Genomic DNA, 41,744 nt, shown 5'->3' on the forward strand with positions numbered 1-41,744 from the left:
GGTCGCGAGCCACCTGGTGCTGCCCGCCGGGGTACTCGCCGTCTCGCAACTGCCCTGGTTCGTCCTGTACGTACGTCAAGGCGTCGGCGACGCGCTCGGCGGCGACCCCGTGCGCGGGGCACGCGCGCGTGGCCTCGCCGAACGGACCGTCCTCCTCCACCACGCCCTGCGCTCGGGCATGCTCCCGGTGCTCACGCTCATCGGCTCACGCGTACCCGAACTGATCACCGGGGCGCTCCTGGTGGAGACCGTCTTCAGCTGGCCCGGCATCGCCGCGGCCACCGTGCAGGCCGCGACCTCCGTGGACTTCCCGCTGCTCGCCGCGCTGACCGCGCTCGCCACGGTCGCGGTGCTGCTCGGCAACCTCGTGGCCGACCTCCTGTACGGCCTCGCCGACCCGAGGGTGGGCTTCGATGGCTGACCTCGCATGGCGCGCCCGAGGCGGCGTACGCCGCTCCACGCGCGCGTGGCGGGTACGCACCTCCGCGGTGATCATCACCGCGGTCGTCCTCGCCGTCCTCGTCGTACCACCCCTCGTCGACCTCGACCAGCAGGCCGTGGACCTGGCCGCGAAGCTGCGGCCGCCGTCACCCGCGCACCCCTTCGGCACCGACGACGTGGGTCGCGACCTGCTGCTGCGCTGCGTCTACGGCCTGCGCGTCTCCCTGCTCGTCGGTGTGGTGGCAGCCGTCGTCGCCACCGTCATCGGCACCGCGGTCGGTGCCCTCGCCGCCGCCTCCGGGGGCTGGGTGGACCGGATCGTCATGCGGCTCGTCGACGTCTTCTCGTCCGTGCCGCACCTGCTGCTCGGCATCTTCATCGTCGCGATGTTCCGCCCCGGCGTGTGGCCGGTCGTGGTGTCGGTGGCGCTCACGCACTGGCTCTCCACCGCCCGCATCGTGCGCGCCGAGGTGCTCTCCCTGCGCTCGCGGCCCTACATCGACGCGGCGATATCCGGCGGTGCCTCCCGGCTGCGCGTCGCCGTGCGGCACCTGTTGCCCGCCGTCCTGCCGCAGGCCGGGCTGGCCGCCGTCCTGATGGTGCCGCACGCCATCTGGCACGAGTCCGCGCTGTCCTTCCTCGGCCTCGGCCTGCCCACCCACCAGGCCAGCCTCGGCACCCTCGTGCAGAGCGCGCGCGGCTCGCTCCTCGCGGGCGACTGGTGGCCGACGCTCTTCCCCGGCCTGTTCATCATCGTGCCCACCCTGGCCATCGCCGGCCTCGCGGGCGCCTGGCGGGAGCGCATCAACCCCCGGCGCCGATCGGAGCTCATGCTGTGACGGTCCCCGTCCTGTCCGTCCAGGGCCTGTCCGTACGTTTCCGCATGCGCGGCGGCAGCCATGTCGCCGCCGTCACCGACGTCACCTTCGACCTCGCGGCGGGGGAGTGCCTCGCCCTGGTCGGCGAGAGCGGCTGCGGCAAGTCCGTGCTCGCCTCCGCGCTGCTCGGCCTGCTCCCCGAGAACGCGCAGACCGCGGGGGCCGCCCTGCTCGGCGACACCGATCTGCTCACCGCCGACGAGCGCACCCTGGCCCGCACCGTGCGCGGGCGGCGCGTCGGCCTCGTGCCGCAGAGCCCCGCCGCGCACCTCACACCGGTCCGGACCGTGCGTTCCCAGCTGGAGGAGACCCTGCGCCAACTCACCGGCGTGCCGAGGGCGAAGCTGCGGGCCGCCGGTGAAGCGGCCGCCGGACGCGCCGCGTTCCCCGCCGGGCACCTCGACCGCTACCCCCACGAACTGTCCGGCGGCCTCGCCCAGCGCGCCGCCACCGCGCTCGCCCTCATCGGCGACGCGCCACTGCTGCTCGCCGACGAGCCCACCACCGGCCTCGACCGCGACCTCGTGGACCGCACCGTCGACGAACTGCGCCGCCATGTCGGCGACGACCGCGCGCTGCTCCTGATCACCCACGACCTGACCGCCGCCGCGCGCATCGCCGACCGCGTCGCCGTGATGTACGCGAGCCGCGTCGTCGAGATCGCCGACTCCGCCGACTTCTTCGGCGCGCGTGGACCCCGGCACCCCTACGCCCGGGGACTCCTGAACGCCCTGCCCGAGCGGGAGTTCACCCCCGTCCCCGGCATGCCGCCCGAGCTGACCGCGCTCCCCGAGGGCTGCGCGTTCGCGCCGCGCTGCGAGCGCGCCGACACGGCGTGCGCCGCGGTGCCCGCGCTCACCGGCGGCAGCGCCTGCCACCACCCCCACGCGGACGTGCTGGAGGCGCCCCGTGCTTGAACTGCGCTCCATCACCGCCGGATACGACCGGCGCGCCCCCGTCGTCCGGTCCGTGGACCTCGCGATTACCCCCGGCGAGTCCGTCGGGCTGCTCGGACCGAGCGGCTGCGGCAAGTCGACGCTCGCGCGGGTCGCCGCGCTGCTGCACCGGCCCGACGCGGGGCAGGTCCTCATCGACGGCGCGGTCGCGGGCGGCTGGCGCCACCGTGCCCCGCGCGAGCAGCGCACCGCCTTCGGCGTCGTCTTCCAGCAGCCGAGGCTGTCCGCCGACCCCCGGCTGGCTCTGCGGGACCTGGTCGCGGAACCGCTGCGCGCGGTGGGCCGGTCCGCCGAGGCCGCCGCACTGGTGCCCGAACTCACGGCCCGCGTCGGCCTCGGCAAGGACCTCCTGGGGCGCCGCCCGCACGAGGTCAGCGACGGGCAGCTGCAACGGGCCTGCCTGGCACGGGCGTTGGTGCTGCGTCCGCGCTGGCTGATCTGCGACGAGATGACGGCGATGCTGGACGCGTCGACGACCGCGGCGCTCGTGCACGTCGTGGAGGAGTACCGGGCCGAGCGCGGCGCCGGACTGCTGGCCGTCGGCCACGACCGCGTACTCCTCGAACGGTGGTGCGACCGCACCGTCCACTGGGACGAACTGACGGCACCGGCGCCTCCGGGCGCGTAGGCCACAACGGCAGACGGCAGGCGACCGACGCGGACACCTCCCTGGTGGTGGTCCCGCAGTCTCACGTGAAAGCGTGGGGCCTCCCGCACGCCGGCACGTGCGGGCGCGCCACCGCCACGCCCCTGCGGGCCGATGCCGAACATGAGTGATGGGGCAGACGCGCCTCCGCGGCGCCCGGCGAAGCGGAGTGAACAGCCGACGTCGCCCATGCCAACTCCCGCGCGCCCGGGGTCTTTTGGCGCGGGCGGAGCCTCATACTCACCTGAGGTTCCGCCCGTCGTCGTCCCCCGTGGCGCACCCCGCGCCGCGGCCACCCCTGCCGGGAGGCAGACATGGCCCTCACCACCCGTCGCAGAGCGCTCACCACCCTCGGCGCCGCCCTCGTCGGCGGCGCCGCGCTGCCCGCCCACGCGCGAGCGGACGAACGCGGCCACCACCCGCGCCCCCGCCCGCTGCTCCACGCCCACGCGCACAACGACTACGAACACCCCAGGCCGCTCCGCGACGCCCTCGACCACCGCTTCAACAGCGTCGAGGCCGACATCTACCTCGTGGGCGGCCGGCTCCTGGTCGCCCACGACCCGGTGGACCTCGACCCCGCCCGCACCCTCGAAGCCCTCTACCTGGACCCCTTGGCCGCCCGCATACGCGCCCACCACGGCGCCGTCTACCGCGGCCACCACCGCACTCCCTTCCAGCTCCTGATCGACATCAAGACCGAGGGCGCTTCGACCTACGCCGAGCTGCACCGCCGGCTGCGCCCCTACCGGCACCTGTTCACGACGTACGCGCGGGGAAAGGTGCGCCGCTCGGCGGTCACCGCCGTCGTCTCCGGCGACCGCGCGGCCCGCGCCCCGATGCGGGCGCAGCAGATCCGCCACGCCTTCTACGACGGCCGCCTCGCCGACCTCGGTACCGAGGCGCCCGCCTCCTTCATCCCGCTGATCAGCGACAACTGGTCACTCAACTTCAGCTGGCAGGGCGCGGGCCCGATCCCCGCCGCCGAGCGCGACACGCTGCGCGGCATCGTCACCGCCGCCCACGCGCGCGGGCAGCGCGTCCGCTTCTGGGCGACGCCCGACGTGCCGGGCCCGCAGCGCGAGGCGGTCTGGGGCGAACTGCTCGCGGCAGGCGTCGACCACCTCAACACCGACGACCTCGCGGGCCTCGAAGCCTTCCTCGACGCACACGGCGGCTGAGCCCGCAGGCACCCGAGGGTTGATCCGCGCCCATCAACCCTCCTGCAAGTAGCACCCGTTCGGAGCACAGGTCAGACGCCCGGACGCCCCCTCCGCTGCGCCAGACTGGCGGCCGGAAGCCGCGGTTCCCGCGTGGCGGAGGAGGTTCTTCCCATGGCTGTTTCGATCTCTGTCGTGTTGCTGCTCGTGATCCTCGCGGTGGTCTTTCTGCGCAACGGAGCGCTGAAGCTCTCGCACGCCATCGTCTGCCTGCTGCTCGGTTTCTACCTGGCCAGCACGAGCATGGCGCCGACCATTCACAACGGCCTGACGGCCACCGCCGACATCGTCAGCGGAATCCGGCCGTGACCGGTCGCGGCCGCCGCCCTTCTTGCGGGTTCGTGCACAACTGACGTTGGTTCATGGCCACGTCGAGAAGCCCGCTCCAGCCTCATCGTCGAGAACAACTACGGCTACGAGAACGTCACCTCGCCCCCAGCGGGACACGCCGTGATCCGGGCGGGGCGGGGCCGTCACGTCCGGGAGAACACGCCGATGCCGTTGGGCACCGGGCGCTCCACCCCGCCGCTCGGGTGGTTGCGCACGGTCACCGCCTCGGCGCCCGGGGCACGCGCGACCAACGTGGACGTGGACGACACCAGGGTGGAGGAGCCGCCGCCGTCCAGACTGAAACCGTCCCGCGCCCCCAGCTCCCGTAGGAGCGCGGCCATTTCGGCGATCGTCAGGCCGGTTCGGAACTCGGGGGAGCCGTCCAGGGAGAGCAGCAGCAGCCGCCGGCCGCCGTCGGCGATCCCGGCCGCGGTGCGCACCGCGGAGGTGGCGTTGTCGAGCCCCGGCAGCGGCGCGCCGTCGCGCAGCACGGGGCAACCGCCGAGCGCGAAGCGGAACGGGGTGCGTGACCCGGCCGCCACCAGCCGGTGCCTGACCTGCACCCGGTCGCCCACCGACAGCTTCCGCAGCTCCTGTGCGCCCGCCTCACGGCCCACCAGCACCGTGCTGCCGGGGGCGATCTGACCGCCGCCCGGCGTGTTGGCCAACTCCACGACACGCCCGTCGCGGACCGTCACCTCGTGCGTGTCGGTGCTGCAAGGCGCGCCGCGGCTCGTGTCCGTCCCACAGGTGGCACGCACCCGCGAGGCGGTGCCCCAGTCGCCGGTGAACGCGCCGACGGAGCCCACCGGCAGCGCGTACTGGTTGAGCCCGCCCAGCGGCAGCCGCGCGTTCTTGGTGCGCACGGCCCCGTCCAGGGAGAGGTCGTCCATGCGGGCCCGGCGGTCGACGCCCACGCCGAGGACCGCCTTCGTGGTGACGCCCGGAGGCATCGCCGGGCCGAACCGCTGCCCGTCGGGCACGGCGGCCTTGAGCGCCCGGCCGCCCGCGACCGCCGGACCCACCGGCGCGCCGGTCGCCTCGACACCCGGATGCTGTGTCTCGCTGATGTTGAAGAAGTCGCCGTTGATCCCGCCGACGGCCCCCGCCCCGTCCGCGAGCGCCGAGACCGGGGAGCGCGCGGCGACCTTGCCCGGGTACAGCAGGCCCACGCCCGTGCGCCGATCGCGCAGGTCGACGTCGAGCAGATGGGCGCGGGCGGTGCCGTGCGAGGCCGGGACGTCGAAGTACCGGTACGTGACACCCGGCGCGATCTCCACCGCCGCCCGCCGCTCGTCCCCCACGGCGCCGCTGGCCGGCGCCGCTCCCGTGAGGGCCGCACCGGCCAGCGCACCGAGCGTGGAGATGAGGGCGAGGGCCGTCCTGAACCGTCCGCCGTGCTGCGTCTGCCGTGTCACAGATTCCCCCCTGGGGTCGGCCGGGCCACCAACTGTCCCAGCGGCACGCGGAGTTCACCAGACGGCGGTGGCTATGACCCGACCATCCGGGAACGGATCAGGAAACGTACGCCCTCCGGGGCCTCCAGCGAGAAGCCGCTGCCCCGCCCCGGCACGACGTCCACGATCAGCCGGGTGTGGCTCCAGAGGTCGTACTGGTTCTTGGACATCCAAAAGGGTATGGGCTCGGCCACGCCCTCGACGGTCAGCGACGCGAGCCGGATGTCGGAGTCACCGGTACGGAACTCGCCGGCGGGGAAGCACATGGGCGCGCTGCCGTCGCAGCAGCCGCCGGACTGATGGAACATCAGCGGCCCGTGCAGGGCGCGTAGTCGCCGCAGCAGTTCGGCGGCAGCGGGGGTCAGCCGCACGCGGGGCGCATCGTCCTTGCTCTCATGGCGGTCCATGGCAGGACTCTTCCCGTCGGCACGTTGCAACAGGGTTGCACGCCCGGCACATGGACCAATTGTGGGATCTTCGGGTCGTGTCGCCGGGCCGGCGGCCGGGCAGCGGCCAAGCTGGGGCGATGCGCTGGGTCCTCCCGTCGATCGCCGCCCTCACCCTGGCCGTTTCCTTCCCGGCCACCTCCGCTCCGCTCTCCGCGGCCGCCGCGGCCGCGGAGCCGAAGGGCGCCCTCGCGCCCGAACCGCCGTGCCTCGCCGAAACGGCCCCCTATCAACGCGAGCTGGAGCGTGAGCTGGGCCTGCCGGTGGACGGGCGGCAGTCACCGGCCGACTGCGCGGCCATCCGGGCACTGCAACAGCGCCTCGGCATCCGTCCGGCGGACGGGGCCGCGTCCCTGCGCACCTACCGCTTCGTCGTCGCGGACCGCGTCCGGCGCGACCCCGCACAGCGGCGCGCGTGCCCCACCAGGGCCCACCGCGTGACGTGCGTGGACCTCACCCGGCAGATCCTGTGGAGCCAGAGCAGCGGCAGGCTGGTCTTCGACCCCGTGCCGATCCGCAGCGGCCGCGACGGACTGGAGACCCGGCGCGGCTGGCAGCGCGTCTACTGGAAGAGCCGCGACCACTTCTCCACGCTCTACGACGTCCCCATGCCGTTCGCGCAGTTCTTCAACGGAGGCCAGGCCCTGCACGGCACCCACGCGGACCTGTTCTCCTCCGGCTCGGGCGGCTGCGTGAACCTCGCCCTGCGCGACGCGGAACGCCTGTACGGGCTCCTGAAGGAGGACGACGTGCTGTACATCTGGGGAACGAAACCGGGCACGGGCGGCTGACGCCACGCGTGCCCGGGCCGTGGCGGGGACCGGCCTCACCGGCCCCCGCCGCCGCCGCTCCTCACTTGCCCTTCTTCCCGCCGCCGCGCTCGTTGGTGAGCGTCACCGTGACGCCCTTGGCGGCATTGCCGGCGGTGACTTCATGCGGGCCGCTCACCGTCTTCCCGGGCAGCACATAGCCGTCGGGGACCGCTGTCTCCCTCAGGTAGTACGAGCCGAGGTCGAGGCCCTGGAACGCGCACCGGCCCCGGCCGTCCGTCGCGCAGCCCCCGTCGACGAGCCCGTCCCGGCGCGTACCGGCCGTCTGGAGCCCCGGCGTGCCGTTGGTCTCGCGCCACAGCTGGAAGACGGCGCCGGCCAGCGGTCTGCCGGTCTTCCGGTCCTTCTTGACGACGGTGAGGTCGCCCTTCTTGACGGCGTCGTCCTCCTTGGCGTTCGTGGCCGTGACGGTCACGCCGGCGGAGGCGTTCGCCCCGGTCAGCTCCGCGGGCCCGAAGACGTTCCGCGAGGGCAGCTCATAGCCGCCCGGGGCCCTGGTCTCGCGCCAGTAGTACGTGCCGGTGGGCACCGTACGTACGCACTCACCCGAGTTCTGCGTGACGCAGGCGTCGCCGACCTCGGTGTCCGGGTGGTCGCCGCGGGTCTGCAATCCCTCGACGCCGTTGGACTCGCGCCACAGTTCGAACTCGGCGCCCGCGAGCGGTGTCCCGTCGTCCTCGTCCGTCTTGACGATCGAGATCCGGCCGGTGGTGTCGCTGTCGCCGCAGTCGGGCAGGTCCCCGTCGAAGGGGTAGTTGTGGATCTCCTGGCCGCCGCCGCCCGTCGCCGCGCTGGTGTGGGTGAGGGAACCGGTGGTGAAGAAGCGGCCGTTCATGCCCGGCACGCTGACCGTGGTCGTCGACCGCTGATCGCCGACCAGGACGCTGCCCTGGAACTGGCCGGTGCCCTTGAACTCGACCGAGGTGGCATCGGGGAAGTTCCACAGCAGACGGCCGCGCAGCCGGTTGAACGGGCTGCTGTCGTCGATCGTGCCGCTGTACGTGTTGATGGTGCGCCGGGTGCCGAGCACGTTCACCAGCACGGTGGCGCCCTCGGGGACGGCCGCGAAGCGGATGCCCTCCTGCCCGCCGCCACCGCTCATCAGGTCGAAGTCGACGTTGAAGACCTGGAGCGCGGAGACGCCGTCACCGGCGAACAGCGTCTCACCGCCCGCGTGCACGACCCGGCCGGTGGGCGTGCGCGTCTTGCCCCCGGGGTGCGCGTAGCACCGGCTGGCTTCCGTCAGCTCGTCCCGCAGTCCCCGGTAGGGCGTGGCGGCGTCCGGGTCCTCGCGCAGGGTGGCGAGGATCCTGCCGGACGCGTCACCCGCGTGGCGCACGACGCCGCCCTCGGCGAGCAGCCGCTGCCCGGCGGCCACCGTGACGTCACCTCCGGTGGTGAGCCAGTCCGCGCCCACCGGAGGAGCGACCCGGGAGCCGACGCCGGCCTCGCCGACGTTGTAGACGGCACTGGCGCCGGCCGCCTTGCGCTGGTCGAAGTCACCGAGGACGACGACGCGCCCCTCGGCTTCCGCCGCCCGCTCGCGGACGCGGAAGTCCTCGCCCACGAACACGTTGATGCCGTTGTCGCGCCACCGGATCGAACCGTTGTGGACGGGCGGATAGCCGTCGGGCGGGCAGTTGCCCGGGACGCACGGCCCGAGTCCGCCGGGCAGGGGCTTCGCGGCGGCGAAGACGGTTCTTTCCGGGGGCGGCGCCGGCACGGGACCGGCCTGCGCGGCGGGCACCGTCGCCAGACCGCTCCCGGCCACGAGGCCGAGGAGACAGAGGTACCTCGTCCCGGACCGGACGAGGGAGGGGGAGATCACGGGCACATCAGCTCCTCAGGGGGGCGGATCGACGTGGAGGAGGCTCGCATGATCGACAGCTTGTGCCGTCCGACCGATCCCCGCGACCCGACGAGGAGCACCGCGAAGGACGAGAAGGACGAGCGGACCGCCCACAAGCTTCATCTGACTCGCGGCTCACGCGTAGGGCCGGAAGCGAGAAGGCGGCGATCGCGTACAACCCTTATGGGCCATGCCGTGTCGAACAGGACGCCGGACAAGGAACGGGCCCTTTCCGGACGCCCCCGCGCCAGCCCGGCCACCTTCCTTCACAGGAGCCGCTCGTGCGCAAGAACCGTTCGGCCGCCCTCGCCGCGGCATCGTTCCTTCTGCTGACCGGGGCCGGTATCGCCGCCGCCCCCTCCGCTTTCGCCGGCACCCCTGGGGGCACGCACGCCGACGACCGCAACAGCGACTTCAACGGCGACGGATACGAGGACGTGCTGGTCGGAGCCCCGGGCGCCACGGTCAGCGGTGACAAGGGCGCAGGCCTGGTCACCGTCCAGTACGGCTCGACCAGGGGCATCGGCACCAGCAACGTCGCCCGGTTCAGCCAGTCGACGGACGGGGTCGCGGGCGCCGCGGAGGCCGGCGACGGCTTCGGCAAGGCCGTCGCCACCGGAGACCTGGACGGCGACGGCTACGACGACGCCATCATCGGCATCCCCGGGGAGGACATCGGCGACACGGTGGACGCCGGCGGCGTCGCGATCCTGTGGGGCTCCAAGACGGGGCTCAGCGGCACCGCCAGCGACTGGCTCCAGACCCAGGAACCCACCAAGGGCGAGCAGTTCGGCGGAGGCCTCGCCGCCGCCCACCTCACCGGCGACACACCGGGCGACGTGCTCGCCGTACTCGACCGCGACGACCTGGAGCTGTTCGTCTACGAAGCCGCGCCGCAGCCCGGCGAGCCCCCGCTGCGCCGCCAGGACACCCGGCGGCTCGCCGCGGCCGCCGAGGAGCGCGACATCCTGCCCAAGTCCCTCACCACCGGGGACTACGACGACAACGGCTACGCGGACCTCGTCGTCTCCGGGGTGACCGTGGGCGACGAGCCGGGGCACGGCTGGTCCAAGCACTTCGCGGGAAGCGCGGGGGGACTCACCTACAAGGGCGACCTGCGCGGGGGCCCGGCGGCCGCGTCCGGCGACATCGACCACGACGGTTACGACGACCTGGTGACCGGTGAACCGGCGTCGCCCGACGACGGCGGCGAGACCATGACCGGCGGTCTGGTCGGCGTGCGCTACGGCACCGCGGACGGCCTCGGCGAGGAGGCCAAGTGGTGGACGCAGGGCTCCGCCGGCGTACCCGGCACCCCCGAGGCCGGTGACCGCTGGGGCGCCGACCTGTCCGTCGCGGACACCGACGGCGACGGCTACGCGGACGTGGCGATCGGCGCGCCCGGCGAGGACATCGGCACCGTCGCCGACGCGGGCGCGGTGTGGGTGCTGCGCGGTTCCGAGAACGGGATGACGGCGACCGGCGCCAAGTCGTGGGACCAGGACTCCGCGGACATCCCGGGCGTGCCCGAGAAGGGCGACAAGTGGGGCGCCCAGGTGCGGCTCTCGGACCCGAACAACGACGGCCGCTTCGGCCTCCTCGCGTCGGCGCCCGGCGAGAACGCCGGGGACGGCGTGGTCTGGGTCCTGTCGGCGGGCTCGGGCGGCGTCACCGCCGCCGGGTCCTGGACGTACGACGGGGCGTCGCTGGGCGCGCCGGGCACCGGGGCGGCGTTCGGCGCGGCGATCGACGAGTGAACACCGCCTGAGCGGCCGGCCGGGATCAAGCCATCCGGGCGCGGTCGTGAGCGGGCCCTCTCCGTATGATCACGGAAGAGATCGCACCCTGCGCTCACGACTGCGTTCGGAGGCTGAACAGGCATGACGGAGAGCCGAGTTGTCATCGTCACCGGCGGCGGAACCGGCATCGGAGCGGCCACCGCCCGCCGGCTGCGGGCCGACGGACACCGGGTGGTCGTCTCCGGCCGCCGCCCCGAGCCGCTGCACCGGGTCGCCGAGGAGACCGGGGCGCTGGCCCACCCCGCCGACGCGGCCGACCCCGAGGCGGTCGCCGCTCTGGTCGAGGCGACCGTGGCGGCGTACGGCCGGATCGACGGGGTCGTGCTCAACGCCGGCGTCGGGCGCAGCGGCGCCGTCGGGGAACTCTCCGACGAGGACTGGGACCTGGTGATGCGCACCAACCTCACCGGCCCCTTCCTGCTCCTGCGGGCCGCGCTGCCGCACCTGTTGGCGGCGCGCGGCGCGGTCGTCGCGGTCGCGTCGGTCGCCGCCCTGCGCAACGGCGTGGCGAACGCGGCGTACGCGACGTCGAAGGCGGCGCTCCTCCAGCTGTGCCGCTCGCTCGCCGTGGACTACGGCAAGGACGGGCTGCGCGCCAACACGGTGTGCCCGAGCTGGGTGCGCACCGAGATGGCCGACCGCCGCATGGCCCGCTTCGCCGACGAGGCGGAACTGGGGGAGCGGGGCGCCGACGCCGCGTACGAGGAGGCGACGCGGCTGATCCCCGCCGGCCGGCCGGGGCGGCCGGCGGAGGTCGCCGAGGCGATCACCTGGCTGCTCTCGCCCGCGGCGTCCTTCGTCAACGGCGCGACGCTGACGGTGGACGGCGGGGTGACGGCCATCGACCCGGGCACGGTCGCCTTCGACTTCGGGATCGTGCCGCGCCACTGACGTGCCCCGGCGACGGGTTCACGACCCGGCGTCAGCCGAGGCGTTCCACGCGGATCTGGGCCGGTGGGTAGGGGGAGAAGGAGTCCGTGCCCACCGACCACAGGCCGCCGTCGGTCCCGGGGACGCGCGCGAGCGCCACGGGCAGGGCCGCGGAAGCCGCCTGGGGCCCCCGCTCGCTCACCCAGGCCGTGCCGTCCCAACGCAGGTAGTGGGCACGCTTCTGATCCCAGAAGTCCCAGCCCGAGATCCGGTCCGGCCCGCCCCGCGCATCCCCGACGACGGAGGTCAGCATGCCGACGCCGAAGGGCGCCTGCACATCGTTCCACCGCGTGCCGTCCCAGTGTTCGAGCCGGACGCCCGGCGGCTTGCCGGGCGGGCCGCCGATCCCGTAGGCCCAGCCGGTCAGCCAGATGTCGTCGTGGGCGACGGGCAACAGGCCGGAGACCGAGGCGCGGATGCCGAGCAGGCGGGGAATCACCGTCCAGGCGCCGTCGTAGCGGGCGATGACGTCGCCGAACACCCATACCTCCCCGCCGGGCGTGACCTGCACGCCGTCCGGCGTCGGCGCGGCCTCGTCGGGCAGCGGCCGGCACCAGCGCCATGCCGTGCCGTCGCCGCGCAGCAGCCCCGCCCGGTCGCCGTGCCGCCCCGACACCCAGAACCGGCCGTCGGGGCCGGCGGCGACATCCGTCAGCCGTGTTCCCGCCTCGCCGCGTCCGGGGAAGGAGGCCTCGCGCCAGGTCGTGCCGTCCCAGGTGAGCAGCTGGTCGTGCCCCGCGGCGTCGGTGCCGACGGCCCAGGCCGCGCCGCCCCCGGCGCCGACGGCGACCGCCCGCAAGGAGGCGTACGTCAGATGGGACAGGTCCGTCGCCGACCAGAGGGCACCGTCCCAGCTCCGGGCGAGGGCGGTGCCCCGCCTTGTGTTGTCGATGCCCTCTTGGCCGACGGCCCAGGCCAGGTCGGGGCCCGCGGCGGCCACCCCGAGGAGGCGAGCGGCCGGGGTACCCGCGGGGGCGGGCACTTCCTGCCAGGACGCGGCGGCCGTACCGGGCCGGACCGCGGTCGTTCCGGCCCGGGGGGCGGCTGCTCCGGACCGGGCCGCGGCCATGTCGGCCAACGGCGCGGGCAGGGCGAGCGCCGCCCCGGCGGTGGCGAGTCCACGGACAACGGCACGTCTTCGCATGAGAGGCATCTCCTCGGGTGCGTGGCTTCGCTATGGGCAACACCCTGAACCGGGGGCCATAGGGCGTCAATGCGCGTGAGCGCCGGATTCGGCCGCCAACTAGCTTTTTCCGCAGGGCAGTTGAAGCCAAAAATTCCACCCGGGCCTGATGTGAAGCGTGCGTGAACCGGGGGCGAATATCGTCGTATTCATCGACAAGGCGCCCAAGTCAATTGTTGACAGCGGTCGTTGGTCTAGTCCATTTTGATGGTACGCAAGTTCGACGTGGGGCGGATGTGACACGCGCCGCCCCGGCCGACCTGAAGCGGCCCGCCGGCCCGGCGCGGACCTCCCGGGGGGACGAGACCCCCGCCGCCGTGCCCGCCCCGGAACAGACCGAATTTTGGAGCCCGCCATGCCAGCCTCCGACCGCTACCTCCACCGAGCCCCCGGCGACGTCCCGTACTTCAGCGCCGACGGCGAGACCTACCTGGCGCAGACCCAGTTGCGGGACCTGACCAAGACGCGGCCGCTCAAGGTGCTCTCCGAGGAGGACTTCGCCTTCTGGCAGACGTACGGCTACGTCGTCGTGAAGCAGGCCATCCCCACGCGGGCGGCCAAGGAGCTGCTGGACTTCGCCTGGGAGTTCCAGGGGCTCGACCGGGGCCGCCCCGAGACTTGGTACGAGGAGCGCGAGTTCCGCTCGGACCTGGACCGGGAGCTGCACGTCTACGGCTTCGTCGAGGCCTACCACCACCAGCTGATCTGGGACAGCCGCCAGACGCGGCGGGTCTACGACGCCTTCACCGACGTCTGGGACTGCGACGAGCTGTGGGTGACACTGGACCGGCTCAACCTCAACCCGCCCAACGTCAAGAACCGCTCCCGCTCCCTGATCGCCCCCACCGAGCGCGGCTTCGACATCAACCTCCACTGGGACGTCGACACCACCCTCGGCGTGCTGCCCCAGCGCGTCCAGGGCATCATCGCCCTGGACGACACCCGGCCCGAGCACGGCGGCTTCCAGTGCTGCCCCGAGCTGTTCCGCCGCTTCGACCGCTGGAAGGCCCTCCAGCCGGACGACCGCGACCCCATCCGCCCCGCCGTCGACCAGGACGACATGCCCGTCGTCCGGCCCGAACTGGAGGCCGGCGACCTGCTGATCTGGAACGGTCTGCTGGCGCACGGCGTCGCCCCCAACACCTCCGCGAACGGCGTGCGCGCCGTCCAGTACCTGTCGATGATGCCCGCCCTGGAGACCCACGAGGAGCTGCGCCGCTCCCGGATCGACTCCTGGCGCCACCTCACCACCCCCACCTGGAACGCCACGCTGGTCGGCGACGCCGACCAGCACGAGTCCCTGCGCTACGGCACCGCCACCCTGAACGACCTGGGCGAGAAGCTGCTGGGCCTGAAGTCCTGGACCGGGCGGGACACCGACCAGCCGATCGGGGACGCCGCATGCGCCGCATCTGCCTGACCCTGCCCACCAACCGCGCCTGCCCGCAGACCATCGCGGCGATCGGCGCGGAAGCTGCCTACGCCGCCGCTCACTTCGACGTCGAGGTGCACCTGCTGATCCTCGACTCCTCCGACCCCGACACCTTCGCCGCGCACGAGCGGGCCGTCCGCGCCCTCGGTGACGTCCCGCGCGTCGTCACCCACCACCTCGGCGAGCCGGAGCAGCGGGACTTCCTGCGCCGGGTGATCGCCGGGTCCGGGAACGCCAAACCCGCGCTGCTGCTGGAGCTCATGCTTCCCGCCCGGCTCTCGTACGGCGCCTGCACCAACCGCGCGTTCCTGCTCGCCGCCGCGCTCGGCTGCGAGTCCGTGCACCGCAGGGACTCCGACAGCGAGTACCAGAGCGCAGACGGCGCGCCCGTCTTCCCCGTCCACCACGAGCTGGCATCGCTCGGCAAGCGCGCGGCCGACGCGGCGCGCGGCGCCGTGCACACCGCCCTCGACGATCGCCACGCCCACAAACGGGTGTCGATGGTCGGCGGCTCCTTCGTGGGCGAACTGTCCGTGGACATCGGCGAGATACGCGCCCTGGACCCTGAGGTCTACTACGACGTGGTCGGCCTCTGGGCGCCCGGCCACTGGAGCGACGAGCAGAAGCGGGAACTCGTCGACGACTCCTTCCGGGGCGCCGGCACCGAGCGGTTCACCCACGACCGGGCGACGCTGACCCTGGTCGACCCCATGCGCGTCGACATGTGCAACATCAGCTTCCACGGCGTGCACGAACGCGTGCCGCTGCCACCCGCCACCGACACCATCGGCAGCGACTACTTCCTCATCCACCTCGTCCACGACGCCGCGCTGCCGGGCGTCCTGCACAACCGCGACATCGTCAACTTCTACACCCCGGAGCGCAGGACCGACGCCGGCTTCGTCGCGTACCAGACGCGCTTCGTCAAGTTCTTCCTGTCGATGCTCTACTTCAACGTCATCTACGAGCGCATGGCCGAGGCCGGAGAGACGCTCCTGGACGAGCGGGGCCAGGTCCGCGGCTCCCTTGTGGCCGCCCTGGTCAGGCAGAGCACCGCACTCGACCGCGCCGAGAACGTCGAACGCCTGGAGCGCGTGGACACCGCCTACCGCAGACTCGGCGGCAGGTACGAGCAGTTCGCCGACCTCCTCGCCGCCCGCCGCGAGCGTCTCCTGGACGAGGCGCGCGGCGACATCGAGGACTTCGCCCTGCTGATCGAGGCCTGGGAGCCCCTGGTCCGGGCGGCCAAGGACGCCGGTCCGATCCGGCCGGCGGGACAGCCCGGATGAGCGCCACGATGACGCACGAGACCGTTCCGCTGTTCGACGCGCTCGCGGCCGCCGCCGAGGACCAGATCGTCTTCGACCTGCCGGGCATCGAGGAGCGCTACGAGACGCTGCGCCGCGAACTGCCCGGTGTCGCCGTCCGCTTCGCCATGAAGGCCTGCCCGGTGGACGAGGTGCTCACCCGCCTCGCCGGACGCGGCTGCGGCGTCGACGCGGCGAGCCCCCACGAGGTGGAACAGGCCCTGCGCGCCGGGATCCCTGCGCGCCGGATGCACTACGGCAACACCGTCAAGTCCGACCGCGACATCGCCGACGCCCACCGCCTGGGCATGCGGGACTTCGCGACCGACAGCCTGGAGGACGTGACCGCGCTCGCGCGGCACGCCCCCGGTGCCCGGGTGTTCTGCCGCCTCGCGACCACCGGCGACGGCGCGCTCTGGGGGCTCAGCAACAAATTCGGCTGCTCGCCCGAGGACGCCGTCGCCCTGCTGGGCAGGGCCCGCGAGCTGGGTCTGGTCCCCGCGGGCCTGTCCGTGCACGTCGGCTCCCAGCAGATGACGGCCGAGGCCTGGCGCGACGCCTTCGACCGCATCGCGGACGTGCTCCACGCCCTGGCCCGGCGCGGCATCCCCCTGGACCACGTCAACCTCGGCGGCGGACTGCCCGCCCTCGGCTACCGCGACAAGCACGGCAGGGCGCTCGACCCCCCGATGGACAAGATCTTCGCCGTGATCCGCGAGGGCATGGCGCGCCTCGGACAGATCCCGGGCCACCGGCTCGGCTACGTCGTCGAACCCGGCCGCTACCTCATCGCCGACCACGGGGCCATCCGCGCCCACGTCTCCCGGCTGGCGGCCCGCCGCGGACCGGACGGCGAACGGCAGTACTGGCTGTACCTCAGTTGCGGCAAGTTCAACGGCCTGTACGAGATGGACCAGGTGCAGTACCGCCTCGTCTTCCCCTCCCACCGAGGCGCCGAGTCCGTCCCGGCCGTGGTGGCGGGCCCCACTTGCGACAGCGACGACGCCTTCTCCCACGAGGACGGCCTGGTCCCGGTGCCCAAGGCGCTGGCCTCGGGCGATCCGGTGTGGGTGCTGTCCTGTGGCGCGTACGCGACCAGTTACATGACGCAAGGCTTCAACGGCTTCCGCCCGCTGCCGTACACCTGGATAGACGGCGGGGACACGTGAACCACGACAGACGCGTGGACCACGCGCCCCGGATACGCCACATCGCCGCCGACGACTGGCCGGACATCACCGTCCTCGAACGCGGTGCCTACCGCCGCCTCGGCCTGTCGGAGGGCCGGGCCGCGCTGGAGGCCAAGGTGAGCGCGTCGCCGACCACCTGTTTCGCGCTGGACCTGACCGGCCGGCTGGCGGGCTACCTGCTGGCCCTGCCCTACCCCGAGTCCGCCTACCCGCACCTGCGGGGCGCCGAGGCCGGGCCCGCGCTCCCGTCGCGCAACCTGCATCTGCACGACATCGTCGTCGCGGAGGACCTGCGGCACCAGGGCCTCGCCCGGTTCCTGCTGACCCACCTCACGACCACGGCTCGTACCCAGGGGTACGAGCGGATCTCCCTGGTGGCCGTCGGCGGCAGCGAGACGTTCTGGTCGGCCCGCGGGTTCACCGCCGGGCCCGTGACCCCGGCCGGATACGGTCCGACCGCCGTGTACATGTCCAGGGCGGTGCCGGCCGGGCCGGCGCCGCGCCGAGAATCGGAGAAGTGGGCTGATGCGGGTGCTCCGCGTGCGTGATCCTTTCCATCGGGGCCAGTTGGCGATCGCGGCCCTGTTCTGCTCGCTCGGCTTCCAGTACGCGACCTGGGCGTCGCGCATCCCCGCCCTCAAGAGCGGTCTCGGTCTGAGCGCGGCGGAGGTCGGCGTGCTGCTGATGGCGGCGGGAGTCGGCGCCGCGGTGTCCTTCCCCCTGGTGGCCGCGCTGATGCGGCGCCTCGGCTCGCGGCGCCTCGCGACGCTGTCGGCGCTCGGCCTGGCGCTGGCGCTCCCGGCACTGGCCGCAGCGCCGAACTACCCCCTCGCGCTGCTGGTCATGTGCGTCGACGGCGTCCTCGTGGGCTGCCTCAACGTCGCCATGAACGCCCAGGGGGCCGCGCTCGAGGCCGCCTTCGAACGCAACGCCATGGCCCGGCTGCACGCCACGTTCAGCGGCGGCTCCCTGCTCGCCGCGCTGCTCGCCTCCGGCATGAACGCGGTGACCACGTCGGTCACCGCGCACTTCGCGGCGGCCGCGGCGATCCTGCTCCTCCTCGTGGCGTACGCGCGGACCGGCCTGCTGACGGACGGCCGACTCCCGGCGCCGACAGCCGCGAAGGGGGAGAGGAAGCGCGCCGGGAAGTGGGCCCTGCCCTCCCGCGTGACGCTGTGGATGTGCGTCGCGATGGCCTTCGGCACCGTCACCGAAGGCGCCATGAACGACTGGTCGGCGCTCTACCTGAAGGACGTCGCCGGCGCCCCCGCCGAAGTGGCGCCCCTCGGCATCGCCGTCGTCTCCGGAATGATGGTCGTGGCCCGCCTCTTCGCCGACGGCTGGCGCAGCCGCTGGGGGGACGGCCGCGTCGTCCGGGTGGGCAGCGCGCTGGCGGGCGCGGGGTTGATCCTCGCCCTGGCCGGCGGGGGACTGGTGGCGGCGCTGCTCGGCTTCGCCTGCGTGGGTCTCGGCATCGCGGCCGTCACCCCGTGCGTCTACGTGGCCGCGGCGGGCCAGGGCTCGGACTCGCTGACCCTGGTCGCCGCCATGGGGACGACGGGGCTGCTCGCCGGGCCGCCGCTGATCGGCTTCATCGCCCACGCCGGCAGCCTGGTGTGGGGCTTCGCCGCCGTCGCGGCCTCGGCGCTGGTCGTGTCCGCGTGCAGTACGCGCATCCGCTGGCCCGCACCGGCGACGGCCGAGCCGGTGAGCCGCACCTAGTTCCTCCATGCCGCACCCTCGTTGCTACTTGAGGGTAGGCCTACCCGACCCCCTTGTTATACGGTCTGTCTAACAAGGGGGTCGCGGCGTGCCGTGCGGGGCGCCGCGGTCCCTGCCCTGACGTCTTCAGTCAAGGAGCCGCGACATGGCAGGCAGCACTGTTCGGCCGAGCGCACAGGAGCAGTCCCCGGAGGGCGACATAGCCGGGCGGCTGCTCGACTCCGCCGCCGTCCTGGCGTACGACCCGGCCACCGAGGTCGACTGGGAGACGCCGCTGGACCGTGACTTCCACGGGGCGAGCCCCGAGTGGTGCACGCTCTACGGCACCGCGTACTGGCAGGAGATGACCGAGGAGCAGCGCAAGGAGCTGACCCGGCAGGAAGCCGCGTCGGTGGCCAGCACCGGCATCTGGTTCGAGATGATCCTCCAGCAGATGGTGCTGCGCGACGTCTACGCGAAGGACCCCACGAGCACCGAGGTCCAGTGGGCGCTCACCGAGATCGCCGAGGAGTGCCGCCACTCGATCATGTTCGCCCGCGGTGCCGAGAAGCTCGGCGCGCCCGCCTACCGGCCGCACCGGCTCGCCGTCGAACTGGGCAGGGTCTTCAAGTCGGTCGCCTTCGGGGAGGCCGCGTACGCCGCGATCCTCGTGGCCGAAGAGGTCCTCGACGTCATGCAGCGCGACTGGATGCGGGACGAGCGGGTCGTGCCGTTCGTACGCACGATCAACAACATCCATGTCGTCGAGGAGTCGCGGCACATGAAGTTCGCCCGCGACCAGACGCGCAAGCGGCTCGCGGGCGCGGGCCGGGTGCGCCGCCGGATCAACGCCCTGGTGGTCGCCATCGCGTCGTACGTCATCGTCACCAGCATGGTGAACCCCAAGGTCTACGCGAACGCCGGACTCGACGAGAAGCGCGCCCTGGCCGAGGCGAAGGCCAACGAGCACCACAAGTCCATGATGCGGGCCAGCTGCGCGGGGCTCATGGAGTTCCTGGCCTCGTGCCGCCTGCTCACCAAGCCGGCGCTGGTCTTCTACGAGCGGGCCCACCTGATCTGAGCCGTACCGCGTCCGAGCCGATCCCGCTGATCCCGTCGAGCCGAGCCGAGCCGAGCCCACGAACATGACCTACGCCATCACCCAGACCTGCTGCGCCGACGCCACCTGCGTGGCCGTGTGCCCGGTCAACTGCATCCATCCCACTCCGCAGGAACGGGCCTTCGGCAGCACGGAGATGCTGCACATAGACCCGCAGACCTGCATAGGCTGCGGCGCCTGCGCCGACGCCTGCCCCGTCGACGCGATCTTCCCCGTGGACCGCCTGCCCGCCGAGCAGCGGGAGTACGGCGCCATCAACGCGGCGTACTTCGAGCGGAGCGGGGCGCCCGCGCCGGACCGCGAGGGGCCGAACTTCCACTCCTGGGACGAGCCGGACTTCCCCCGGGTGCTGCCCGCGGACTTCCCGCCGCTCAAGGTCGCCGTCGTCGGCACCGGACCGGCCGGCATGTACGCCGCGCAGGACCTGCTGCTGCACACGAACGCGGAGGTGACGCTGATCGACCGGCTGCCGGTGGCCGGGGGTCTCGTGCGCCACGGCGTGGCACCCGACCACCCCGCGACGAAGAAGGTCGGCGACACCTTCGCCCGCTTCCACACGCACCCCAGGGTGCGGATGCACCTGGGGCTCGACGTGGGAACCGACGTCACCGCCGAGGAGATCGCCGCGCACCACGACGCGGTGATCTACGCGGTGGGCGCGTCCACCGACCGCCGCCTGTCGGTCCCCGGCGAGGACCTGCCCGGCAGCCTCTCCGCGAGCGCCTTCGTCGCCTGGTACAACGCCCACCCCGACGCGCGCCCCGACGGCATCGACCTGTCGGCGGAGCGCGTGGTCGTGGTCGGCAACGGCAACGTCGCCCTGGACGTGGCCCGCATCCTGCTCGCCGGTCCCGAGGCCCTGGCCCGCACCGACATCGCGGACCACGCCCTCGCGGCGCTGCGCGACAGCCGCGTCCGCGAGGTGGTCCTGCTCGCCCGGCGCGGGCCCGAGCACGCGGCGTACACCAGGTCCGAACTGCTCGCGCTCAAGCACCTGCCGGGGGTGGAGCTGGTGGTGGACGACCACGACCCGCGGATCGCCCCTGCCGTCGATGCGGCGGAGCCGCCGGGCAAGGCGGCCGTCCTGCGCGGTGTCGGCCGGCGGCGGGTGGACTGGACGCGGCCGCCGGATCCCGGGCGGCGCATCGTCCTGCGCTTCCACTGCGCGCCCGCCGAAGTCCTCGGCGAGGACCGGGTGGAGGCCGTGCGCGTCGTGTCCGACGAGGGGGCCTCGACCCTGCCGGCGGGCATGATGCTGCGCGCGATCGGCTACCGGGGCACGCCGGTGGCGGGCCTGCCCTTCGACGAGAGCAGCGGCACCGTGCCGCACGAGGGCGGCCGCGTCACCGGGCGGCCGGGGACGTACGTCGTGGGCTGGATCAAACGGGGCCCCACCGGCGGCATCGGCGCCAACCGCACCTGCGCCGCCGAGACGGTCTCCGCCCTGCTCTCCGATGCCGTCGCCGGGAGCCTGCCCGAGCCCCGCCACCCCACGCGGGCCTTCCACCGCCTGGCCCGCCGCCGCAACCGCCGGGTGGTGGACGCACGCGGTCTGGCCGCGATCGAGCGGGCCGAGACCGAGCGGGGCCGGCGCGCGGGGCGCCCCCGGGTCAAACTGGCCACGGTCGACGAACTCGTCGCCGCGGCCAGGTCGAGGCGCGGGGGCCTGCCGCGCTGAGCGCGCCCCGCGGCGGTCAGTCCTCCAGGGCGTCCTTGACGTCGCCGAGGTCCACGAACTTGAAGTTTGTGGAGGGGCGTTCGCCGTCCCCGGGGGCGTCGTGGCCGTCCTGCACCACGAGCAGGCCGTCGGGGAAGTCGGGGCCGAGCGGCGCGGCGAGCGCGGCGGCGCCGTCGCACTCCTCGGAGCCGTCGAGGGTGGCGGAGGCCGCCGCGACGCGGAAGCCGCCCTCGTACTCGTTGGCGTCGGACACCTCGCGGTCATAGGCGACGAAGGTGTTGTCGCCCTGGCTGGAGGCGAGGAGGTAACCGTCCCCGTCCTGCTCGGTGAGCAGCGTCAGCCCCTCGACGTCGGCGGTGACGCGGGTGCCGCCGTAGCCGGGGTCGGCGCCCGCGACGCACTCCTCGGTCTCCTCGTCGTAGGTGCCGGGGACGCCGTACTCACGGACCTTGTCGACGAGCTTCGGCGTGCCGGTCAGATCGGCGCGCACGCGCCACACGCCGACGTCCTCCTGCCCTGCGTACAGCATGCCGTTCGCCGGGTCCACCACCATGCCCTCGACCTGCGGCAGCTCGCCCGGCTCACCGCAGGGGGACCACGAAGTGCCGTTCGGCAGGCGGAAGTCGGTGGGCAGGTCAAGGGTGCGTATCTTGCGGTACCCGACCTTGCCGCCGGCGGCGGGGGTGAGTTCGAGCAGTGCGAGGGTGGACCGCTCCCGCCGGCTGACCAGGGCGTAGGAGCGGCCCGTGGACTTGTCGGTCCAGGTGGCGAGGCCGTACGCGGTGCGCTGCTCGTCGATCTCCTCCTGCGAGGAGGAGAACACGGGCGGGGCGGCCGGGTCCGTGACATCGGTGAGCGGGGCGCCGGGGCGGTTGCCGTCGATGCGGTGGAAGCGGAGCCGGTCGCTGCCCCGGTCGCTGGTCACGGCGAGGTCGGCGCGGCCGGTCGGCAGGCGTAGGCCGTGCACCAGGTCGACGTTGTTGAAGCGGCCGGGCGCGTGGTCCGGGCCGGGCGCGGCGGGCGCCGGCACGGACTGCACCTCGCGGGCGTGCAGGTCGTAGACGCGCAGCCCGCCCTGCTTGGCGGTGGCGATCACCAGGCTGCGGGCGGGGTCCGCGGCATTGCGCCAGATCGCCGGGTCGTCCGCGTCGGCGTCGCCGCCCGCCTCGTCGTCGTGCAGGGCCGGGGTCTCGGCGACCGGGGTGACGGCGGGCAGGGTGGCACGCGAGCGGCCCTGCTCCTCCACGGCGTGCACCGGCAGGGCGGCCGCGGTGAGCGCCGCGAGCGCCGTGGCGAGGACGAGCGTTGTCGACCGGGCGGGGCGGTCCATGACCACGAGGGAACTCCTTCATCAGGCAGGTCGCGAAGTGCGACGCGGCGAGTGTGTGATCCCTGGATGAAGAGTTGCCGACAAATAACACAACGTCAATTAGTGCGGCGTATGAACAAATGGAGTCGACCGTTCGTGACTACCGTCGACCGTTCATGACTACTTTCGGGGCGAACCGCTGCCGCATATGGCCCTTAATCGATCGAATTGGTGCGGTAATCAGTCATGAGGCGGTGATCCTTTGCCAAGCGCCACCTGATGACCGGTGTCAACCGCCGGTCGACTTCCGGATGGATGGGGGAACGATGGCTACAGAGAACAGGGGTTTTCACGCCCCGCGCGGTTACGCCCCGGGGTGGCGGACCGGCTCCCGCACGGGGTGGCGGCGGGTGCGGTTCGGTACGGTCGCCACCGCGGCCGGCGCGGTCCTGCTCGGCGCCTCCTCGGCCGGGGCCGCGGCCCGGGCGCTGCCGACGAGCGCGCCGCCGCCCTCGGAACGCATGCGTGAACTGGATTTCCTGCTCGGCACGTTGCGCTGCCTGTTCGCCACGGGCTCGCTCCGCACCGCCCGGGTGCGCCCCATTCTGGGCGGCCACTACTACCAGCTGGACCTGACGCAGGTGCGGGAGCGGAAGAGCGGACGGGTCCGGGGGAGCTGGGTGCTCGGGTGGGACCGGGTCGACGGCCGGTTCGTCTCCTACTACTTCGACGACGCCGGTATGCGCGGCACCTCGACCTCCCCGGGCTGGCGGCAGGGCCACTTCGTCCTCACCGGGACCTACGCGCTCGGTGAGGCGCAGCGGCCGGTGGCCATCAAGCGGGACATCACCCGCGTCGACGAGGACCGCTTCACCATTCGCGAGCACATCGAGAAGAACGGGACGTGGGAGCTGCTCGACACCCAGGACTGCCACCGCAAGAGGTGAGGCCCGCCCCCGGGGAAGCCGGGGACTCGGGAAGGGCAGGGGGACAGGGGGCAAACACGAGGCCCCGGTCTCCGTCACGGAAACCGGGGCCTGTCACGAGCGCTGGGCAGGCCTTGCACCTGCATCTCCCCACAGGAAGTGGGGCGCCTTTCCTTGGACCACCAACGCCGGGCCCGGAGCCGGATTTCCGGCGGCGAGCTCAAGATCGATCATAGCGCATGCTCGCGGGACGTTCCAAGCGCGGCGATCTCCGTGAGGGGCATGCCCAGTTCCTCGTGCAGGAACCGCACGACCGTCCAGTGCGGCAGCGCGTCCGCGTCGAAGGGGCCGAACGACTCGGTGTAGAGGGGGATCCACCGCAGCGCCTCCTCGGCGGCCTTCTCGCGGCCCGGGTCCGCCTGGTAGGCGTCGTACGAGATGCTGCGATGGTGGATGAAGTGCCCGCCGGGCAGGCGCTGTTCACACAGCTCGCGGTACTCGCGGGTCTGCAGGATCAGGTAGTGCCAGATCTCGTCGATGTCCTGCTCCACCGGGAGGAAGAGGCCGCCGAGCCGGTCGGGATGACGGGAGATCAGGTAGAGGTAGCGCAGACACTCGCGGACCTGGTGGGTGACGTGGGCGGTGTCCGGTGCTCCGGGCTTCGCGGCGAAGTGGCGCACCACCTCGGCATGCAGGTCCGCTCCGAGCAGCTCTTCGCAGGTGGGGGCCCGGCGGGACGCTTCGGCGGCAGTGGCCGCCCGGCCATCGGGGCCCTCGGTGGCGGTGGCGGTGACGAGCCAGGCGTACTTCCCCGAGCGCCCGATGGGCACATGGGCGCGGTGCTCCACCTCGCACGCACGGCCGGTGAGCTTCTCCACCGCCGCGGCCAGTTCGGTCACCTCGCCCGGGGTGAGCGGTGCGCCGTCGAACGTCGTGCACCACAGCCGGCAGCGTCCCGCACCGGTCAGGCGCAGTTGGTGCAGGAACACCCGGGGACAGACGGCGGCGACGCGGGCGTCGAGGTCCGCCTGGGCGACGGGTCCGTCGGGCGCGGCGAGCAGCTCCTTCTCGCGGCCGCAGAAGGAGACGATCCGCTCCGGGTCGTCGCTGCCGTCACGGGTGCGGACGCAGTCGCCGGAGCGGTAGCGGACCAGCGGCATGTAGGGGTTGCGGACGCTGGTGACGATCAGGCTGTGGATGCCGCTGCCGGGCTCGACGGGGATCAGCTCCACGCTCATGTCGTGCAGGTAGGGGCGGTAGCCGCCGTCGGCGTCGCTGTAGAAGAGGTAGCCCAGCTCCGTGCTGCCGAACAGGTCGACCACCGGGCAGTCGAAGTGCTCCCGCAGGTACGCGCGCACGTTCAGCGGCGTGTACTCGTACGCGTGCACGATGCCGGCGGGCTGCGGGAAGCGGTCCCACAAGTCCTCTTCGGTGACTTTGCGGACCAGATGGGCCAGGTGGTACCCGGAACAGTCCAGGAGGTACGCGCCCCGTGGGTGCTCGGCGGCGACCTCACGGATCTCCGCCAGCATCCGCTCGACCTCGGCGCGGTCCCAATCGGCGGGGTCGAGACGGAGGTTGAGATACAGGGTGCGGTCGTCGAGCCAGCGTTCACCGGGGGTGGCCCCGGGCTTGGCGGCGTTGACGCGGGTGACGTGCTCGGTGGCGAGGACGGTGGTCAGCGAGATCCGCCGGGCGCCGTCGTGCCAGAGGGGCCCGAGATCGGGGTGTTCGCTCCACAGCCGGTAGTAGGAGCGGAGCAGGAAGTACGGGGGCCGGATGAGCCGCATGCGGGCGTGGTTGGTCCCGGTGGACAGCACGTACTCGGCCTCGCCCGTCTCCAGGGCGCGGGACAGCTCCGGGGTCATCCAGTTGGCGGGGAAGTCCCGGGCGATCTCCGGCTTCTCGAGAATCGGGAAGTCTCCGCGCTCGACGGACGCGCGGTAGAGGGGGATGTCCCGGACGTGGTCCAGGACTTCGGCGCTCGGCACGGGGTTCAAGGCGGCTCCGGGGCGATCTGGCGACGGCGGAAGGGGCGAGGGAGCGGGGCCGCCGCCGGGACGTGAACGGTCGCGGCGGCGGCCCCGGGCGTTACCGGTTCAGGAGATGCAGCCGGTCTTGCCGGTGGCGCTGATGCAACCGCTCTTCGGTGCCGCGCTGATGCAGCCGTCCTTCGCGGACCGCGCGCCCGAGGCCGAGTTGGCGGCCACCCACTTCTGCCACACGGACTCTTCCGTCATCCGCTTGATGAGCTGCTCCATGATGAACCTCCGTGAGAGATGGTTGAGTTGCTGTGTGCGGTGGTAGAGGTGGCCGACCGGAGTCGGCCGTAGGGGGCCGGTCAGCCGTGTGCCCGGGCCTCGGCACGCTCGGGTTCCTCGGCCGGGTCGGCGGACGCCTGCGGGAGCCTCATGCGTACGGCTTCCGTGCCGCTGTCGTTGTGCCGCAGGGCCCAGTTCTCCAGCGCGGTGCGGCAGGCGTGGTCGAGGTGGCGCACGACGGTCAGGTCGAGTTCAGTGGGCCGGTCCTTGGGCAGGGCCTCCAGCGTCTCCAGGATGCGGGGCAGCCGCAGGAACGTGGCGTTCCCCGTGAGGGTCACGATCTGCCGGCCGCCGGGCAGTTCCCGTACGTCGACGTGCACATGGGAGGTCTCCCAGGCGGACTTGACGACGGCCAGGACGAGGCCGAGCAGCACGCCCTCGAACATGTTGGTCACGACGATGGCGATCGCCGTGGTGGCGAGGACGAAGGCCTCGCCCCGATGGGCGCGGGCGAGCGGGACGATCTCCTTGAAGGGGATGAGCTTGCAGCCCGCGTGCACCAGCACACCCGCGAGCGCCGCCAGCGGGATGATGCCGAGCGCCGTGGGCAGCAGCACGGCGAACAGCAGCAGCCACGCACCGTGCAGGATCCGCGAGAGCGGGGTGCGGGCCCCGGCCCGCACATTGGCGGAGCTGCGGACGATGACCGCGGTCATCGGCAGGGCCCCGAGCACACCGCACACCGTGTTGCCGACGCCCTGGGCGACCAGCTCCTTGTCGTAGTGCGTGCGGGGGCCGTCGTGCATGCGGTCCACGGCCGCGGCGCTGAACAGCGACTCGGCGGAGGCGATCAGGGTGAACGCCAGGACGGTGCCGAGCACGGCCACGCCCCCGAGGCCGGCCAGATCGCCGAGGCCCGGCGGCTGCACGGCGTCGACCAGCCCCCGCACCGTCACGTTCGCCACGTCCAGGCCGAACCCGGCGACGACGGCGGTGGCCAGCGCGACGGCGGCCAGCGGCGCGGGCACCGTGCGCGCGGCCGCGGCGGGCAGCTTCGGCCAGAGCACGAGCACGGCGATGGTGCCGAGTCCGACGGCCGCGGCGGTCAGGGACGCGGTGTCGCTCAGGACGTCCGCGAGCAGCCCGGGCAGCCCGGCGAACTTGTCGATGCCGGAACGGGGTTGCTCCGCCCCGGCCATGGTGTAGAGCTGTCCGAGGATGAGCACGAGGCCGATGCCCGCCAGCATGCCCTGGACGACGGAGACGGATATCGCGCGGAACCACCGGCCGCACCGCAGCAGGCCGAGGGCTATCTGGAGGGCGCCGGTGAGCAGCACGATCGCGCCGAGCATGCCGAGGCCGAACTCCTGCACCGCCTCGAAGACGAGCACGGTCAGACCGGCGGCGGGCCCGCTCACCTGGAGGGCGCTGCCCGGCAGGCAGCCGACGACGAGGCCGCCGACTATGCCGGTGACCAGACCCAGTTCGGCGGGGACACCGGAGGCCACGGCCACGCCGACGCACAGCGGCAGGGCCACGAGGAAGACGACGAGCGAGGCGAGGACGTCCTGGCGCAGGACGCCGGGCTCACGCAGTTCGCGGAAGGGGGAGAGGAAGGAGGACATGAGGGTGGGGGGTCCTGTCGTGGGAGCGGGCCGGACGGGAGGCTGCGGCGGTCCTCACAGGGGACCGAACGCCGGGCGGCCGTCGGACGACGGACGGTGGGCACTGACGGTGCCGGTGTGCACTTCGTAGTACCAGGCGTGCAGGGCGAGGGCGCCGTCGGCGACGCGCTCACGGACGCAGGGGTACGCGCGCAGTCTCTCCAGCTGTGCCAGTACGTGGGTCTGCACGGCCTCGGCCACATCGGGCGAGGTGGGTATGAGGGAGCGCAGGGCGTCGTCCGGAGCGACGGAGTGCTCCAGCCAGTCGCGCACGGCCGGCACGGCCGACAGGTCCTCGCCGCGCACCAGAGCACCCACCGCGCCGCAGTGCGAGTGCCCGCAGACGACGATGTCACGGACGCCGAGCACACGGACGGCGTACTCGATGGTGGCCGCCTCGCTCAGGGGGTGGCCGGCGCGGTCGGGGTGATCGGACGAGGGGTAGGGCGGCACGACGTTGCCCGCCGTGCGGAGTTCGAAGAGTTCGCCGGGGCGCGCTCCGGTGATCAGGGCCGGGACGACACGCGAGTCGGAGCACGTGACGAAGAGGGCCTCGGGGGACTGGCCGGCACCGAGCGCTTCGAAGGCGGCGGTGTTGCGGGGGTCCGCGACGTGCGTCGCGGCGAACGAGCGGGCGTTGTCGATCAGTGACTTCACGGTGGCCTGCCTCCTGCGTCTCTCCGGCGGGCGCCGGGGACGCGGTGTGGTCGGGTCGATGACGAGGTGGGGGGAGGGGGCGGTGCCCGGCCGCTGTGGCGGCGGGCACCGGGTCGCCCGGTACGCAGCCTGGTCGGGCGGCGTGACCCCCACTTTGCCATCACATTAACCTTTGATGACAGAGCAAATTCTTGCCAAAGAATGAGTAATTACCGTCGCTGACCTGCGGATTGGTCCAGACATGAACCGTTGGGCAAGGCTCGCCCTCGGGCGTCCGGCCGGCACGGTAGGCTTGACCGGCGTTCAGGGGCCGACGGTGCCCCCGCGAAGATCCATCACCCCGCAGGAGAGAGCGTGCGCAAGTCGCTGGCGACCGGCTCCGCCGTCTGCCCGCCGTGAAGCTCCGCCCCTGAAGGGCCCGGGACCTTCACCCGCAGCGCGCTCGCAGTCCCGCGCACCGGTCCGCGTCCGAACTCGCGGGGCCGATCCTTGGGCGGCGCGGGCCCTCCCGGCCCGGCCCCTGTCACTCCGCGCACGGACTTCTCCCGCCGTCAGCGGGCCCTGTGGGCAGGCGCCCGGCCTTCCGCTTCCTTTCCGTTCCTTCCCGCACGCCCCTCCCCATGCCAGGCGTGCCCGAGCACGACAGGTCCCCGCCCTCTTGTCCTCTCCTGCCCCGTCCCCGTCCCCGGCCGCGCGCCTGCGCGGTCTGCGCCCCGACTGGCTCCGTGACCCCCGGGTCTGGCGCACGGAAGTCCTGGCCGGGCTCGTCGTCGCCCTCGCCCTGATCCCCGAGGCGATCTCCTTCTCGATCATCGCCGGGGTCGATCCCGCGATCGGTCTGTTCGCGTCCTTCACCATGGCCGTCACCATCTCGATCGTCGGCGGGCGACGCGCCATGATCTCCGCCGCTACCGGCGCCGTCGCCCTGGTCATCGCCCCGCTCAACCGCGAACACGGCCTCGGCCACCTCGTCGCCGCCGTCATCCTGGCCGGCGTCTTCCAGATCGTCCTCGGCGCGCTCGGCGTCGCCAGGCTGATGCGGTTCGTGCCCCGCAGCGTGATGGTGGGCTTCGTCAACTCCCTCGCCATCCTCATCTTCATGGCGCAGGTCCCCGAGATGCACGACGTGCCCTGGGCCGTCTACCCGCTGCTCGCCGGCGGCCTCGTCCTCATGGTGTTCCTCCCGAAGGTCACCCGGACGATCCCGGCGCCGCTCGTGTCCATCACCGCCCTCACCGCCATCACGGTCGCGGCGGGCATCGCCGTGCCGACCGTGGGCGACAAGGGCGAGCTGCCCTCGTCGCTGCCCGTGCCGGGCCTGCCCGACGTGCCGTTCACCATGGACACCCTGACGACCATCGCGCCGTACGCGCTCGCCATGGCGCTGGTCGGCCTGATGGAGTCCCTGATGACCGCCAAGCTGGTCGACGAGATCACGGACACCCACTCCTCCAAGACCCGCGAGTCGATCGGCCAGGGCATCGCCAACATCGCCACCGGCTTCTTCGGCGGCATGGGCGGCTGCGCCATGATCGGCCAGACGATGATCAACGTGAAGGTGTCCGGCGCCCGCACCCGCCTGTCCACGTTCCTCGCGGGCTCGTTCCTGATGGTGCTCTGCATCGTCTTCGGCCCGCTCGTCTCCGACATCCCCATGGCCGCCCTGGTCGCCGTCATGGTCATGGTCTGCTTCGCGACCTTCGACTGGCACTCCATCGCCCCGAGGACGCTCCGGCGCATGCCGGCCGGCGAGATCGCGGTCATGCTCATCACCGTCGCGTGCGTGGTCGCCACCCACAACCTCGCCGTCGGCGTCGTCGTCGGCTCCGTCACCGCCATGGTCGTCTTCGCCCGGCGCGTCGCCCATCTCGCCCACGTCACCTCGGTCACCGCCCCGGACGGGGCCAGCGTCGTCTACACCGTCACCGGCGAACTGTTCTTCGCCTCCGCCAACGACCTCGTCGGCCAGTTCCACTACGGCACGGACCCCGACGTGGTCGTCATCGACCTCACCGCCGCCCACATCTGGGACGCCTCGTCCGTCGCCGCCCTCGACGCGATCGAATCGAAGTACCGCCAACGCGGCAAGAGCGTCGGAATCATCGGCCTGAACCAGCCGAGCGCCCACCTCCACGAGAAGCTCAGCGGCGAACTCACCGGCCACTGACCTGCGCCCCTGCCTCCCTGACAGCGCGGTTTCACGTCCGCGCACCCGGGCACCCGGAGGTTCCCCCGGCCAGGTGGCCGCCCTCGGCGGCCCACACGCGGCCCGCCACGCCCAAGTGGTGGGAGCCGCCCCTGGAGCGGAGGGTGTGAAGGGACGACCAGGAAGGCGCAGCTGATGAACGACACCCCCGGCGCACAGGGCGGACAGGACCCGACCACCCGCCACCCCCGGCCCGACTTCCCGCAGCAGGACCAGGAGCCGCCCGGCTGGACGGGACCCATGGACCCGCCGCCCGACCACGGCGAGGAGTCGTACCGGGGCAGCGGCCTGCTGAAGGACCGCAAGGTCCTGCTGACCGGCGGCGACTCCGGCATCGGCCGCGCGGTGGCCCTGGCCTTCGCACGCGAGGGCGCGGACGTCCTCTTCACCCATCTGCCGTCGGAGGCGGGCGACGCCCGGGAGACGACGCGCCTGGTGGAGGACGCCGGACGGCAGGCGTTCGCCGTGCCGTGCGACATCCGCGAGGAGGAGCAGTGCCGCAGGCTCGTGGAGCGGGCGGTGACGGAGTTCGGCCGCATCGACATCCTCGTCAACAACGCCGCCTACCAGATGTCCCAGCCGGAAGGTATCGGTGACATCACGACCGAACAGTTCGACCGGGTCGTACGGACGAACCTCTACGGCATGTTCTGGCTCTGCAAGATGGCCGTGCCGCACATCCCCGCGGGCGGCTCGATCATCAACACCACGTCCGTGCAGGCGTACAAGCCGAGCCCGCACCTGCTGGACTACGCCATGACCAAGGGCGCCATCGTCACCTTCACCCAGGGGCTCGCCCAGATGCTGGTCGGCGACGGCATCCGCGTCAACGCGGTCGCGCCGGGCCCGGTGTGGACGCCGCTGATCCCCGCGACGCTGCCCGACACCAAGGAGTTCGGCAAACAGGCGCCCCTGGGGCGGCCCGCGCAGCCCGCCGAGATGGCACCTGCCTACGTCTTCCTGGCCTCCGACCACGCGAGCTTCATCACCGCCGAGGTCATGAACGCCACCGGCGGCACGCCGCTGCCGTGACCGGCACGTCGCAGCCGACGGCGCCCGGAGCCAACGACGTAAGGAGGCCACCGCCATTCGGTGGAATGCACTGACCTGGGAAATCGCGGCCCTGCGGCAGTCCGTCCGCAGGGCCGTGACGACCTCGGGACCGGAACGCGACACGACCGTGCAGTCGCTGAAGGCGGCCGGCGCCGGAGTGCTCGCCTGGGCACTGGCCGGCTGGTGGTGGAGCGCGCCGATGGCGCTCCTCGCGCCCTGGACGGCACTCTTCCTCGTGCAGAGCACCGTCTACCGCTCACTGCGCTCGGCGATGCAGCAGTTCGCGGTCGTCATGGTGGGCACCTTCCTGGCGGCGGGAGCGGCGGTCCTGACCGGCAACAACTCCCTCGCCGCCATGGCCATCGTCCTGCCCGTCACCGTCCTGCTGAGCACCTACGCCCGCTTCGGCACCCAGGGGATGTACGCGCCGACCGCCGCGCTGTTCGTCCTCGCGTACGGGACGTACTCGGCCTTCGACATCCTGCACCGCCTCTTCGAGACACTGCTCGGCGCCCTCATCGGCATCGCCGTGAACGCGCTGATCCTGCCCCCGGTCCACGGACGCGACGTGCGGCACCTGCGCGACCGGCTGCCCAAGGAGAGCGCCGAGCTGCTGCGCGCCGTCGCGGACGGCATCGAGGAGGAGCCCTTCGACCCGAAGAAGGCCGAGGGGTGGTACGACCGGGCGCAGCGGCTGACCGACCTCGTGACGGACCTGCGCACCGCGCGCCGCTGGACCGACGAGAGCTACCGCTTCAACCCCGGCCGCAAGCTGCGCCGCTCCGTGCCGACCCCGCCCTCGCCGGACTGGGACTTCACCTGGGACCGGATCACGGAGCACATCAGGACGACGGTGCGCACCCTCGCCGAGACGGGCGAGGACCGCCCCTCGCTCGCCGACCTGCCGAAGGAAGCGCCGGGCATCCTGGCCGAGCTGCTCCGGGCGGCCGGCGACATCTGCGCCCTCGACGAGAGCGACGCCGCACCCACGGAGCCGCGGAACGCCCCCGAGACGGTCCGCCAGCGGCACAGCGCCCTGCGTACGGCGAAGGAGGCGCACGAGCGGCTGACCGGCCTGCTCAAGGACCCCGACACCGCGGCGACCCCGGCCCTCGGTGGCCTCGCCGCCGATACGCAACGGCTGCTGAGCGATCTGACGCCCGTCGCGGAGAGCCCGCAGGACCGGTAGCCCTCGTGTGGCGTGGCGCACGAGATTGCTGTGGGCTGGTGAAGAAGGAATGTCCGGGTACCCGCCCCGCGTCGGCCGGGACCGGTCGGCACAGACGAGGAGGCTGACGTGGCCGTACGCCACCAGTTGGTCAAGAGCCCGCCCGCCAAGGTGTGGGAGGTGCTGGAGGACCCGCACCGATACGCCGACTGGGTGGTCGGCACGCATGACTCGCGCCCGCTCGACACGGAGTGGCCCGCGGTCGGCTCGCGCCTGGAGTACACCGTCCGGGTCGGTCCCTGGAAACTCGCCGGCCACACCGTGGTGCGCCACCTGGCCAAACCGGACCGGCTGGAGCTGGAGGCGTACAGCGGCGCGCTCGGCACGGCCCGCATCGCCATCGAGGTGCGCTCCTGGGGCGCCCACACGCTGGTGATCGTCGACGAGCACCCGCTCCAGGGCCCGGGCGGCGCACTGCACAACGCGGCGACCGACGCCCTCGTCCAGTTGCGGCACCGCAGCATGCTGAGCCGCCTGGCGGAGGTCGTCGAAGAGGGCTCCCGCCCGCACGGAGCCCGGCCGCGGACCGCCGAGGCCTGAGCCGGCTGCCCGGCAGGGCACCCGGAGAAGAGACAAAAGGGGAGTGGACATGCCGGACGCAGTGGTCATCGGCGCGGGGCCCAACGGGCTCGTGGCGGCGAACGTCCTGGCCGACGCCGGCTGGAGCGTCGTCGTCCTGGAGGCCCAGGACGAGCCCGGGGGCGCCGTGCGCAGCGACCGCGGCGTGCACCCGGACTACATCAGCGACACGTTCAGCGCCTTCTACCCGCTGGCGGCCGCCTCGCCGGTGCTGGCCGCGCTGGACCTGGAACGCGACGGCCTGCGCTGGTCGCACGCCGAGCACGTGCTGGCCCATCCGCTGGCGGACGGGCGCTGCGCGGTGCTGGACCGCGACCGCGCCCTGACCCGTGACTCGCTGGAGACGTTCGCCCCGGGCGACGGCCAGGGCTGGGAGCGCCTGTACGACCTGTGGGAACGCCTGCGGGAACCGCTGGTGGAGGCGCTGTTCACGCCGTTCCCGCCGGTGCGCTCCGCGCTCAGCCTCGCCGCGCGGGTCAGGGCGGGCGGCGGCCTGCGAGCGGCCCGCTCCCTGGTCCTGCCGGTGCGGCGTCTGGGCGAGGAGGAGTTCGAGGGCGAGGGCGGCCGGCTGCTCCTGGCGGGCAACGCCCTGCACGCCGACCTCGCGCCCGAGGCGGCGGGCAGCGGCGGCTTCGGCTGGATCATGTCGATGCTCGGCCAGAGCTACGGCTTCCCCGTGCCGGTGGGCGGCGCGGGCGCGCTGACGGCCGCGCTCGTGCGGCGCCTGGAGCGCCGCGGGGTCAGCGTGCGCTGCGGGGAACGCGTGAGCGAGGTGGTGGTGCGCGGCGGCCGTGCGGTCGGGGTGCGCACCGCGTCGGGGGAGGGCGTCGTGGCACGCAAGGCGGTGCTTGCCGATGTGGCGGCCCCCGATCTGTACGGAGGTCTGGTCGACGCCGCGCATCTGCCGCAGCGCGTGATGGACGACGTGCGCCGCTTCCAGTGGGACTTCGCCACGTTCAAGGTGGACTGGGCCCTGGCCCGGCCCGTGCCCTGGGAGGCGCAGGCCGCACGCGGGGCGGGGACGGTGCATGTGGCCGACGGCGTGGACGAGCTGACGCGGTTCGCCGCCCAGATCGCGCGGGGTCTCGTACCGGACAGGCCGTTCGCCCTGGTGGGCCAGATGACCACGGCCGACCCCTCGCGCTCGCCGGCCGGCACCGAGTCGGCCTGGGCCTACACCCACGTACCGCAGCGGATCAAGGGCGACGCCGGGGACGACGCGCTGACGGGCCGGTGGGACGAGCGGGAGAACGAGGCGATGGCGGACCGCGTGGAGGCGCAGATCGAGCGGCTCGCGCCCGGCTTCCGCGAGCAGATCATCGCCCGGCGCGTGCTGGCACCGCCCACGCTGGAGGCGCTGAACGCCAACCTGCACGGCGGGGCGATCAACTCCGGCACGACCAGTCTGCACCAGCAGCTCGTGTTCCGGCCGGTGCCCGGGGCGGGCCGTCCGGAGACACCGGTGCCGGGCCTGTATCTCGCCTCCGCCTCCGCGCATCCCGGCGGAGGGGTGCACGGCGCCCCGGGCGCCAACGCCGCGCGGGCCGCCCTGCGGGCGCGCTTCGGCGCGGGCGTCTTCTTCACCGCCCAGCGCGCACTCGGCCGCCGGAGCAGGACCGGACGCAAAACGGGCCGGGCCTGAGCCCTGCCGTCACCTTCCCCGGCGGCGTCCGGGTCAGGCCGATGGCCGGCCGGGCTCCTTGCCGACGACCCGGAACTGCGCGCCGTCGGGGTCCCGCAGCGTCGCCGAGGGCGGCCGCGCGGACAGGTCCTGGGTGACCACGTGCCCACCGGACTCCGCCGTGGCGCGCACGCACGCCTCCACGTCGTCGACGGTGAAGTGGACCTGCCAGTGCGGGCGTACCGCCGGATCCGGGTCCGCCTCGACGGCGCCCGAACTGAGCCGGGCCGCCGGGCGGCCCGCGCTGTAGACCACCACCTCTTCCTGCTGGTAGCGCACCTCGCAGCACTCGGGGCGCCCGCACGCCCAGTCCAGCACCTCGCCGTAGAAGATGGCGGCGTCGAAGGCGTCGCGGGTGCTCAGCCGCAGCCAGGCGGGCGCCGAGTGCAGTTCGCTGCGCCAACTGGTGAGGATCTCGCCCTCCCAGATCCCGAAGACGGCGCCGTCGCGGTCGGAGAGCAGGGCCGCGCGCCCGTTGGGGAAGGGGATCGGCCCCACCGCCGTCGTGCCCCCGCGCTCCCGGACGCGGCTCACCGTCTCGTCCGCGCTCAGGACCGCGAAGTAGGGCGTCCAGGCCACCGCGATCTGGAAGGAGGAGGCGATGGCGCCGACGCCGGCGACGGGGTCGCCGTGGGCCGTGGCGACGGAGAACTGCTCGCCGAGCTTGGCCGGGCGGAACTGCCAGCCCATCACGGCGCCGTAGAACCTCTGTGCGGTGGTGAGGTCGCGTGCCGTCAGGCTGACCCAGCAGGGGGCGCCGACCGCTGACTCACTCAGTGCCGAACCGGTCCTGGCGCCCCGGGCGGCCACGCCGGAGGTCGTCGTGCCGTACGGGCCCGGAGGCATCGTGTTGTCGTGGTGCATGTGCAACCCGTCCTGGAAATCGAGGCGCCCTGAAAATCCAGTCTGGCACCTGTGCTTTCGGGTTCGGCGGGAGGCTCGGCGCCCTGCCGCCCTTCAGTGTGGGCAAGAGGGCGCGCGACGCGCCACTCGGCGTGCGCCTCACCCGGCGGAACCCGCCCGCCCGGGAGTGCGGCCCCTGACCGGGGACGGCCGGGAGAGCAGGAGCAGGCTGTGTGCGGCCAGGGTGACCTCGCTGCCCGCCTTGTGCTCGGCCTCGTCCGACAGGCCCAGCGGGTCGGTGGTGTCGATCCGGGTCGCCCAGCGTTCCCCGTACGCGGGGCCGGGCAGACGGAAGACGACCGGCTCGCGGTGGCTGTTCAGCAGGAGCAGGAAGGAGTCGTCCACGACGGGCCTGCCGCGGGAGTCCGGCTCGGCGATCGCGTCCCCGTTGAGGAAGGCGCAGACGGCATGGGCGTCGGCGCGCCGCCAGTCGCCCTCCGTCATCTCGCGGGCGTCGGGCCGCAGCCACACGAGGTCCGCCAGCGGCTGCCTCTCGTGCGTCGCGGTGTCGCCGCGGAAGAACCTGCGTCGGCGGAGCACGGGGTGCGCGGCGCGCAGCGCGATGGCCCGCCGGGTGAAGTCGACCAGCTCGCGCTGGTCGTCGCCGAGGTCCCAGTCGATCCAGGAGATCTCGTTGTCCTGGCAGTAGGCGTTGTTGTTGCCTCCCTGGGTGCGGCCCAGCTCGTCGCCGTGGGCGAGCATCGGGATGCCCTGCGACAGCATGAGCGTGGCGAGGAAGTTGCGCTGCTGGCGCGCGCGGAGCTCCAGGATCGCCTCGTCGGCGGTGGGGCCCTCGGCCCCGCAGTTCCAGGAGCGGTTCGTGCTCTCGCCGTCGCGGTTGTCCTCGCCGTTGGCCTCGTTGTGCTTGTCGTTGTACGAGACCAGGTCGCGCAGTGTGAAGCCGTCGTGCGCGGTGACGAAGTTGACGCTGGCGCGGGGCCGGCGCCGCTCGCGCTGGTAGATGTCGGAGGAACCGGTCAGCCGGGAGGCGAACTCGGCGAGGGAGTTCTCCGCACCGCGCCAGAAGTCCCGCACCGAGTCGCGGTACTTGCCGTTCCACTCCGACCACAGCGGGGGGAAGTTGCCGACCTGGTAACCGCCCTCGCCGACGTCCCACGGCTCGGCGATGAGCTTGACGCGGCCCACCACGGGGTCCTGCTGCACGAGGTCGAAGAACGCCGACAGCCGGTCCACGTCGTAGAACTGGCGCGCCAGCGTGGCCGCCAGGTCGAAGCGGAAGCCGTCGACGTGCATCTCGGTGACCCAGTACCGCAGCGAGTCCATGATCAGTTGCAGGACGTTGGGGTGGCGCATCAGCAGGCTGTTGCCGGTGCCCGTGGTGTCGAAGTAGTGCGCCGGATCGTCCTGCGCCAGCCGGTAGTACGAGGCGTTGTCGATGCCGCGGAAGGCGAGCGTGGGGCCGTTCTCGTTGCCCTCCGCCGTGTGGTTGTAGACCACGTCCAGGATCACTTCGAGGCCCGCCGCGTGCAGCTTCTTGACCATCGACTTGAACTCGCCGACCTGCCCGCCCCTCGAACCGCGCGCCGCGTAGGCGTTGTGCGGGGCGAAGAAGCCGATGGAGGTGTACCCCCAGTAGTTGGACAGGCCGCGGTCGAGCAGGAAGCCGTCCTGCACGTACTGGTGCACCGGCATCAGCTCGACGGCCGTCACCCCGAGCGAGAGGAGGTGGTCGATGACCGCCTCCGTCGCGAGGCCCGCGTAGGTGCCCCGCAGCTCCGCCGGGACCCCCGGGTGGGTGCGGGTCAGACCGCGCACATGCGTCTCGTAGATCACGGTCTCGGCGTAGGGCCGCCGCAGCGGCCGGTCGCCCTCCCAGGGGAAGGACGGGTCGGTCACCACCGAGAGCAGGGTGTGGGCGGCGCTGTCGGCGGGGTCGGGCCCCTGCTCCGCCCGCTCGTACAGCGAGGGGTGGTTGTCCACCTGCCCCTCCATCGCCTTGGCGTAGGGGTCCAGTAGCAGCTTCGCCGGATTGCACCGGTGGCCCGTGGCGGGTTCCCAGGGGCCGTGCACCCGGTAGCCGTAGCGCCGGCCGGGGCCGACGCCCGGCAGGTAGCAGTGCCAGACGGAACCGTCGACCTCGGTCAGGGGGATGTCGTGGTGCGTGCCGTCCTCGTTGACGAGGACGAGGTCGACGCGATCGGCGATCTCGCTGAACAGGGCGAAGTTGGTTCCTTCGCCGTCATAGGTGGCGCCCAGGGGAAAGGGGCGCCCGGTCCAGGTGCGCACGCTGCTGCCTCCATACGGATGAGCGCGGTCTCGGTCTGTCCTCAGCGGCCCATGAGCGTCGGGAAGACCGACGGGCCGCGGCGTCCCGGCGAGGTCGCCGCGGCCAGTGACGCGCTGCCGTGCGCGTACGCGGGCTCACACGGCGGAGGCCGTCCGCCGCTCGGGAGAGGACGTGGTGGATCGCTCCACCATCCTCGGGCATGTTCCGTCGGACCGCCGGTCGTGAGCGGCCGGTGCGGCGCCGACGACCACCGGTTCCTCCTCGGGCGGCGCGGCGCTCGCGGCCAGGGGCACCCCGCGGGGCAGCGGGCGCGCCACCCGCAGTCCGGGCGCGGGCGGCGTCGGGGCCAGCGGGGCCCGTTCGGGGGAGCGTGCGCGGTGCGAGAACCAGATGATCTTGCCGTTGGTCGCCGGGTAGTTGCCCCAGCCGTCGCTGAGCGCGGCGATCTGTGCCAGACAGCCCTGCGGCCCGTAGTGCGGGTCGGGCAGGTCGGGTTCGCTGTCCGACACGGCGGTGATGAGGTGCTGTCCGTTCCACCACAGCTCCACCGCGGCGTTCTTGTCCGTCGCGTGTTCCTCGACCGCCCGGAGCAGCACTCCGGCGCAGTGGCACACGCGTTCGGCGAGAATCCCCAGGCCCCAGTGTCGGAGATGCGCGGCCAGGATGCGCCTGACCTGATCGATCCTCTCCGGGCTGATGTCCACCTCTAGGTGGTAATAACAGGGGATTGCTTTCTTCATCGCGCTTGGCTCCTCTCAGCGAAGCCCCGGTCTTCCCGGCCCTGTGGGGCCGAGCCCCGAGCACGAAGCGTGAGCACTGATCGCTTCTGAGTAGTCCCAGGGTGAGAGTGCTGCTCCATTCGCGCAACACGAGCAGGTCAGCCCCGTGGTTGAAGATCCAACAGGACGCTGCGTGGTCACGCGTGCACCATGGGGTGATGCTGCTGCCCACGAAAGCTGAGGTCGCGCGGCATCTGGACCAATACCGGGCGTGGGAGCGCTTGTTGCTCGCGGACCCGGCGGACCGCGCCGTGCGGATGCACTTCGAGAACACCGCGTACACGCTGTGCGTACTGATGGGTGAGTGCACGGCGCGGATCGCCGCCGACGCGGCCGAGAACTACCTGGGCCTGCGGCCGACGCGCGCACGGCAGCCGGTGCCCGGCGTCAAGGCGCCGGCGCTGACCGGCGCTCCACTGCGCCCCGTGCGCCGGAACATGGCAGAGGAGAGAGCGATGACCGAGGCTCCGAAGGCGGGCCAAGCCCCAGCGGCGGGCGCTTCGGCGCGCCCGGCTCCGGTGCGGCCCTGGTCGTCGTGGGCTTCTGCCGCGCCGGCTTCTCCTTCCCGGATTTCCCCCGCGCAGGCGTCTTCCACGCGGACCTCTCCCGCGCCCGCGTCCCCCTCCCGGACCTCTCCCGCGCAGGCGTCTTCGGCGCGGCGGGGCCCGGAGTTCCCCACCGTGCCCATCGTGGACGTCGGCCCCGCGCTTGACTGCGGACGGCGCCCCGTCAAGGCGGTCCCCGGCGAGACCTTCCAGGTCACGGCCACGCTCTTCGGCGAGGGACACGAGGCGGTCGGCGCCAACGTCGTCCTGCTCGGCCCGGACGGCCGCACCGGCCCCTGGACCCCCATGCGGGAACTGGCGCCCGGCAGCGACCGGTGGGGCGCGGAGGTGACGCCGGACGCCGAGGGGCGCTGGACGTACGCCGTGGAGGCGTGGACGGATCCGGTGACCGGGTGGCGCCGCGCCGCCGAGATCAAGATCCCCGCCGGCATCGACACCGGGGTGACGCTGGAAGAAGGCGCGCTGCTGTACGAGCGCGCGGCGGACGGGGCCCCGGACGGCACGGCACGTCGGACGCTGCGGGTCGCCGCCCAGGCGCTCCGCGACGAACTGCGTCCGCCCGACGCCCGCCTCGCGGCGGCCCTCACCCCCGAGGTGGACGCGGTCCTCGCCCGCCACCCGCTGCGTGAACGGGTCACCCGTTCGGCCGACTTGCCCCTGGTCGTGGAGCGGCGGCGGGCGTTGTTCGGTTCCTGGTACGAGGTCTTCCCGCGTTCGGAGGGTGCCGTCGTGCGGGAGGGCGCGCCGCCGGTGTCGGGGACGTTCCGCACGGCGGCCGAGCGGCTGCCCGCGATCGCGGACATGGGTTTCGACGTGGTGTACCTGCCGCCGATCCACCCGATCGGCAGCACCTTCCGCAAGGGCCCGAACAACTCTCTGTCCTCCGGCCCGCACGACGTGGGCGTGCCCTGGGCGATCGGCTCGCCCGAGGGCGGCCACGACGCGGTCCACCCCGATCTCGGGACCCTCGACGACTTCGACGCGTTCGTGCGGCGGGCGGGCGAGCTGGGTCTGGAGGTCGCGCTGGACTTCGCGTTGCAGTGCTCGCCGGACCATCCGTGGGTGGACAAGCACCCGGAGTGGTTCCGGCAGCGGGCGGACGGTTCCATCGCGTACGCGGAGAACCCGCCGAAGAAGTACCAGGACATCTATCCGCTCGCCTTCGACCGGGACCTGCCGGGGCTGGTCGCGGAGACGGAGCGGCTGCTGCGGTTCTGGATGGGGCACGGGGTGCGGATCTTCCGCGTCGACAACCCCCACACCAAGCCGGTGGTGTTCTGGGAGGAGGTCATCGCCCGGATCAACGGCACCGACCCCGACGTCGTCTTCCTCGCCGAGGCCTTCACCCGCCCGGCGGTCATGCGGGCGCTGGCCCGCGCCGGCTTCCAGCAGTCGTACACGTACTTCACCTGGCGCAACACCAAGCGGGAGATCGTCGACTGCCTGACCGACCTCTCCGTGGAGACGGCCGCCTATCTGCGCCCGAACCTCTTCGTGAACACCCCGGACATCCTGCACGCCTACCTCCAGGAGGGCGGGCGCCCGGCCTTCGAGGTGCGGGCCGTGCTCGCCGCCACCCTCTCGCCGACCTGGGGCCTCTACAGCGGCTTCGAGCTGTGCGAGAACACCCCGCTGCGGCCGGGCAGCGAGGAGTACCTGGACTCGGAGAAGTACCAACTCCGGCCGCGCGACTGGGCGGCGGCCGAGCGGGAGGGCCGCACCATCGTGCCCCTCATCACCACGCTCAACGGAATCCGGCGACGCCACCGGGCCCTGCACCTGCTCAGGAACCTCCACTTCCACCGGGCCGACAACGACGCGCTCATCGTCTACAGCAAGCGCGACGGCGAGGACCTGGTCGTGGTGGTCGCCAACCTCGACCCCCGCCACACCCAGGAGGGCACCGTCTTCCTGGACCTGGGGCGGCTGGGCCTGGATCGGCACGCGTCCGTGCCGGTGCGCGACGAACTGAGCGGCGAGACCTACCAGTGGGGCGGCGCCAACTATGTGCGTCTTGGCCCCGGCGGCGCCCATGTACTGGTGCGGCCGCAGGCGGGGGAGAACGGAGGGTCATCGTGATCGTCAATGAGCCCGTCCAGGACACCTTCGAGGACACGCCCGCCGAGGACCGTCATCCCGACTGGTTCAAGAGGGCGGTGTTCTACGAGGTCCTCGTCCGCTCCTTCCAGGACAGCGACGGCGACGGCATCGGCGACCTGAAAGGGATCACCGCCAAGCTCGACTACCTGCAATGGCTGGGTGTGGACTGCCTGTGGCTGCCCCCCTTCTTC

General features: G+C 72.8%; 36 protein-coding genes and 2 pseudogenes (1 of these 38 only partly in view). 25 read left to right on the plus strand and 13 right to left on the minus strand.

Translation table 11 applies throughout. From position 1 onward, the window contains the following. From ACZ5GP_RS29195 to ACZ5GP_RS29220, 6 genes are all read left to right on the plus strand, one after another. Window positions 1-421, plus strand: the 3' portion of a protein-coding gene (locus ACZ5GP_RS29195; protein WP_468753675.1) for an ABC transporter permease. Its footprint begins 545 nt before the window's first position; 421 of the gene's 966 nt are visible here — the last part of the coding sequence; its start codon lies off the left edge, out of view; it ends in the stop codon at window positions 419-421. Further along, complete coding sequence (locus tag ACZ5GP_RS29200; protein ID WP_468753676.1) at window positions 414-1,280, plus strand: ABC transporter permease; 867 nt, start codon at window positions 414-416, stop codon at window positions 1,278-1,280. The genes ACZ5GP_RS29195 and ACZ5GP_RS29200 overlap by 8 nt, the downstream gene beginning before the upstream one ends. Before the next feature lie 44 nt (window positions 1,281-1,324). Further along, entirely contained in the window at window positions 1,325-2,236 is a 912-nt protein-coding gene (locus ACZ5GP_RS29205; protein WP_468753721.1) for an ABC transporter ATP-binding protein, read from the plus strand. Further along, complete coding sequence (locus tag ACZ5GP_RS29210) at window positions 2,229-2,903, plus strand: ABC transporter ATP-binding protein (protein ID WP_468753677.1); 675 nt, start codon at window positions 2,229-2,231, stop codon at window positions 2,901-2,903. Before ACZ5GP_RS29205 ends, ACZ5GP_RS29210 begins: the two co-directional genes overlap by 8 nt. 332 nt (window positions 2,904-3,235) lie before the next feature. Further along, on the plus strand, window positions 3,236-4,102 hold the full coding sequence (locus ACZ5GP_RS29215) for a phosphatidylinositol-specific phospholipase C/glycerophosphodiester phosphodiesterase family protein (protein ID WP_468753678.1): 867 nt from the start codon (window positions 3,236-3,238) through the stop codon (window positions 4,100-4,102). 153 nt (window positions 4,103-4,255) lie between these two features. Next, window positions 4,256-4,450: a hypothetical protein gene (locus ACZ5GP_RS29220; RefSeq protein WP_468753679.1), complete on the plus strand. Its 195-nt coding sequence runs from the start codon at window positions 4,256-4,258 to the stop codon at window positions 4,448-4,450. 164 nt (window positions 4,451-4,614) lie between these two features. Here ACZ5GP_RS29220 and ACZ5GP_RS29225 read toward each other — a convergent pair whose 3' ends face one another. Beyond that, window positions 4,615-5,889, minus strand: coding sequence for a phosphodiester glycosidase family protein (locus ACZ5GP_RS29225; protein WP_468753680.1), 1,275 nt, complete (start codon window positions 5,887-5,889; stop codon window positions 4,615-4,617). Window positions 5,890-5,960: 71 nt separating this feature from the next. Next, window positions 5,961-6,335, minus strand: a complete 375-nt coding sequence (locus tag ACZ5GP_RS29230) for a DUF779 domain-containing protein (RefSeq protein WP_468753681.1) — start codon at window positions 6,333-6,335, stop codon at window positions 5,961-5,963. Window positions 6,336-6,454: 119 nt separating this feature from the next. Between ACZ5GP_RS29230 and ACZ5GP_RS29235 the strand changes: the two genes are divergently transcribed. Continuing rightward, a complete protein-coding gene (locus ACZ5GP_RS29235) occupies window positions 6,455-7,165 on the plus strand; it encodes a L,D-transpeptidase (protein ID WP_468753682.1) in 711 nt (236 codons plus the stop codon). A gap of 61 nt (window positions 7,166-7,226) precedes the next feature. Here ACZ5GP_RS29235 and ACZ5GP_RS29240 read toward each other — a convergent pair whose 3' ends face one another. Further along, the gene (locus tag ACZ5GP_RS29240; protein ID WP_468753683.1) at window positions 7,227-9,032 is read right to left on the minus strand and encodes a choice-of-anchor A family protein; all 1,806 of its coding nucleotides are present in this window, start codon (window positions 9,030-9,032) and stop codon (window positions 7,227-7,229) included. A gap of 302 nt (window positions 9,033-9,334) precedes the next feature. On the opposite strand from ACZ5GP_RS29240, the gene ACZ5GP_RS29245 reads away from it, so the two are divergent. Both ACZ5GP_RS29245 and ACZ5GP_RS29250 read left to right on the plus strand, forming a co-directional pair. Next, window positions 9,335-10,810 (plus strand): esterase, encoded by a 1,476-nt coding sequence (locus tag ACZ5GP_RS29245; RefSeq protein ID WP_468753684.1) that lies wholly within the window; start codon window positions 9,335-9,337, stop codon window positions 10,808-10,810. A 123-nt stretch (window positions 10,811-10,933) separates the two neighbouring features. Then, entirely contained in the window at window positions 10,934-11,743 is an 810-nt protein-coding gene (locus tag ACZ5GP_RS29250) for an SDR family NAD(P)-dependent oxidoreductase (RefSeq protein ID WP_468753685.1), read from the plus strand. A 31-nt stretch (window positions 11,744-11,774) separates the two neighbouring features. Here the strand turns inward: ACZ5GP_RS29250 and ACZ5GP_RS29255 are convergent, their stop codons facing one another. Continuing rightward, entirely contained in the window at window positions 11,775-12,926 is a 1,152-nt protein-coding gene (locus ACZ5GP_RS29255; RefSeq protein WP_468753686.1) for an NHL repeat-containing protein, read from the minus strand. 394 nt (window positions 12,927-13,320) lie between these two features. Here ACZ5GP_RS29255 and ACZ5GP_RS29260 point away from each other — a divergent pair, with 394 nt between their 5' ends. The 7 genes from ACZ5GP_RS29260 to ACZ5GP_RS29290 all read left to right on the plus strand — a co-directional run bounded on the left by ACZ5GP_RS29260 (window position 13,321) and on the right by ACZ5GP_RS29290 (window position 21,393). After that, window positions 13,321-14,385: a phytanoyl-CoA dioxygenase family protein gene (locus ACZ5GP_RS29260; protein ID WP_468753687.1), complete on the plus strand. Its 1,065-nt coding sequence runs from the start codon at window positions 13,321-13,323 to the stop codon at window positions 14,383-14,385. Then, on the plus strand, window positions 14,367-15,686 hold the full coding sequence (locus ACZ5GP_RS29265; protein WP_468753688.1) for a DUF6271 family protein: 1,320 nt from the start codon (window positions 14,367-14,369) through the stop codon (window positions 15,684-15,686). Before ACZ5GP_RS29260 ends, ACZ5GP_RS29265 begins: the two co-directional genes overlap by 19 nt. A gap of 8 nt (window positions 15,687-15,694) precedes the next feature. Then, complete coding sequence (locus ACZ5GP_RS29270) at window positions 15,695-16,873, plus strand: type III PLP-dependent enzyme (RefSeq protein ID WP_468753689.1); 1,179 nt, start codon at window positions 15,695-15,697, stop codon at window positions 16,871-16,873. Next, the gene (locus ACZ5GP_RS29275; protein ID WP_468753690.1) at window positions 16,870-17,442 is read left to right on the plus strand and encodes a GNAT family N-acetyltransferase; all 573 of its coding nucleotides are present in this window, start codon (window positions 16,870-16,872) and stop codon (window positions 17,440-17,442) included. Before ACZ5GP_RS29270 ends, ACZ5GP_RS29275 begins: the two co-directional genes overlap by 4 nt. Further along, window positions 17,420-18,616 (plus strand): MFS transporter, encoded by a 1,197-nt coding sequence (locus ACZ5GP_RS29280; RefSeq protein ID WP_468753691.1) that lies wholly within the window; start codon window positions 17,420-17,422, stop codon window positions 18,614-18,616. Before ACZ5GP_RS29275 ends, ACZ5GP_RS29280 begins: the two co-directional genes overlap by 23 nt. Window positions 18,617-18,761: 145 nt before the next feature. Beyond that, window positions 18,762-19,676: an AurF N-oxygenase family protein gene (locus tag ACZ5GP_RS29285; protein ID WP_468753692.1), complete on the plus strand. Its 915-nt coding sequence runs from the start codon at window positions 18,762-18,764 to the stop codon at window positions 19,674-19,676. A 64-nt stretch (window positions 19,677-19,740) separates the two neighbouring features. Next, entirely contained in the window at window positions 19,741-21,393 is a 1,653-nt protein-coding gene (locus ACZ5GP_RS29290) for an FAD-dependent oxidoreductase (RefSeq protein WP_468753693.1), read from the plus strand. 16 nt (window positions 21,394-21,409) lie between these two features. Here ACZ5GP_RS29290 and ACZ5GP_RS29295 read toward each other — a convergent pair whose 3' ends face one another. Continuing rightward, complete coding sequence (locus ACZ5GP_RS29295) at window positions 21,410-22,723, minus strand: phytase (protein WP_468753722.1); 1,314 nt, start codon at window positions 22,721-22,723, stop codon at window positions 21,410-21,412. Between the two features lie 305 nt (window positions 22,724-23,028). Here ACZ5GP_RS29295 and ACZ5GP_RS29300 point away from each other — a divergent pair, with 305 nt between their 5' ends. After that, a complete protein-coding gene (locus tag ACZ5GP_RS29300; protein ID WP_468753694.1) occupies window positions 23,029-23,649 on the plus strand; it encodes a DUF1579 family protein in 621 nt (206 codons plus the stop codon). A 209-nt stretch (window positions 23,650-23,858) separates the two neighbouring features. On the opposite strand, the gene ACZ5GP_RS29305 is transcribed toward ACZ5GP_RS29300, so the two are convergent. The 5 genes and pseudogenes from ACZ5GP_RS29305 to ACZ5GP_RS29325 form a co-directional block, all read right to left on the minus strand. After that, entirely contained in the window at window positions 23,859-24,338 is a 480-nt protein-coding gene (locus ACZ5GP_RS29305; protein ID WP_468753723.1) for a glycine-rich domain-containing protein, read from the minus strand. A 69-nt stretch (window positions 24,339-24,407) separates the two neighbouring features. After that, window positions 24,408-25,628, minus strand: a pseudogene (locus tag ACZ5GP_RS29310) (hypothetical protein); the annotation flags it as partial. A 99-nt stretch (window positions 25,629-25,727) separates the two neighbouring features. Beyond that, entirely contained in the window at window positions 25,728-25,889 is a 162-nt protein-coding gene (locus ACZ5GP_RS29315) for a hypothetical protein (RefSeq protein WP_358578769.1), read from the minus strand. A gap of 80 nt (window positions 25,890-25,969) precedes the next feature. Then, complete coding sequence (locus ACZ5GP_RS29320; RefSeq protein ID WP_468753695.1) at window positions 25,970-27,514, minus strand: SulP family inorganic anion transporter; 1,545 nt, start codon at window positions 27,512-27,514, stop codon at window positions 25,970-25,972. Between the two features lie 54 nt (window positions 27,515-27,568). Further along, window positions 27,569-28,210, minus strand: coding sequence for a carbonic anhydrase (locus ACZ5GP_RS29325; protein ID WP_468753696.1), 642 nt, complete (start codon window positions 28,208-28,210; stop codon window positions 27,569-27,571). Window positions 28,211-28,868: 658 nt separating this feature from the next. Here ACZ5GP_RS29325 and ACZ5GP_RS29330 point away from each other — a divergent pair. The 5 genes from ACZ5GP_RS29330 to ACZ5GP_RS29350 all read left to right on the plus strand — a co-directional run bounded on the left by ACZ5GP_RS29330 (window position 28,869) and on the right by ACZ5GP_RS29350 (window position 34,918). Further along, window positions 28,869-30,377 (plus strand): SulP family inorganic anion transporter, encoded by a 1,509-nt coding sequence (locus ACZ5GP_RS29330; protein WP_468753697.1) that lies wholly within the window; start codon window positions 28,869-28,871, stop codon window positions 30,375-30,377. Window positions 30,378-30,551: 174 nt separating this feature from the next. Continuing rightward, window positions 30,552-31,448 carry an SDR family oxidoreductase gene (locus ACZ5GP_RS29335; RefSeq protein ID WP_468753698.1) on the plus strand — a complete coding sequence of 299 codons (897 nt, stop codon included), beginning with the start codon at window positions 30,552-30,554 and terminating at the stop codon, window positions 31,446-31,448. Between the two features lie 115 nt (window positions 31,449-31,563). Beyond that, window positions 31,564-32,658 (plus strand): FUSC family protein, encoded by a 1,095-nt coding sequence (locus ACZ5GP_RS29340; RefSeq protein ID WP_468753699.1) that lies wholly within the window; start codon window positions 31,564-31,566, stop codon window positions 32,656-32,658. Window positions 32,659-32,766: 108 nt separating this feature from the next. Then, window positions 32,767-33,237 carry an SRPBCC family protein gene (locus ACZ5GP_RS29345; RefSeq protein WP_468753700.1) on the plus strand — a complete coding sequence of 157 codons (471 nt, stop codon included), beginning with the start codon at window positions 32,767-32,769 and terminating at the stop codon, window positions 33,235-33,237. A gap of 49 nt (window positions 33,238-33,286) precedes the next feature. Beyond that, a complete protein-coding gene (locus ACZ5GP_RS29350; protein ID WP_468753701.1) occupies window positions 33,287-34,918 on the plus strand; it encodes a phytoene desaturase family protein in 1,632 nt (543 codons plus the stop codon). Window positions 34,919-34,951: 33 nt separating this feature from the next. On the opposite strand, the gene ACZ5GP_RS29355 is transcribed toward ACZ5GP_RS29350, so the two are convergent. The 3 genes from ACZ5GP_RS29355 to ACZ5GP_RS29365 all read right to left on the minus strand — a co-directional run bounded on the left by ACZ5GP_RS29355 (window position 34,952) and on the right by ACZ5GP_RS29365 (window position 38,848). After that, window positions 34,952-35,821, minus strand: a complete 870-nt coding sequence (locus ACZ5GP_RS29355) for a VOC family protein (RefSeq protein WP_468753702.1) — start codon at window positions 35,819-35,821, stop codon at window positions 34,952-34,954. 138 nt (window positions 35,822-35,959) lie between these two features. After that, the gene (glgX, locus tag ACZ5GP_RS29360) at window positions 35,960-38,107 is read right to left on the minus strand and encodes a glycogen debranching protein GlgX (protein ID WP_468753703.1); all 2,148 of its coding nucleotides are present in this window, start codon (window positions 38,105-38,107) and stop codon (window positions 35,960-35,962) included. 135 nt (window positions 38,108-38,242) lie between these two features. After that, entirely contained in the window at window positions 38,243-38,848 is a 606-nt protein-coding gene (locus ACZ5GP_RS29365) for a pep a2 (protein WP_468753704.1), read from the minus strand. A gap of 197 nt (window positions 38,849-39,045) precedes the next feature. On the opposite strand from ACZ5GP_RS29365, the pseudogene ACZ5GP_RS29370 reads away from it, so the two are divergent. From ACZ5GP_RS29370 to ACZ5GP_RS29380, 3 genes and pseudogenes are all read left to right on the plus strand, one after another. Next, window positions 39,046-39,225: pseudogene (locus tag ACZ5GP_RS29370) on the plus strand (DUF5133 domain-containing protein); the annotation flags it as partial. Window positions 39,226-39,342: 117 nt separating this feature from the next. Further along, window positions 39,343-41,532: an alpha-1,4-glucan--maltose-1-phosphate maltosyltransferase gene (locus tag ACZ5GP_RS29375; protein WP_468753724.1), complete on the plus strand. Its 2,190-nt coding sequence runs from the start codon at window positions 39,343-39,345 to the stop codon at window positions 41,530-41,532. Continuing rightward, window positions 41,529-41,744 (plus strand): alpha-amylase family glycosyl hydrolase (locus tag ACZ5GP_RS29380; RefSeq protein WP_468753705.1); only part of this gene is annotated, 216 nt, incomplete at its 3' end. The genes ACZ5GP_RS29375 and ACZ5GP_RS29380, both read left to right, overlap by 4 nt.

The sequence above is a fragment of the Streptomyces sp. NPDC031466 genome (genome assembly GCF_055581265.1).

What these genes read in the sequence shown, in the direction of transcription:
- ACZ5GP_RS29315 (WP_358578769.1), bottom strand. Translation starts at nt 25,889, where the DNA reads ATGGAGCAGCTCATCAAGCGGATGACGGAAGAGTCCGTGTGGCAGAAG.
- ACZ5GP_RS29230 (WP_468753681.1), bottom strand. Translation starts at nt 6,335, where the DNA reads ATGGACCGCCATGAGAGCAAGGACGATGCGCCCCGCGTGCGGCTGACC.
- ACZ5GP_RS29300 (WP_468753694.1), top strand. Translation starts at nt 23,029, where the DNA reads ATGGCTACAGAGAACAGGGGTTTTCACGCCCCGCGCGGTTACGCCCCG.
- ACZ5GP_RS29250 (WP_468753685.1), top strand. Translation starts at nt 10,934, where the DNA reads ATGACGGAGAGCCGAGTTGTCATCGTCACCGGCGGCGGAACCGGCATC.
- ACZ5GP_RS29285 (WP_468753692.1), top strand. Translation starts at nt 18,762, where the DNA reads ATGGCAGGCAGCACTGTTCGGCCGAGCGCACAGGAGCAGTCCCCGGAG.
- ACZ5GP_RS29270 (WP_468753689.1), top strand. Translation starts at nt 15,695, where the DNA reads ATGACGCACGAGACCGTTCCGCTGTTCGACGCGCTCGCGGCCGCCGCC.
- ACZ5GP_RS29220 (WP_468753679.1), top strand. Translation starts at nt 4,256, where the DNA reads ATGGCTGTTTCGATCTCTGTCGTGTTGCTGCTCGTGATCCTCGCGGTG.
- ACZ5GP_RS29335 (WP_468753698.1), top strand. Translation starts at nt 30,552, where the DNA reads ATGAACGACACCCCCGGCGCACAGGGCGGACAGGACCCGACCACCCGC.
- ACZ5GP_RS29265 (WP_468753688.1), top strand. Translation starts at nt 14,367, where the DNA reads ATGCGCCGCATCTGCCTGACCCTGCCCACCAACCGCGCCTGCCCGCAG.
- ACZ5GP_RS29295 (WP_468753722.1), bottom strand. Translation starts at nt 22,723, where the DNA reads ATGGACCGCCCCGCCCGGTCGACAACGCTCGTCCTCGCCACGGCGCTC.
- ACZ5GP_RS29205 (WP_468753721.1), top strand. Translation starts at nt 1,325, where the DNA reads ATGCGCGGCGGCAGCCATGTCGCCGCCGTCACCGACGTCACCTTCGAC.
- ACZ5GP_RS29235 (WP_468753682.1), top strand. Translation starts at nt 6,455, where the DNA reads ATGCGCTGGGTCCTCCCGTCGATCGCCGCCCTCACCCTGGCCGTTTCC.
- ACZ5GP_RS29200 (WP_468753676.1), top strand. Translation starts at nt 414, where the DNA reads ATGGCTGACCTCGCATGGCGCGCCCGAGGCGGCGTACGCCGCTCCACG.
- ACZ5GP_RS29365 (WP_468753704.1), bottom strand. Translation starts at nt 38,848, where the DNA reads ATGAAGAAAGCAATCCCCTGTTATTACCACCTAGAGGTGGACATCAGC.
- ACZ5GP_RS29260 (WP_468753687.1), top strand. Translation starts at nt 13,321, where the DNA reads ATGCCAGCCTCCGACCGCTACCTCCACCGAGCCCCCGGCGACGTCCCG.
- ACZ5GP_RS29290 (WP_468753693.1), top strand. Translation starts at nt 19,741, where the DNA reads ATGACCTACGCCATCACCCAGACCTGCTGCGCCGACGCCACCTGCGTG.
- ACZ5GP_RS29355 (WP_468753702.1), bottom strand. Translation starts at nt 35,821, where the DNA reads ATGCACCACGACAACACGATGCCTCCGGGCCCGTACGGCACGACGACC.
- ACZ5GP_RS29215 (WP_468753678.1), top strand. Translation starts at nt 3,236, where the DNA reads ATGGCCCTCACCACCCGTCGCAGAGCGCTCACCACCCTCGGCGCCGCC.
- ACZ5GP_RS29350 (WP_468753701.1), top strand. Translation starts at nt 33,287, where the DNA reads ATGCCGGACGCAGTGGTCATCGGCGCGGGGCCCAACGGGCTCGTGGCG.
- ACZ5GP_RS29320 (WP_468753695.1), bottom strand. Translation starts at nt 27,514, where the DNA reads ATGTCCTCCTTCCTCTCCCCCTTCCGCGAACTGCGTGAGCCCGGCGTC.
- ACZ5GP_RS29280 (WP_468753691.1), top strand. Translation starts at nt 17,420, where the DNA reads ATGCGGGTGCTCCGCGTGCGTGATCCTTTCCATCGGGGCCAGTTGGCG.
- ACZ5GP_RS29375 (WP_468753724.1), top strand. Translation starts at nt 39,343, where the DNA reads ATGACCGAGGCTCCGAAGGCGGGCCAAGCCCCAGCGGCGGGCGCTTCG.
- ACZ5GP_RS29255 (WP_468753686.1), bottom strand. Translation starts at nt 12,926, where the DNA reads ATGCGAAGACGTGCCGTTGTCCGTGGACTCGCCACCGCCGGGGCGGCG.